General features: G+C 59.3%; 58 protein-coding genes, 1 tRNA gene and 1 pseudogene. 38 read left to right on the top strand and 22 right to left on the bottom strand.

Annotation, left to right across the window (positions count from 1 at the left end; genetic code table 11):
- Nucleotides 1–307: pseudogene (locus BR41_RS25615) on the top strand (IS481 family transposase); the annotation flags it as partial.
- 78 nt (nt 308–385) lie between these two features.
- On the opposite strand, the gene BR41_RS23180 reads toward BR41_RS25615, so the two are convergent.
- Entirely contained in the window at nt 386–1,204 is an 819-nt protein-coding gene (locus tag BR41_RS23180) for a C13 family peptidase (protein WP_051711346.1), read from the bottom strand.
- A 445-nt stretch (nt 1,205–1,649) separates the two neighbouring features.
- Here BR41_RS23180 and gltB point away from each other — a divergent pair, with 445 nt between their 5' ends.
- The 3 genes from gltB to BR41_RS18580 all read left to right on the top strand — a co-directional run bounded on the left by gltB (nt 1,650) and on the right by BR41_RS18580 (nt 8,376).
- A complete protein-coding gene (gene gltB, locus BR41_RS18570) occupies nt 1,650–6,086 on the top strand; it encodes a glutamate synthase large subunit (RefSeq protein ID WP_035060024.1) in 4,437 nt (1,478 codons plus the stop codon).
- A 79-nt stretch (nt 6,087–6,165) separates the two neighbouring features.
- Nucleotides 6,166–7,578, top strand: a complete 1,413-nt coding sequence (locus BR41_RS18575; protein WP_035060026.1) for a glutamate synthase small subunit GltD family protein — start codon at nt 6,166–6,168, stop codon at nt 7,576–7,578.
- A gap of 207 nt (nt 7,579–7,785) precedes the next feature.
- Complete coding sequence (locus tag BR41_RS18580) at nt 7,786–8,376, top strand: YcnI family copper-binding membrane protein (RefSeq protein ID WP_169741332.1); 591 nt, start codon at nt 7,786–7,788, stop codon at nt 8,374–8,376.
- Between the two features lie 301 nt (nt 8,377–8,677).
- On the opposite strand, the gene BR41_RS18585 is transcribed toward BR41_RS18580, so the two are convergent.
- Both BR41_RS18585 and BR41_RS18590 read right to left on the bottom strand, forming a co-directional pair.
- Complete coding sequence (locus BR41_RS18585; protein WP_035060028.1) at nt 8,678–9,712, bottom strand: tetratricopeptide repeat protein; 1,035 nt, start codon at nt 9,710–9,712, stop codon at nt 8,678–8,680.
- Between the two features lie 125 nt (nt 9,713–9,837).
- Entirely contained in the window at nt 9,838–10,266 is a 429-nt protein-coding gene (locus BR41_RS18590; protein WP_035060030.1) for a rhodanese-like domain-containing protein, read from the bottom strand.
- A gap of 30 nt (nt 10,267–10,296) precedes the next feature.
- On the opposite strand from BR41_RS18590, the gene ftrA reads away from it, so the two are divergent.
- Nucleotides 10,297–11,349 carry a transcriptional regulator FtrA gene (gene ftrA / locus BR41_RS18595; RefSeq protein ID WP_211251807.1) on the top strand — a complete coding sequence of 351 codons (1,053 nt, stop codon included), beginning with the start codon at nt 10,297–10,299 and terminating at the stop codon, nt 11,347–11,349.
- A 108-nt stretch (nt 11,350–11,457) separates the two neighbouring features.
- On the opposite strand, the gene BR41_RS23765 is transcribed toward ftrA, so the two are convergent.
- A complete protein-coding gene (locus tag BR41_RS23765) occupies nt 11,458–11,916 on the bottom strand; it encodes a MarR family winged helix-turn-helix transcriptional regulator (protein WP_084187405.1) in 459 nt (152 codons plus the stop codon).
- A 64-nt stretch (nt 11,917–11,980) separates the two neighbouring features.
- Here BR41_RS23765 and BR41_RS18605 point away from each other — a divergent pair, with 64 nt between their 5' ends.
- A complete protein-coding gene (locus BR41_RS18605) occupies nt 11,981–12,274 on the top strand; it encodes a DUF1330 domain-containing protein (RefSeq protein WP_035060121.1) in 294 nt (97 codons plus the stop codon).
- A complete protein-coding gene (locus tag BR41_RS25475) occupies nt 12,275–12,397 on the top strand; it encodes a hypothetical protein (RefSeq protein ID WP_281174019.1) in 123 nt (40 codons plus the stop codon). It begins immediately after the preceding gene.
- Nucleotides 12,398–12,452: 55 nt separating this feature from the next.
- Here the strand turns inward: BR41_RS25475 and BR41_RS18610 are convergent, their stop codons facing one another.
- Together BR41_RS18610 and BR41_RS18615 are read right to left on the bottom strand one after the other, a co-directional pair.
- Complete coding sequence (locus BR41_RS18610) at nt 12,453–12,794, bottom strand: FKBP-type peptidyl-prolyl cis-trans isomerase (RefSeq protein WP_035060122.1); 342 nt, start codon at nt 12,792–12,794, stop codon at nt 12,453–12,455.
- Between the two features lie 54 nt (nt 12,795–12,848).
- The gene (locus tag BR41_RS18615) at nt 12,849–13,952 is read right to left on the bottom strand and encodes an SDR family oxidoreductase (protein ID WP_051711348.1); all 1,104 of its coding nucleotides are present in this window, start codon (nt 13,950–13,952) and stop codon (nt 12,849–12,851) included.
- Nucleotides 13,953–14,050: 98 nt separating this feature from the next.
- Between BR41_RS18615 and BR41_RS18620 the strand changes: the two genes are divergently transcribed.
- Nucleotides 14,051–14,680, top strand: a complete 630-nt coding sequence (locus tag BR41_RS18620; protein ID WP_035060034.1) for a TetR/AcrR family transcriptional regulator — start codon at nt 14,051–14,053, stop codon at nt 14,678–14,680.
- Nucleotides 14,681–14,766: 86 nt separating this feature from the next.
- Here BR41_RS18620 and BR41_RS18625 read toward each other — a convergent pair whose 3' ends face one another.
- A complete protein-coding gene (locus tag BR41_RS18625; RefSeq protein WP_035060043.1) occupies nt 14,767–15,639 on the bottom strand; it encodes a helix-turn-helix transcriptional regulator in 873 nt (290 codons plus the stop codon).
- Nucleotides 15,640–15,855: 216 nt separating this feature from the next.
- Here BR41_RS18625 and BR41_RS23185 point away from each other — a divergent pair, with 216 nt between their 5' ends.
- From BR41_RS23185 to BR41_RS18690, 13 genes are all read left to right on the top strand, one after another.
- Entirely contained in the window at nt 15,856–19,542 is a 3,687-nt protein-coding gene (locus BR41_RS23185) for a sensor domain-containing diguanylate cyclase (protein WP_051711349.1), read from the top strand.
- A gap of 291 nt (nt 19,543–19,833) precedes the next feature.
- Nucleotides 19,834–20,517 (top strand): hypothetical protein, encoded by a 684-nt coding sequence (locus BR41_RS18635; protein WP_156970789.1) that lies wholly within the window; start codon nt 19,834–19,836, stop codon nt 20,515–20,517.
- Nucleotides 20,518–20,623: 106 nt separating this feature from the next.
- Nucleotides 20,624–21,391 (top strand): flagellar hook-basal body protein, encoded by a 768-nt coding sequence (locus BR41_RS18640; protein WP_035060047.1) that lies wholly within the window; start codon nt 20,624–20,626, stop codon nt 21,389–21,391.
- 6 nt (nt 21,392–21,397) lie between these two features.
- A complete protein-coding gene (locus tag BR41_RS18645) occupies nt 21,398–22,012 on the top strand; it encodes a flagellar basal body L-ring protein FlgH (RefSeq protein WP_051711350.1) in 615 nt (204 codons plus the stop codon).
- Nucleotides 22,012–23,112 (top strand): flagellar basal body P-ring protein FlgI, encoded by a 1,101-nt coding sequence (gene flgI / locus BR41_RS18650; RefSeq protein ID WP_035060048.1) that lies wholly within the window; start codon nt 22,012–22,014, stop codon nt 23,110–23,112. The genes BR41_RS18645 and flgI overlap by 1 nt, the downstream gene beginning before the upstream one ends.
- A gap of 19 nt (nt 23,113–23,131) precedes the next feature.
- A complete protein-coding gene (locus tag BR41_RS18655) occupies nt 23,132–23,425 on the top strand; it encodes a hypothetical protein (RefSeq protein WP_035060049.1) in 294 nt (97 codons plus the stop codon).
- 2 nt (nt 23,426–23,427) lie between these two features.
- On the top strand, nt 23,428–23,757 hold the full coding sequence (locus tag BR41_RS18660) for a flagellar basal body rod protein FlgC (RefSeq protein ID WP_035060051.1): 330 nt from the start codon (nt 23,428–23,430) through the stop codon (nt 23,755–23,757).
- A gap of 12 nt (nt 23,758–23,769) precedes the next feature.
- Nucleotides 23,770–24,081, top strand: a complete 312-nt coding sequence (gene fliE / locus BR41_RS23770) for a flagellar hook-basal body complex protein FliE (protein ID WP_084187409.1) — start codon at nt 23,770–23,772, stop codon at nt 24,079–24,081.
- A gap of 9 nt (nt 24,082–24,090) precedes the next feature.
- Nucleotides 24,091–25,458: a flagellar M-ring protein FliF C-terminal domain-containing protein gene (locus BR41_RS18670; protein ID WP_035060053.1), complete on the top strand. Its 1,368-nt coding sequence runs from the start codon at nt 24,091–24,093 to the stop codon at nt 25,456–25,458.
- 2 nt (nt 25,459–25,460) lie between these two features.
- Entirely contained in the window at nt 25,461–25,829 is a 369-nt protein-coding gene (locus tag BR41_RS24320) for a hypothetical protein (protein ID WP_035060055.1), read from the top strand.
- Nucleotides 25,804–26,496 carry a FliH/SctL family protein gene (locus BR41_RS18680; protein ID WP_035060057.1) on the top strand — a complete coding sequence of 231 codons (693 nt, stop codon included), beginning with the start codon at nt 25,804–25,806 and terminating at the stop codon, nt 26,494–26,496. The genes BR41_RS24320 and BR41_RS18680 overlap by 26 nt, the downstream gene beginning before the upstream one ends.
- Nucleotides 26,483–27,676, top strand: coding sequence for a hypothetical protein (locus BR41_RS23190; RefSeq protein WP_051711354.1), 1,194 nt, complete (start codon nt 26,483–26,485; stop codon nt 27,674–27,676). The genes BR41_RS18680 and BR41_RS23190 overlap by 14 nt, the downstream gene beginning before the upstream one ends.
- Complete coding sequence (locus tag BR41_RS18690; RefSeq protein ID WP_035060059.1) at nt 27,616–28,536, top strand: hypothetical protein; 921 nt, start codon at nt 27,616–27,618, stop codon at nt 28,534–28,536. Before BR41_RS23190 ends, BR41_RS18690 begins: the two co-directional genes overlap by 61 nt.
- Before the next feature lie 440 nt (nt 28,537–28,976).
- On the opposite strand, the gene BR41_RS24325 is transcribed toward BR41_RS18690, so the two are convergent.
- The 3 genes from BR41_RS24325 to BR41_RS18700 form a co-directional block, all read right to left on the bottom strand.
- Nucleotides 28,977–29,123 carry a hypothetical protein gene (locus BR41_RS24325; protein ID WP_156970790.1) on the bottom strand — a complete coding sequence of 49 codons (147 nt, stop codon included), beginning with the start codon at nt 29,121–29,123 and terminating at the stop codon, nt 28,977–28,979.
- A 475-nt stretch (nt 29,124–29,598) separates the two neighbouring features.
- Nucleotides 29,599–29,985, bottom strand: a complete 387-nt coding sequence (locus BR41_RS18695) for a type II toxin-antitoxin system VapC family toxin (RefSeq protein ID WP_035060061.1) — start codon at nt 29,983–29,985, stop codon at nt 29,599–29,601.
- Nucleotides 29,982–30,227: a type II toxin-antitoxin system Phd/YefM family antitoxin gene (locus BR41_RS18700; protein WP_035060063.1), complete on the bottom strand. Its 246-nt coding sequence runs from the start codon at nt 30,225–30,227 to the stop codon at nt 29,982–29,984. Before BR41_RS18700 ends, BR41_RS18695 begins: the two co-directional genes overlap by 4 nt.
- A 143-nt stretch (nt 30,228–30,370) precedes the next feature.
- On the opposite strand from BR41_RS18700, the gene BR41_RS18705 reads away from it, so the two are divergent.
- The 5 genes from BR41_RS18705 (at nt 30,371) to corA (ending at nt 34,829) form a co-directional block, all read left to right on the top strand.
- Nucleotides 30,371–30,973, top strand: coding sequence for a MarC family protein (locus BR41_RS18705; RefSeq protein ID WP_035060136.1), 603 nt, complete (start codon nt 30,371–30,373; stop codon nt 30,971–30,973).
- A 156-nt stretch (nt 30,974–31,129) separates the two neighbouring features.
- Nucleotides 31,130–31,792: a ribose-5-phosphate isomerase RpiA gene (gene rpiA, locus BR41_RS18710; protein ID WP_035060065.1), complete on the top strand. Its 663-nt coding sequence runs from the start codon at nt 31,130–31,132 to the stop codon at nt 31,790–31,792.
- Nucleotides 31,793–31,868: 76 nt separating this feature from the next.
- Nucleotides 31,869–32,609 (top strand): phosphate signaling complex protein PhoU, encoded by a 741-nt coding sequence (phoU, locus tag BR41_RS18715; protein ID WP_308417279.1) that lies wholly within the window; start codon nt 31,869–31,871, stop codon nt 32,607–32,609.
- Between the two features lie 173 nt (nt 32,610–32,782).
- Nucleotides 32,783–33,721, top strand: a complete 939-nt coding sequence (locus BR41_RS18720) for a Ppx/GppA family phosphatase (protein WP_051711356.1) — start codon at nt 32,783–32,785, stop codon at nt 33,719–33,721.
- Nucleotides 33,696–34,829: a magnesium/cobalt transporter CorA gene (corA, locus tag BR41_RS18725; protein WP_084187412.1), complete on the top strand. Its 1,134-nt coding sequence runs from the start codon at nt 33,696–33,698 to the stop codon at nt 34,827–34,829. The genes BR41_RS18720 and corA overlap by 26 nt, the downstream gene beginning before the upstream one ends.
- A 7-nt stretch (nt 34,830–34,836) precedes the next feature.
- Here the strand turns inward: corA and BR41_RS18730 are convergent, their stop codons facing one another.
- The 4 genes from BR41_RS18730 to BR41_RS18745 form a co-directional block, all read right to left on the bottom strand.
- A complete protein-coding gene (locus tag BR41_RS18730; RefSeq protein ID WP_035060067.1) occupies nt 34,837–35,319 on the bottom strand; it encodes a DUF456 domain-containing protein in 483 nt (160 codons plus the stop codon).
- Nucleotides 35,320–35,418: 99 nt separating this feature from the next.
- Complete coding sequence (locus tag BR41_RS18735; protein ID WP_051711357.1) at nt 35,419–36,162, bottom strand: UDP-2,3-diacylglucosamine diphosphatase; 744 nt, start codon at nt 36,160–36,162, stop codon at nt 35,419–35,421.
- Between the two features lie 77 nt (nt 36,163–36,239).
- Nucleotides 36,240–36,740 (bottom strand): peptidylprolyl isomerase, encoded by a 501-nt coding sequence (locus tag BR41_RS18740; RefSeq protein ID WP_035060068.1) that lies wholly within the window; start codon nt 36,738–36,740, stop codon nt 36,240–36,242.
- 65 nt (nt 36,741–36,805) lie between these two features.
- Nucleotides 36,806–37,399 carry a peptidylprolyl isomerase gene (locus BR41_RS18745; protein WP_035060069.1) on the bottom strand — a complete coding sequence of 198 codons (594 nt, stop codon included), beginning with the start codon at nt 37,397–37,399 and terminating at the stop codon, nt 36,806–36,808.
- 96 nt (nt 37,400–37,495) lie between these two features.
- On the opposite strand from BR41_RS18745, the gene coq7 reads away from it, so the two are divergent.
- Nucleotides 37,496–38,131 (top strand): 2-polyprenyl-3-methyl-6-methoxy-1,4-benzoquinone monooxygenase, encoded by a 636-nt coding sequence (gene coq7 / locus BR41_RS18750; protein WP_084187414.1) that lies wholly within the window; start codon nt 37,496–37,498, stop codon nt 38,129–38,131.
- Between the two features lie 280 nt (nt 38,132–38,411).
- On the opposite strand, the gene BR41_RS18755 is transcribed toward coq7, so the two are convergent.
- Entirely contained in the window at nt 38,412–38,831 is a 420-nt protein-coding gene (locus BR41_RS18755) for an OsmC family protein (protein ID WP_035060070.1), read from the bottom strand.
- A gap of 302 nt (nt 38,832–39,133) precedes the next feature.
- Here BR41_RS18755 and rplM point away from each other — a divergent pair, with 302 nt between their 5' ends.
- The 9 genes from rplM to BR41_RS18800 all read left to right on the top strand — a co-directional run bounded on the left by rplM (nt 39,134) and on the right by BR41_RS18800 (nt 46,045).
- Complete coding sequence (rplM, locus tag BR41_RS18760) at nt 39,134–39,562, top strand: 50S ribosomal protein L13 (RefSeq protein WP_035060072.1); 429 nt, start codon at nt 39,134–39,136, stop codon at nt 39,560–39,562.
- Between the two features lie 25 nt (nt 39,563–39,587).
- Nucleotides 39,588–39,980: a 30S ribosomal protein S9 gene (gene rpsI / locus BR41_RS18765; protein ID WP_035060074.1), complete on the top strand. Its 393-nt coding sequence runs from the start codon at nt 39,588–39,590 to the stop codon at nt 39,978–39,980.
- A 142-nt stretch (nt 39,981–40,122) separates the two neighbouring features.
- A complete protein-coding gene (argC, locus tag BR41_RS18770) occupies nt 40,123–41,166 on the top strand; it encodes an N-acetyl-gamma-glutamyl-phosphate reductase (RefSeq protein WP_035060077.1) in 1,044 nt (347 codons plus the stop codon).
- Between the two features lie 59 nt (nt 41,167–41,225).
- Complete coding sequence (locus tag BR41_RS18775) at nt 41,226–41,894, top strand: DUF6776 family protein (RefSeq protein WP_035060079.1); 669 nt, start codon at nt 41,226–41,228, stop codon at nt 41,892–41,894.
- Nucleotides 41,894–42,295, top strand: a complete 402-nt coding sequence (locus BR41_RS18780; protein WP_035060081.1) for a bactofilin family protein — start codon at nt 41,894–41,896, stop codon at nt 42,293–42,295. The genes BR41_RS18775 and BR41_RS18780 overlap by 1 nt, the downstream gene beginning before the upstream one ends.
- A gap of 63 nt (nt 42,296–42,358) precedes the next feature.
- Nucleotides 42,359–42,712: an iron-sulfur cluster insertion protein ErpA gene (gene erpA / locus BR41_RS18785; protein WP_035060083.1), complete on the top strand. Its 354-nt coding sequence runs from the start codon at nt 42,359–42,361 to the stop codon at nt 42,710–42,712.
- Between the two features lie 118 nt (nt 42,713–42,830).
- The gene (pap, locus tag BR41_RS18790) at nt 42,831–44,333 is read left to right on the top strand and encodes a polyphosphate:AMP phosphotransferase (protein ID WP_035060085.1); all 1,503 of its coding nucleotides are present in this window, start codon (nt 42,831–42,833) and stop codon (nt 44,331–44,333) included.
- Between the two features lie 6 nt (nt 44,334–44,339).
- Complete coding sequence (locus BR41_RS18795; protein ID WP_035060087.1) at nt 44,340–44,936, top strand: malonic semialdehyde reductase; 597 nt, start codon at nt 44,340–44,342, stop codon at nt 44,934–44,936.
- A 71-nt stretch (nt 44,937–45,007) separates the two neighbouring features.
- Entirely contained in the window at nt 45,008–46,045 is a 1,038-nt protein-coding gene (locus BR41_RS18800; RefSeq protein ID WP_035060089.1) for a hypothetical protein, read from the top strand.
- Nucleotides 46,046–46,092: 47 nt separating this feature from the next.
- Here the strand turns inward: BR41_RS18800 and BR41_RS18805 are convergent, their stop codons facing one another.
- Nucleotides 46,093–46,866 carry a class II glutamine amidotransferase gene (locus BR41_RS18805; protein ID WP_035060091.1) on the bottom strand — a complete coding sequence of 258 codons (774 nt, stop codon included), beginning with the start codon at nt 46,864–46,866 and terminating at the stop codon, nt 46,093–46,095.
- Between the two features lie 77 nt (nt 46,867–46,943).
- Between BR41_RS18805 and fliD the strand changes: the two genes are divergently transcribed.
- Nucleotides 46,944–48,311 (top strand): flagellar filament capping protein FliD, encoded by a 1,368-nt coding sequence (gene fliD, locus BR41_RS18810; RefSeq protein WP_035060093.1) that lies wholly within the window; start codon nt 46,944–46,946, stop codon nt 48,309–48,311.
- 65 nt (nt 48,312–48,376) lie between these two features.
- On the opposite strand, the gene BR41_RS18815 is transcribed toward fliD, so the two are convergent.
- From BR41_RS18815 to BR41_RS18825, 3 genes are all read right to left on the bottom strand, one after another.
- Nucleotides 48,377–49,162: an enoyl-ACP reductase FabI gene (locus BR41_RS18815; RefSeq protein WP_035060095.1), complete on the bottom strand. Its 786-nt coding sequence runs from the start codon at nt 49,160–49,162 to the stop codon at nt 48,377–48,379.
- 123 nt (nt 49,163–49,285) lie between these two features.
- Complete coding sequence (ygfZ, locus tag BR41_RS18820; RefSeq protein WP_051711359.1) at nt 49,286–50,395, bottom strand: CAF17-like 4Fe-4S cluster assembly/insertion protein YgfZ; 1,110 nt, start codon at nt 50,393–50,395, stop codon at nt 49,286–49,288.
- Nucleotides 50,364–51,641 (bottom strand): AsmA family protein, encoded by a 1,278-nt coding sequence (locus BR41_RS18825; RefSeq protein WP_169741333.1) that lies wholly within the window; start codon nt 51,639–51,641, stop codon nt 50,364–50,366. The genes ygfZ and BR41_RS18825 overlap by 32 nt, the downstream gene beginning before the upstream one ends.
- A gap of 75 nt (nt 51,642–51,716) precedes the next feature.
- On the opposite strand from BR41_RS18825, the gene BR41_RS18830 reads away from it, so the two are divergent.
- Nucleotides 51,717–51,792: transfer RNA gene (locus tag BR41_RS18830), tRNA-Asn, on the top strand.
- Here the strand turns inward: BR41_RS18830 and BR41_RS25620 are convergent.
- The 3 genes from BR41_RS25620 to BR41_RS18845 all read right to left on the bottom strand — a co-directional run bounded on the left by BR41_RS25620 (nt 51,751) and on the right by BR41_RS18845 (nt 55,011).
- Nucleotides 51,751–53,322 (bottom strand): recombinase family protein, encoded by a 1,572-nt coding sequence (locus BR41_RS25620; RefSeq protein ID WP_373278358.1) that lies wholly within the window; start codon nt 53,320–53,322, stop codon nt 51,751–51,753. The genes BR41_RS18830 and BR41_RS25620 overlap by 42 nt on opposite strands.
- A complete protein-coding gene (locus BR41_RS18840; RefSeq protein WP_169741334.1) occupies nt 53,315–53,608 on the bottom strand; it encodes a hypothetical protein in 294 nt (97 codons plus the stop codon). Before BR41_RS18840 ends, BR41_RS25620 begins: the two co-directional genes overlap by 8 nt.
- 374 nt (nt 53,609–53,982) lie before the next feature.
- Nucleotides 53,983–55,011, bottom strand: coding sequence for a tyrosine-type recombinase/integrase (locus BR41_RS18845; RefSeq protein WP_051711361.1), 1,029 nt, complete (start codon nt 55,009–55,011; stop codon nt 53,983–53,985).
- Nucleotides 55,012–55,257 lie beyond the last annotated feature (246 nt).

Consider the following 55,257-nt stretch of genomic DNA (forward strand, 5'->3'; position numbering starts at 1 on the left):
GCGGGACTGCTACAACCTGATTCGGCCGCATGAAGCGTTACAGCAACAGGTGCCGGCCAGTCGCTACCGCTGCAGTGGCCGGCCGTATCCGGAGCAACTGCCGGCGGTGGAGTATGAGCCGGGCGATCGGGTGTTGAAGGTTCGCGTCAACGGGCAAATCCAGTATCGCGGCCGGGCAGTGTTCATAGGCGAGGGCTTGGCGGGGGAGTACGTGGCACTGCGACCTTCGGCACAAGCCGATGTGCTGACGGTGTTCTTCTGTCATAAGGCCATTCGCACCATCGATCTGCGGGTGCAGTTAGACTAGGTTGAGTGTTACCCATGTCTCCCGACAAGTGTTACCTATGTCTCCCGGCTGAACATTGCGCTCAACCCAACCTATGAATCATTGGCGGGATTCGATCTCCGTCAGATGGTCAGCCAGCTGTGGTCCGAACCAGAATTGCGGGCTGGAGTGGACGAGGATGCCCTGTTCGTTTTCCCGTTCGATGATCTTTTCCGCCGCGTTGGCAAACAGCTTGGCCCAATCCGGCTGCGCGAAATCCTGATCGACGAACATGGCCTTGCCGAAGTAGGTGTAATCGACATCGTTGCTGCAGCCGAACGACGGATGGTTGGCATCCGCCGCGGTGATGATGAGCGAGCGCTCGTCGCGCAATACATCGCGGAAACGACCGGAATAGCAGGCTGAAACGAAGACCATGCGCCAGCGGATGCCGGCCTCCGCCAGCGTGTCCTTGAGCCATTGCGGCGAGACGGGCTCGGCGGGCGAGCGGTAGCTGGTGGGCGGATGCAGCATGAAGTTACCCTCGTGCGATCCGTGCGAGGTCAGGTAGAGCGCCAGTACGTCGTCCTGCCGGTTCATTTTGGCCGCGATGCCGAGGATGGCTTGCCGGAGCAGATCACGGTTGACCTGTGGGTAACGCTCGGCATCCAGGTGGCGATTGTTGAGGATCACAACCCGGTTGGCGGCGCCAAGCTGGCGTACAAACACGCTGGTCACATATTCGGCTTCCTGGCCGAATACCTTGGGTGTATCGAAGCCGGCGACGGCAATCAGGTAAATATGCGGCTGTTTGGCATCGGTGGGTTCGACGCGGGCCAGCTGTTGCTGCAGCAGGGCAGGGGATTGCGGCGAGATGCTGGCGCAGCCGGCCAATAGCACCAACAGGCACGCGGCCAAGGCGGGTTTGAGGAAAGGCATGCTGTGTTTCTCGGGGACGGCGGATAGCTTTCCGTATGCTGACACAGATGCCGCGTGTTTGCAGCCATCCCGATGGGGGCCAGTCTTGGTCAGCCGGATTTGGGGATTTCACGAGTTGGGCTGTTTGGCGTGGATGCGGCGGCCGGTTGTTCGTCCTGATTCTCTTCGGCGCGGCCCCGCTCAAGCGTAAAATCCGCACCCCATCGCCGCACTGCACAATAACGTTACAGCAGTATTTTTAACTGCCGTAACCGAATTTCTTACGATTTTTCACCGTCTGTCGGCCAAGTCGCAAAACACCTGTCGAAAGCATGAAGTCGGCTAAATTTTGGGGGTTTTCCCCGATTGTCCGCTCGTGCGCCGTGCGGTTGCGAAATTTACGGCTTTCGGACTAGAATCAAGACCTTTTCGCTGTAAATTTGGCGCATTTCGCAAGGGTTTTGGGATGGATCGACAACGCTGGCTGCAGGGCACGCTATACAGCCCGAGCTTCGAGCAGGATAGCTGTGGTTTCGGCTTGATCGCGCAGATGGACGACAAGCCAAGCCATTGGCTGGTTTCGACGGCAATCAGTTCGCTCGCGTGCTTGACGCACCGTGGCGCAGTGGCGGCCGATGGTAAATCGGGTGACGGCTGTGGCCTCTTGTTCCGCAAACCGGATGGTTTCTTGCGCGCAGTCGCGGCGGAAAACGGCTTCAAGCTGGCGGATGAATACGCTGCCGGCCTCGTTTTCCACACCGAAGATGCGTCCCTGACCAATCTGCAGCACGCGATCGAAGCCCAGGGCCTCGGTTTTGCCGGCCTGCGCGAAGTGCCGGTCAACGTGGAAGCCTGTGGCGAATACGCGCTGCGCACCTTGCCGAAGTTCAAGCAGGTGTTCGTCAACGCCGCTGCCGGCATGGACGACGTGACCTTCAGCCGCAAGCTGTATCAGGCGCGCCGCAATGCCGAGAAGGCCAACAAGGCCGTCGACGCCGCGTTCTATATCCCGACACTCAATCCCAATACGCTCTCGTACAAGGGCCTGGTTACGCCGGACAACCTGCCGGTGTTCTTCCTTGACCTGAAGGACGAGCGCTTCGAGTCGTCGCTGGCCGTGTATCACCAGCGCTTCTCCACCAATACCTGGCCGCAGTGGAAACTGGCACAGCCGTTCCGCTTCCTGGCGCACAACGGTGAAATCAACACGCTGCACGGCAACCGTCTGTGGGCCAAGGCGCGCGAAGCCATCATGGCGACCGACAACCTCGACATGGCCGCGATCCGCCCGATCGTCCAGACCGATGGTTCGGACTCGATGAGCCTCGACAACATGCTCGAAGGCCTGATGATGGGCGGCATCGACGTGTTCCGTGCCTTCCGCATGCTGGTGCCGCCGGCGTGGCAGAACGTGGATACCGCCGACCGCGATCTGCGTGCCTTCTACGAATACAACTCGATGCACATGGAGCCGTGGGACGGCCCGGCCGGCCTCGTCTGGACGGATGGCCGCTACGCCGGCTGTGCGCTCGACCGCAACGGCCTGCGCCCGGCGCGCTACGTGATCACCAAGGATCGCCACCTCACCATCGCATCCGAAATCGGCGTGTGGAACTACAAGCCGGAAGATGTGGTGAAGAAGGGCCGGGTCAAGCCGGGCCAGATCGTCGCCATTGACCTCAAGACCGGTGAGTTCCTCGATACCGAAACCATCGACAGCCGCCTCAAGGCCGCGCATCCGTATCGCGATTGGGTCAAGAAAAACGCCCAGCAGCTCGAAATCGCCGAAGACAACGCACCGTTGCAAGCGATGGATGCCGGCACGCTGCTGAGCTACCAGAAGCAATTCCAGCTGACCTTCGAAGAGCGCGATCAGATCGTGCGCGTGCTCGCCGCTGAAGGCCAGGAAGCGATTGGTTCGATGGGCGATGACACCCCGATGGCCGTGCTGTCGGAGAAAGTCCGTTCGCCGTTCGATTACCTGCGCCAGCAATTCGCGCAAGTGACCAACCCGCCGATCGACCCGATCCGCGAAGCGATCGTGATGTCGCTGAACACCTGTTTCGGCCCGGAACGCAACATCTTCCAGGAAACCGAAGACAACGCGCGTCGCCTCGAAGTGCGCTCGCCGGTGCTCTCGTCGGACAAATTCGACGCGCTGATCTCGCTGCCCGGCGACGATTACAAGCCGGCCTTCTTCGATATCAGCTTCGAGCCGGCCCAAACCACCCTGAAAGCAGCCATCGAGTCGCTGCGGGCGGCGGTGCTGAAGTCGGTGCGTGAAGACAAATCGGTCGTCATCGTGCTGAGCGACAAGAACATCGCCAAGGGTCGCTTGCCGATCCCGGCGCTGTTCGCTGTCGGCGCGGTGCACCACGGGCTGGTCGATGCCGGTTTGCGTTGCAAGACCAACCTCATCGTCGAAACCGCCACTGCGCGCGATCCGCACCACTTCGCCTGCCTGATCGGTTACGGCGCGACTGCGGTGTTCCCGTATCTGGCCTACCAGACCATCATGGAACTGGCGAACCTCGGCCAGATCGATGTGCCGCTGCTCAAGGCCACCAACAATTTCCGCAAGGGCATCAACAAGGGCCTGCTCAAGATCCTGTCCAAGATGGGCATCTCGACCATTGCGTCCTATCGCGGCTCGCAACTGTTTGAAGCCATCGGCGTGGGCGAGGAAGTCATCGACCTGTGCATGGAAGGCACCGTATCCCGTATCGGCGGCGCGAACTTCGCCGACTTCGAAGCGGATCAGGTACAACTGAACAAGTTTGCCTTCAACCCGATGCGCCCGATCGGCCAGGGTGGCCTGCTCAAGTACGTGTTCGGCGAGGAATACCACGCCTACAACCCGGACGTGGTGATGCAGCTGCAAAAGGCGGTGCAAGGCGGCGAGTACAAGGAATACCTCAAGTATGCCGACCTCGTGAATAACCGTCCGGTTGCCATGTTGCGCGACTTGATGACCTTGAATATCGATACGGCCAAGTCCATTCCGGTGGATGAAGTCGAATCGATCGAAGCCATTCTCAAGCGTTTCGATTCCGCCGGTATGTCGCTCGGCGCATTGAGCCCGGAAGCGCATGAAGCGCTGGCCGAAGGCATGAACCGTCTCGGCGGTCGTTCCAATTCCGGCGAAGGTGGCGAAGACGCCAGCCGCTACGGCACGATCAAGATGTCCAAGATCAAGCAGGTCGCCTCCGGCCGCTTTGGTGTGACGCCGCATTACCTCGTCAACGCCGAAGTGCTGCAGATCAAGGTAGCGCAAGGCGCCAAGCCGGGCGAAGGCGGCCAATTGCCGGGCGACAAGGTGTCCCCGCTGATCGCCAAGCTGCGTTGCTCCAAGCCGGGCATCTCGCTGATCTCCCCGCCGCCGCACCATGACATCTACTCGATCGAAGATTTGGCCCAGCTGATCTTCGACTTGAAGCAAGTCAATCCGGAAGCGCTGGTGTCGGTGAAGCTGGTGGCTGAGCCAGGCGTCGGCACGATTGCTGCCGGTGTGGCCAAATCCTATGCCGATCTGATCACCATTTCCGGTTACGACGGTGGCACCGGCGCGTCGCCGCTGACCTCGGTCAAGTACGCCGGCACGCCGTTCGAACTCGGCCTGACCGAAGCGCAACAAGTGCTGCGCGCCAACGGCCTGCGTGGTCGCGTGCGCGTGCAAACCGACGGCGGCCTCAAGACCGGTCTGGACGTGATCAAGGCTGCGGCCATGGGCGCGGAAAGCTTCGGCTTCGGCACCGGCCCGATGGTGGCGCTGGGCTGCAAATACCTGCGGATCTGCCACTTGAACAACTGCGCGACCGGTGTCGCCACGCAGGAAATCAAGCTGCGTTCCAAGTACTTCACCGGCTTGCCGGACATGGTCGTCAACTACTTCACCTTCATCGCCGAAGAAACGCGCGAATGGATGGCGAAGCTGGGCGTGCGCACCATGGAAGAGTTGATCGGCCGCACCGATCTCCTCAACACCTCGGCCGGCAGCACGGATAAACAAGGCCGCTTGCATCTGGATGTCTTGCTGTCGCAAGGCGATATCCCGGAAACCGAACCGCGCTTCTGCGTGGAAGAGCGCAACCCGTCGTTCGACAAGGGCGAGTTGGCCGAGCAAATGGTCAAGGACGCCATCGCCGGCATCAAGGCGAAGACGCCGCAACGCTTCGAATACGGCGTGCGTAACGTCAACCGCTCCATCGGCGCGCGTCTCTCTGGCGAAATCGCCAAAGCGCACGGCGCGGATGGTCTGCCGGATGGCGCATTGCACATCAAGCTGAACGGCTCGGCCGGTCAATCCTTCGGCGTGTGGAATGCCAAGGGCCTGACGATGGAAATCGAAGGCGATGCCAACGATTACGCCGGCAAGGGCATGGCGGGCGGCAAGCTGGTGGTCTACCAGCCCAAGGGCAGCGAATTCCGCTCTGATGACGCGGTGATCGTCGGCAACACCTGCCTCTACGGCGCAACCGGCGGCGAATTCTTCGCAGCTGGCCGCGGCGGCGAGCGGTTTGCGGTGCGTAACTCCGGCGCGACCGCCATCGTCGAAGGCATTGGCGACCACGGTTGCGAATACATGACCGGTGGCGTGGTGATCGTGCTGGGCGAGACGGGCTACAACTTCGGCGCGGGCATGACGGGCGGCTTCGCCCTCGTGTACGACGAGAAAGAAAAGTTCGCCTATCGCATCAACAACGAGCTGATCGATATCAACCTGATCAATGGCGAATCGTATGGCGCGGTGCGCGCCTACCTGCGCGACAAGCTCACGCAGCACGCCAAGCTCACAGGCTCGATCAAGGCGCAAGAGCTGTTGGCCAATTTCGACGAAGCGGTGGACTACTTCTGGCTGGTCAAGCCGAAGGCCGCCAAGCTCGACGACTTGCTCAAAGATTAAGGATCAAGGCTTGAGGTGTGTGGGAGATGGGGCGGTTTTACCCCTCACTCCTCACCCCTCACGCCTCACGAGGTGACTCATGTCTGATGTATTCCAGTTTATGAACGTAGCGCGCAACCCCGGCGAGAAAGTGCCGGCGGCTGACCGCAAGATCGTGTTCAAGGAAATCTACGCACCGCTGAACAAGAGCGACGCCGGCGAGCAATCCGGTCGTTGCCTGTCCTGTGGCAACCCCTACTGCTCGTGGGAATGCCCGGTGCACAACTACATTCCGCAGTGGCTGCAGCTCGTTGACGAAGGCAAGCTGTTCGAAGCTGCCGAGCTGTCACACAAGACCAATTCGCTGCCGGAAATCTGCGGCCGCGTCTGCCCGCAAGATCGCCTGTGCGAAGGCGCATGCACGCTGAACCAGGGTGGCTTTGGCGCGGTGTCGATCGGCTCGGTCGAGAAATACATTACCGATACCGCCTTCAAGCAAGGCTGGCGTCCGGATGTGTCCGGCGTGATCTGGACCGACAAGAAAGTCGCGGTAATCGGTGCCGGCCCAGCGGGCCTCGGTTGTGCCGACATCCTCGTGCGCAATGGCGTGAAGCCGGTGGTGTTCGACCGCTACGAACAGATCGGTGGTCTGCTCACCTACGGCATTCCCGAGTTCAAGCTCGAGAAGGAAGTCATCCAGACCCGCCGTGAAATCATGGAAGGCATGGGTGTCGAATTCCGCCTGAGTACCGAAGTGGGCAAGGACATCACCATCGACGAACTCATGAGCGAGTTCGATGCCGTGTTCATGGGCATGGGTGCGTACAAATACATGCGTGGCGGCTTCGATGGCGAAGACCTGCCGGGCGTGCTCGAAGCGTTGCCGTACCTGATCAACAACGTGCGCCACAGCATGGGCACGCTGGAAGGCGAAGCGCATGTATCGATGAAGGGCAAGCGCGTGATCGTGCTGGGCGGCGGCGATACCTCGATGGACTGCAACCGCACCGCCATCCGCCAAGGCGCGGAATCGGTCATTTGCGCCTACCGCCGCGACGAAGCCAACATGCCGGGTTCCAAGCGCGAAGTCGCCAACGCCAAGGAAGAGGGCGTCGAATTCCGCTGGAACAGCCAACCGGTCGGCATCGAACAGAACGACGACGGCACGCTGACCCTCAAGCTGGTGACGACCCAACTGGGCGCGCCGGATGCCAAGGGCCGCCGCAAGCCGGAAGTCGTGCCGGGTTCGGAAATCGGTATCGAAGCGGATCACGTCGTCATCGCCTTCGGCTTCCAGGCCGAAGCCGCTGACTGGTTCGCCGGCCAGAACATCCACACCGACGACTGGGGCCGTACCCTCGCGCCGTTCAAGCAGAAGTTCAAGCACCAGACCAGCAACCCGAAGGTGTTTGCCGGCGGTGACCAGGTGCGCGGTGCGGATTTGGTGGTGCGTGCGGTCTACGAAGGCCGTCAGGCTGCGGAAGGCATTCTGGAGTACCTGAACGTCTGGTAAAACCGATGTTCTAGCCTATGTATGGCCATCTCGGCCAACAAAAAACCCCGCAAATATCGCGGGGTTTTTTGTTGTTCGGCGTTTAGAAATCGTTGGCAAAAGTGGGGCTCTGAGTGGCGGTTTGCAACCATATGTCATGGCCGTGAGCTGGCGACGATGTGTTCGCCGGTTCGCCTATTTCGCTTCGCCAAGAAAGGACAGAACACCATGACCAAGATGAAAACCGTCGTCGCCTTGCTGCTGGCCGCGACCGCCGCCGCTGCATCGGCCCATGTCACGCTGGAACAAGCAACGGCTAAGGCCGACACGGATTACAAAGCCACTTTCATGGTCCCGCATGGTTGCGACGGATCACCAACGACCTCGATCACCGTACAAGTGCCGGACGATATCGAACTGGCCAACCCGCAAGCCAAGCCGGGCTGGACGCTGTCGGTGAAGAAGGTGGCATTGACTGCACCGCTAAGTGTGGATGGCAAACGGGCCAGCGCACGGACCAGTGAAGTCACGTGGTCGGGCGGCCAGCTGCCGGCGGATCGTTACGATGAATTCGTGCTGTTCACCAAGCTCCCCGACCACGGCGGCATCGAGCACTTCAAGGTGATCCAGCAATGCCAGACCGGCAAAAACGAGTGGACGCAGATCCCGGCAGAGGGCCAGTCCGCGCAGGATTTGCCGAACCCCGCGCCGGGTGTAGAGCTGTTCGTGGTCAAGCCGATGAACATGAATATGCATATGGGGCACGGCGACATGAAGGACATGGATGGCATGGGGAATATGCCGGAGCATCACCATTGATGGTGAGGGGTGAGGAGGCAGAGGGTGACATACCCGCTACCCCTGTAGGAGCGAGCTTGCTCGCGATTGCATCGTGTCGTTCACCATCGCCATCGCGAGCAAGCTCGCTCCTACAGGGGGCACTCGCAACGGGGGTGAGAGGTGCGACTTTCTCCCCTCTCCCACTTTCCCTGAACAAGGCAAAGCCTTGCATGGGATGGGCGAGGGGACATAAACCGTGGTTTCTACCAGACATGTAGCCCGGATGGCTTTGCCGGCCGGGGGACTCCGCGCCAATCATCGCGCCGGCGTTTCGCCAGTCTCACCCACCCAACACATCATCCAACGAAGCCCAATCCGGCATATCACGCGGTGGGGTGTCGTTGTTGATGAGGTTCTGCAAGGTCTCCTGACGGACGCGGTGGTTGCCCGCCAAACCCGGTTGCCCCGCCGCCAGCGCGTAATGAACCATGCTGGCGTGCAGCCGTGCTGCTACGTGGCGCATGCCGTCCGCCTCGGCGATATGCAGTGCACGCAGTGCGAAGCTCATCGCCATATCCGGCAGGCCCTGTGCGGCGCGGACTTCAGCGAGCAGCCCGAGCACATTGGCTTCGGACCAATGCGACGGCGTGATCACCAATAGCTCAAGCGCGTCTTCAAGCAGTCGCTCGGCCTCGTCGATGTGGCCTTGGCCGAGTGCGATCTCCGCCAGCCGAAACACCAGCTCCGCCTGGTAATGACCGAAGTGCTTCGCTTGGCATAGCGCCAACGCGCTGCGCAGGATGACGATGGCCTCGTCGTAATGACCGGTTGCCTGCAAATCCCAGCCCAGGCTGATCTTCACCTTGGCGGTCAGATAGGCATCGTCGAGCGCTGGCAGCAGGCGCTCGGCGGCGCGATGAAAGGCCACCGCCTTGTCGAGTGCGCCATAGGCGCTGCATACATGCCCCAGCCCGACCAATGCCAGTGTTCGTGTTTCCGTGAAGGCCGGTGAGGTGCCGCATAGTCGTGCGCAACGCGCCCAGCATTCCAGCGCATGCGGATAGTCGCCAGTGGTGTAACTGTTGCGGCCCAGGCGTTCCAGCACCGCCGGTTCCAGTTCGGTCAGGCCGTACAGCTGGCAGCAGGTGAGCGCCTCTGCCAATACCACGCCCGCCTCGCCACGCTCGCCCAGCTGGTCTTCGATCAGCGAAAGCTGCGTGGCGGCGCGCACCAACGTTTCGATATCGCTGGCCTGGCGGGCCGCCTGCAACAAGGCCTTGCACATCCGCATCGCCACGCTCGGGTGATTGAAGAGGATACGGTCGATCTCATTGAGCTGAGCGGAGGGGTTGAGGTCGGAATAGTCGTCAGGCATGGCAGAAACCGTGAAGCGGTAATGCCATTCTAAACGGGGATGCCTACCGCCGTTGCCGCCTTAGGGTTAGTCAGTACGGCAGGTGTGATCCATGACACCGTATTTACCGATGCCCAGATCGCCCTTCAGCAGGCGCAGACGATGGCGGTATCGGCCGTGATCCCCGTATTCAGTCCCAACCCCTCATCCAGCCAGCCCGTTACCCCGCCAATCATCAACTTCACCGGCCAGCCCAGTTGCGCCAGCTTCAGGGCCGCCCGATCCGCGCCATTGCAATGCGGACCAGCGCAATACACCACGAACAAGGTATCCGCTGGCCATGCCGCCATGCGCTCGGCGGTGATGTCCCGATGCGGCAGATTGAGTGCGCCCGGCACGTGGCCGGCTGCGTAGGCCGTTGCACCGCGGGCATCCAGCAACACGAAGCCCGGTTCGCCGGATTGGAAGGCCGCGTGAACGTCCGAGCAATCGGTCTCGAACGCCAGCTTGGCGGCAAAGTGGACCAAGGCGGCGGGGCTGGCGGCGGCGGGTGTTGCGGTAACGGCATTGGTCATGATGGGCCTCGTCTGGACGATGGGGGGTGAATGATGAATGTATTGTGCGAGGTCACCCGAATGCGGCACAGTGGCGTTATCGACATTGATCGGCAATATCTCGCCAAACTCTTCATGGAAAAAATCCGCGTCGTTGCACTCGCCTACGATCGGCTCTGCACCTTCGAATTCGGCTGTGTGGTCGAAATCTTCGCGCTCGATCGGCCCGAGTTAGGCGTGCCTTGGTATGACTTTCAGGTCTGCAGTCTGGATCCATCACCCTTGCGCGCGGCGGGTGGCGTGCTGGTCGAAGCCCATCATGGGCTGGAGGCTTTGCAAGATGCCGACCTGATCGTGCTACCCGGCTGGCGCGATACCGATGAACCCGCTCCGCCCGAACTCTGCGCCGCACTGCACTTGGCCCATACCCGTGGTGCACGCTTCGCCAGCATCTGCAACGGCGTGTTCCTGCTTGCCGAGGCCGGCTTGCTCGATGGTCGTCGTGCTACCACCCACTGGCGCTACATGGAGCGGCTGATCGCCCGCTATCCGCGCATTCAGGTCGAGCCGGATGTCTTGTATGTGGAAGACGGCGAGTTTCTGATGTCCGCTGGCTCTGCTGCCGGGTTGGACATGCTGCTGCACCTGGTGCGCACGGACTTTGGTGCGGCCGTCGCTAATCAGGTGGCGCGCCGGCTGGTGCTCCCGCCGCATCGCGACGGCGGTCAGGCCCAGTTCGTCAGCCGGCCGCTGCCGCGATACGACAACAACAAACTGGCGGCGCTGATCGATTGGCTGCACCAGCATGCTGCCGAGCCGCACACGGTCGATGCGCTCGCTGCCCGCGCCGCCATGAGCCCGCGTACCTTCCTGCGCCAGTTCAAGGCGGCGACCGGCAGCTCGCCTTATGACTGGCTGATCGTGCAACGGGTGGAAATCGCCAAGATGCTGCTGGAAAGCGGTTCGGAGCGCGGCGAGACCAGTCTGGGGCGCATTGCTGCTGCGGCTGGATTTGGCGCAGTGGAAACCTTGCGCCATCACTTTCGCCGGCTGGTTGGCGTATCGCCAGCGGCCTATCGGCAACGGTTTGCGATGCAGGTTTAGTGCGTGCCGTAAGTGGTTTGGTAGAGGTGGTTTGGCGAAGGAGACTTTCGAGCCAAGGTGGAAGCCTATGAATCGATATCGATGGTCCGTTGTTCGGCCAAAGCGGATTTATGTACATGAGGATTCTGCGGCCTTGGCCAGCGCCTCCATCGCTTGTCTTGTCGAGCGAAGTTGTTCATCGCCTAAGCGACGGGCGAGTTCCGCCTTGGCCCAATTCCACACAGGGAACGCATCGGCCATGAGTTGACGCCCTGACGTCGTCAGCGCTAGCCGCTTTCCTGCACGGCCACGTCCGCCTTCAGCGCAGACCAAATGTCGGCTCTCCAGATTCTGAACATTTCGGCTGAGGGTGGTCGGATCGACCCCGGCCTTATCCGCGAGTTCGACAAGCGTCGCCCCTTCAGCCGCACCGATCCCTACCAAAAGACTGAATTGCTCGGCCGTCAGCCCGAGCGGCTTGAAGCAGGCATTGTAATAACGCGTGAGCGCGCGCGCCGTTGCACGAGCCTGGAAGCCTGGACACTCTGCTGCGACGACTTTCAAAGATTCTGGATCAAAACCGTTCACATCTATCTCCTTGACAACCCCATTCTCGCCAAATAATGTATATGCATTATTAATGGGAGGCACAATGCCAGCATACGTACACGTCAATCTGCGGGTCATCGACTCCGCCAAGCAAGCTGCGCTCGCTCCACGCTTTCAGGCGGCGCTCAAAGAGGCGGGCGGGAAGATTTTACATTTCGGTCCTGTTGCGCAGATTCTAGAGGGGGATGAGGCGCCGCTGCCGCTGGCTGGGGTATTTGAGTTTCCGACTCTCGCCCAAGCGCTGGCCTTCTACAATTCCGAAAGGTATGCGCCGATCAAGGCTGAACGTCGGGAAGCCCAGCAAGCGCGAATGTTCATCGTCGAAACGCACTCGTGAGTGACCGCTTTCGGAAGTCGTGATGGTCCGGAATGGGTCGATAGCGGACGTGAGCGACTCGATGTGCCACCGTCTGCTTCGGCCGAGCAGCGGCCATTCCTGAAAGCAAGCCTGAAAGACTGATTCCGGCCGGACAGTGCCCGCTGGGCGTACCGGTAATGCCTACTTCGTACCGCAGTCAATCATCCCGCGTCAGCACTTCCAGCAGCTCGATCTCGAAGACTAGATTTGAGTTCGGTTTGATATGGGTGCCGATCTGCCGTTCGCCATAGGCGAGGTGGGCCGGTACGTAGAGCTTGCGCTTGCCGCCGACTTTCATGCCCATCAGCCCCAGATCCCAGCCCTTGATCACGCGCCCGGTGCCGATCACGCACTGGAACGGCTTGCCGCGATCATAGGAGGAGTCGAACTTGGTACCATCCTCCAGAAAGCCGTTGTATTGAGTGGTGATCAACGCCCCTTTGACCACTTCCTTGCCATCGCCCGCTTGAATCTCTTCAACCCGTAATTCGCTGCTCATCATTCGCTCTTGGTTATTCGGTCGCCTGCCGCTGGTGACCCACGCAGCGTTTTCTCAGGAATTTCGTGGTTTGGCAATCACTTGCGGTCGTGCCTTGCGTGATGAAGGCGCTTCTGTCTGAGCGGGGGTCGGCAGCCAGCCGTGTTCCCGATACCAAGTGATCGTATCGCGCACGGTGTCCTCGGCTGGCCTGAATTGCACCGCCAGTTCACGCTCGGTCTTGGTCGGGCTGAAGTGGGTTCGGTCTGCTTCCGCCAGCATGAGCCGCACGGTAGCCAGGCTGAGCAGGATCGGTTTGCCGGTCAGTCTGGCATACAACTCTTGCGCGCCAGCCAGTGCGAACAGGATGGGAATGGGGATTGAGCGGGTCGGCGTTGCCACGCCAGCGATGCGGCCGATCAAGGGGATCAGGTCACGCATCGTCATGTGCCGGCCCGCTGCGAGATAACGCTCGCCCCGGCGTCCTTTTTCCGCCGCTGCGATCTGCGTGCGGGCCACGTCTCGCGCATCGACGACCGAAAAGCTGCCGGGAACGAGGCCGGGCAGTTTGCCGAGCACCGTATCCTGCGCCACCTGGCCGGACGAGGTCGGGCCGATATCGCCCGGCCCCCACATCCAGCCGGGCAACACGAACGTGGCAACCATATCGGGATGACCATCGAGGAAGCGCCGAACTGCCTGATCTGCAAGGATTTTGCTGCGGTAATAGTCATCCGCATCCGCCGGGTCGCGTTCATGGGTCTCATCAATGACGGCACCCGGTGCGCCATGCAGGACGGCAACCGATGAGGTCTGGACGAAGCGCCGGACACCCGCCGTATAGGCTTGCGCAATGAGCATGGCTGTTCCGTCGATATTGATGCGCTGGAGGGCATCCCAATGATTGCCGCCCTTGTAGTTGTCGCGGAAGAACGCGGCGGTATGGAACACCGCATCGCAGCCTTGCAACGCGTGTGCGAAAGCCGCGACATTGGCCATATCCCCGGTCACGAATTCGATCCCCGGCAGGTTGCCGAACTGCCGCTTTGCCTTTTCCTGTGAACGCACGAGCGCCCGGACTACGACGCCGCGCCCGACCAGCTCACGGACGAGGTTGTTGCCAAGGAGCCCGGTTGCGCCGGTGACAAAAGCGGTGCGGAGGATGGTTTGCTGCGTCATTGGTTGCCTCAGAAGTCAGTTGAATTTCAAAGTTCGAGTGATATTTTAAAATTTATCATATCAGTTGAAATCCGAAATGCAACTGATATTCTGCTCGCATGACCAATCCACCCAAACGAGCGCGGCTCAGCCGCGAGGAAAGCCAGGCACAAACGCGCGAGCATCTGCTTGAGGCCGCGCGGCGACTGTTCATTCAGGCAGGATTCGGCGGGGTGTCGCTGCGAGACATCGCCCACGAGGCCGGCTATTCGCAAGGGGCCTTTTATTCAAACTTCCCCAGCAAAGAGTCGGTGCTGCTGGAATTGCTGCGGCGGCATATGGAGGAGGAAGCCCGGCAACTCAGCGCCTTGCTGGAATCGGTCGACCAATCCACGGACGACGTGCTGGCGGGGCTGGAAGCATGGGCGACCGAGCTGGATCAAGATGCTGACTGGGCCGTACTGGCGGTGGAGTTGCAGTTACACGCCAATCGCAGCCCCGCATTCGCTGCGGAGTACGGAACGGTGTGGGAAGTGCATCGCGGTGAACTGGCCCGTTTCATCGCGCGATTATTTGGCCGGCTAGGCCTGATCCCACCAGCAGAGCCAACGCAACTGGCCGCCAGCTTCATGGCGCTCGCGCATGGGCTGGCGCTGCAACGTGCCACCACGGGCCAGGAACCGGTTGGCCGCATGATCATGGTGTTCACCCGTGGCCTGATCGCGAGCGCGAAGGCCAGCAGCCCGTAGTGCGGGTTAGCCGCGAGGCGTAACCCGCAAACCCTGCGGACCAAGCCAACACATCAATCCGGGGCAAACGACCCGCGCTACGCCCGCTACCCCATCTTCGGCATGCCCCGCGCCGCGCTGGGGCTCATGTCGAAATGCTGCCGGAACCGGCGCGAGAAACTCGCCAGTTCGTGGTAGCCCACTGCTTGCGCTACATCGCCGACCGGATGGCCGTTCTGCAGCATTTCGCGGGCGCGTCGCATCCGCAGCTGAAACAGGTATTGGCCGGGGGCGCAGCCCAGATGTTGCTGGCAAAGCCGGTGCAAATGGGCGGGCGTGATATGCAGGCGCGCGGCTAGCTCATCGATTGACCAATCGCGGGACAGATCCTCATCGGCCTTGGCGAACAGCGCCTGCAGCTGCGCTGGCCAGCCCGCCGACGGGCGCAGCTGATGGAGTGCGCGTTCCAGCAGCGTGACGACCAGATCCAGCGCGGAAACTGCCTGCGCATCCGCGTGGCCGGCGTTGAGCCGGGCTGTTTCGCGCTGGAACAGCGATACGGCATCGTGCAGCGTCTGGCCTTCCATACTGTCGCGCACCTGGCATTGCGCCGCGTGCAGGTAATGCCAGCGTGACTGGTCGGAGAGCAACAGCCACACCAGCCGACATGGCTCGTCCCCGATGCGCCGAAAGCCGCGCCGCTCCATCGCCGGCAAGATACCGAGCTGGCCGGGTTCCACCAGCCAGCGCATGTCGCCTTGATACAGCTCCAGGGTGCCGGCCAGACAGAACAGCAACGCATGGAATGGCGCGCCGATGCGCTCGACTTCGAACGCACCGCTGCCTTCGCTGATGCCGCAAATATCGATACCGCGCTCGCGCATCGGCGGGTAGGACGGCACATGGAACACGTGCGCGCCGACCGAGCGCTGGCGGATTTCGCGGCCGATGTCGAAGCGTTCCTGAAAAATAAGCGGCATGGCGTGGCTGGGGAGACGAAACTTTCGCAAGCTTGGGATATTCGTGGCGTGCAGGCAAGAATTGCATTCGGATGTCATGATCGGCTGATCCGACGACTTCACGGGCTTCCAATCTGATCGGCTGGGTGACCAAGCGTGTGATCGCAGCCACGCCGGCCGTTATGTAATGTGCATATCTGGTTCTACACTGACAGGATTGCGACGGCAGAATGATCCATGCCCCAATCCGCACGTTCTTTCCGCCGGCAGTGGTTGTTATGGTTCCTGCTGCTGGCAATTCCCTTACTGGTGGTCCTGGCAGGCGCACTGTGGGCGGCGCGCGGCTTTCAGCTGGCGGATGAGCTGGCACACGATGCGGCATACCAGCGACTCTGGCTCACTGCCGCACAAGAAGATATCTCCCGCGTGGTGCTCAAGATGGGCAGCGACATCGCCTATCTGCAACGTGAGCCGGATGCTGCGCAGACGCTGGCTGGCGATGCGGGAGCGCAAGGGCGGATGCAGCGCCGGCTGCTCGATTTTGTCGATGTCCAGCAGGTGTATCTGCGTGCCCGCCTGTTCGACGTGCAGGGTGTGGAACGGATGCGGATCGAACGCCGCAGCGGCCATGCCGTGGTCGTGCCGCCCGGCCAGTTGCAGGACAAACGCGATCGTCCTTATGTCCAGCAGGCGAGCCTGTTGCAGCCGGGGCAGATTTTCCTGTCCGGTATCGATCTCGCCGTCGAAAACAATCAATTGGTACGCCCGTATGAGCCGGTCATCCGCCTGACCGCGCCGCTGTTCGATGCGGAGGGCCGGCGGCTCGGCAGCATCGTGCTTTCCTACCGGGCGCAACGGTTGCTGGATTGGCTGGCGATGAGCAGTAGCCAGCACGGTACCGTCGAGCATTGGTTGCTGGACGATGTGGGCGGCTGGTTGCTGGGCGGTAGCGAGCAGGATCGCTGGGCCAGCATCCTTCACTCGCCTGACGGCAAGACGCTGGCGCAGCGGAACCCCGCACTCTGGCAGGCGATGCAGTATGGTTCCGGCAGCTGGCACGGCGCTGGCGATGAGTATGTGTTCTTGCGCCTGCAGCCGTATGGCATGCCCAAGGCGGCCGGCTTTGCCAGTCTGGCCGGCATGGTGGCGAGCGATGGCGACCGGAGCTGGTATCTGGTGGCACGCTTCACGCCGCAGGCGATGATCAGCCAGGCCACCCGGGTGGATCGCAATCTGTTGCCGCTCGGCGGCGCGGGCTTGGCGACGGTGCTGGTGTTCAGCGCCCTCGTCGCGACGCTGATCTCGCTGCGGGCACGCCGGTTCCACATGGCGCTTGATGCGGAACGCGAGCTGATCCGCCTGCTGGAAACCGCGCCGGTCGGGGCCTATGTGATCGATGCCAAGGGCCGCACCATCTACGCCAACCCCTTTCTGTGCCGGGTGACGGGTCTTTCCGCTGCCGCCGCGCTGGCACCCGGCTGGCTGGGCATCGTGCATCCGGATGATCGGGAGGAAATCGCCGCCGCCTACACGGCAGGCATCCAGCAGGGCAGCTACGACCTGCAGTGCCGCATCCTCCTCGAGGACGGCACGACCCGCTGGATACGCGTGTTCGCCCATGCCGATACTGCTGCCAGTGGCGAACGTCCCGACCATCACGTCGGCACCTTGCTGGATGTCACCGAGCAGCGCGAGACCGAGCAAGCGCTGCGTGCCTCGCTGGATGAAGCGATCACGCTGCATACCCAGCTCGACAGCATCATGGCGAGCACCGCTGATCCGATCGTGACGGTGGATAAATCCCTGTGTTTCGAACGCTATAACCAGGCCTATCTGAACCTCTCGCTGGCGATGTATGGCAAGCCACCCGCCGCCGGGGAAAAACTGACCGAGTTCTTTGCCGAATTCCCGCGCCTGCGTGAAGAAGTGCTGGCCCGCTGGCGGCGGGTGTTGCACGGGGAACAACTGTCCCTGCGTAGCGAGGTCTTGCACGACCGCGTGTTCGATCTGGCCTATACGCCGCGCTATGACAACAACAATCACCTCGCCGGCGGTGTGCTGACCATGCACGAGATGACTGAAGTACTGCGCACCCAGGCGGCTTTGCGCGAGCGGGAAACGCGTACCTTGTCGGCGCTGAACAGCAGCCCGGATGTGATTTCCTTGCTCGAAGTCGTCCTCGGCGATGATGGGGTGCCGGTCGATTTCGTCGTCATGGATGCCAATCTCGCTGCCGCCACGTGGTTGAGCGTGCCGCTGGAGAAACAGATCGGCGCCAGGCTGAGCGAGCTGCTGCCGCCCGATGAGTGTGCCCGCCTGATGCAAGACTATTGGCCGGTCTACGCCAATGGCGGCACGGTCGAGAAGGAACTGCAGACCGACGACGGGCGCTGGTGGGTGCGGCAAGTGCGGCGTTGGCGTGAAGGGGTGGTGATCCGGATTTCCGAGATCACCGCGCACAAGAACGATCAGCTGGCGCTGGTGAAAAGCTTCGCCTGGCAAAACGCAGTGATCGACGCCGCGCCATTCCCCATCATCGCCACCAATGCGGCCGGCGTGATCACGCTGATGAACACGGCCGCCGAGCGACTGCTCGATTACCCGATGCTCGAAGCCTTGGCCGAGCCGCCCAAGTTCGAATCCTTGCTGGACACACATGAGCTGGAGCTTGGCGCACAACGACGCTCCACCGAACGGCGCAGCATGGTGATCCCGAGTTTTGACGTGTTCCGCATGATGGCGGCGCACGGCCCGCTGCGCGAAGAGTGGACCTTGGTCGGCCGCAATGGCGGCCGCAACCCGGTGGCACTGACCGTGACCGAAGTGCTGGGCAGCAGCACCGAAAAAACCGGTTACCTGTTCATCGCCCGTGATCTGGCGCAGTTGAAGCTGATCGAGCGGCGCTTGAGCGAAAGCGATCGCCGCAACAACCTGCTGGTCGCCAATATTCGCGAGGGTGTCGTGGTGTCCGACATGAACGCTGCGGTGCTGCAGGTCAACGCGGCCTTGTGCGCCATGTATGGCTATTCGGAAACGGAAATGGTCGGCATGCGGCTGACCCGGCTCTTGTCCGCCGAGGACGCCGCGCTGATGCGCAAGGTGCGCGAGCGGCTGATGGCGGGCGAAACCAATGCGTTCGACGATGGCTCCCTGCGCGAGCTGACCGCCGTTCATGCCGATGGGCATACCTTCCCGATCGAAACCACCGTGACCGATTTCGAACTCGATGGTCAGCGATACTTCACCTCGATCGTGCGTGATATCTCCGAACGCAAACGCTATGAAGCCAAGCTGCACGACACGATCAAGGAACTGGAAATCAGCCAGCGCATCGCCCGCCAAGCCAACGAGCAGCTGCTGGAAGCCAATATGGAGCTGCAACGGCTGGCCCAGCTCGACGGCCTGACCGGCGTGGCCAACCGCCGCTTCTTCGACCAGCAATTGCAGCACGAATGGGCACGTGCCCAACGGGAAAGCCAGCCCTTGGCCGTGCTGATGATCGACGTCGATCACTTCAAGGCCTTCAACGACAACTACGGCCACCACGCCGGCGACGACGCGCTGAAGTCGGTCGCCCATTGCCTGGCCAACGTCCTCAACCGGCCCGCCGATTTGCTGGCGCGTTACGGTGGCGAAGAATTCGTGCTGGTGCTACCCAATACCAGCGGCGAGGGCGCGTTGCACGTCGGCGAGAAATTGCGCGCCTCCGTCGAGCAACTGGCGATCCCGCACGCTTTTTCGAGCGCCGGGCCTTACCTGACCATCAGCTGCGGCGCCGCCGCCCGCGTGCCGGAAGAACACATCTCGCCGGATGCGCTGCTGCAACTGGCCGACGCCGCGCTGTATCACGCCAAACGCGCCGGCCGGAACCGCGTGATGGTCGATGAAGGCGGGGAGACGGCGGAGACGGTGACGCTGACTTGAGTGTTGGCTGATGCGGGCTGGCTTGCTGCAGTAAACATCTGTACTGACATGAATCACCCTTCGGTGGTGAGCCGTGAGCGCTTTGCCGTGGCGCAGCGCTGCCTCAGATGAGCGCATTGCACCTTTCTGTACCTTTCAATTAATAACGGCGCAAATAAGGCTTATCCAATATTCAGATGCAAATAACTGACATACGATCTGCCCGTCTTAGAGAGGGGCGAATGTCTGGATTCATCACGCAGACATTCTTCCTGATTCTGCAATCCGGGCGATCGGCGAGGTTATCGGTTCATGAGTGTGTTTCCCATTCTTGCACGCGGCATGTTGGCGAGCGAGCGAGCAATTCAATACCAAGGCATGAATCTGGTCAATTTGCAGACACCGGGTTATCGCCGTATCCAGCCGGATTTCGCAACATTGCTCCAGGCGAACGAACCTGGAGAATCACAAGTAACGATTGATACATCACCGGGCGCCCTATTGGAAACAGGGCGCAAACTGGATGTTTATCTTCAACCGGATACGTATCTCGTTGTAAAGGGCGAAGCGCAACAAACGCTTTATAGCCGCTTTGGACACCTTTCATTGACCCAAGATGGACGCTTGCAAGATGGAAAGGGCAATGAGATCGAGTATTTCGGCGCATTGCCAAAAGACATCTCGGAAGGAATGCGCATCGGCAATGATGGACGCATCTGGAATGGCAAAGACCAGATTGGTGCGCTCAAGCTGGTGCATATCGCCAATCCCGAAGCAAGAATGGATGGCTATGTGCAGGGTGGGCGAGATATCACCCCTGTAACAGATGGTGCAAATGCATTACTTGCCGGTGGGGTGGAGGCTTCCAATGTGAAGTACGTTGATTCCATCGTGGATATGATGGCGCAATCCAGTCGTATCTCCGGAATGCAATATGCCTATCAACGCGTCAATGACGTTTACGATCAAGCAATTGGCGAGCTTGGTCGTTTCTAATCACCATTGCTCATCGCAATTTCCAATAAATTGAGTTGAATCGAATTTCCGCTGGCTGTTGCTCGCCGCCGAATCTCTTTTCAATCCCACGTATTCAAGCGACCTCATGATCGACCCGATTTACATTGGCCGTAGCGGCTTGCGTGCACAACAACAAGCTGTGACTACCATCTCGAACAATATTGCCAATCTTTCCGCGACTGGTTTCAAGCGAGAGATTGCCCAGCAAAGTGCCGTTGTCAGCGTTTCCCCGCTGCGTGGGCAGGTTGGTGGTGCTGCGGATGCTCAACCGCTCGGCGTCACCGTTTCTGCAATTGAACGGAACATGTCCCAAGGCCAGTTACAAGAGACCGGCCGGCCGCTGGATGTGGCTATTTCAGGCGGGGGCTTCTTCGTGCTGCAACGCCCGGATGGCGAGCAGGTCTATGCCCGCGCCGGTGCGTTTGGCGTCGATGGCGAAGGCTATATGGCTGATCGCAACGGAAACCGCCTGCAGCCGGAAATCCAGATTCAGGGCGATGCCAGTGACCTCGCGATTGATCGCACGGGCTTGGTGACGATTCGCAAGCCCGATGGCTCGTTTGAAGAATTGGGTGAGTTGCAGATTGCACGCTTCTCCAATCCAGATGGTTTGATGATGGATGGCTCTGGCGTTTATCTGGAAAGCGATCGCGCAGGCCAAGCCATTGATTCAAAAGCAGGCGAAGCCAGCTCTGGTTATTTCATGCAGGGGTATCTGGAAAACTCCAACGTCAATCTGGTGGATGAATTCACTTCGCTGGTCATGGCGCAGCGTGCCTATGAGGCCAGCGCCAAGGTGGTGCAAACAGCGGGCAGCTTGTTTGAAGTCGCCAATGGCCTGTTGCGAGCCTGATTAGTCATGTCCTTGCGTATTGCCGTTTCCATAGGGTGTTTCGCGCTATTGCAATGGTCGGCCATTGCCTGTGCGCAAAGCCTGTTTTCCGAAGAAAACTATCTAGCCTTGACCAGCGATAATCGTGCAATACGCGTCGGCGACAAATTAACCGTTATCGTCCGCGAAAACACATCAGCGCTCAGCAGTGCCGATACGGCCACCGTGAAAGATTCATCTTTTGGTGCTTCAGCAAATATTGCCGGTTTGCCAAGCCGTTATCGCTATATCGGTGGCAAGCAGGACGTGTCGGCCGGGCTGGATATTGAACGCAGCGCCAAAGGCAAAGGCTCAACCGGCCGCACGGGCCGGATTAACGCATCGATCACGGTATTGGTCAGCCAAGTGGAGCCCAATGGCGATGTTGTCGTTACCGGAGAAAAAAACGTGGTGGTCAACGATGAAAGTCAATTGATCCAGGTGAATGGCGTTGTGCGCAAAGGCGATATCCAAAGCGACAATACGGTGGAGTCGAACCGCCTTGCCAATGTCAGCATCAAGATCAAGGGAGAGGGTGATTTGACCAATGCCCAACGTCAGGGGTGGCTTACCAAATTGTTTGATTGGTTGCGGATCTACTGATGCGTCGATTTCTGGTGTTGTTTTTTCTCTTATCTTCACCCTTGATGGCCGCGGAATTGCAATTGCGCAATATCGGCCGCTTTGATGGCTGGAAAGAAAACTATTTGTCCGGCATTGGTCTGGTTTCTGGCCTGGCCAATACCGGCGATTCGGCGCGCAACAAAACGACGCGTCAGGCACTGGCCAACCTGATGTCGCGATTCGATCTGAATGTGCAGGATTCGCAGATCACCAGCCGCAATGTGGCTTCGGTGATCGTGACAGCGACGCTGCCCGCCGTCTCCCGCCCTGGCGACAGGATCGACGTGACCGTCACTTCAATGGGGGACGCAAAATCGCTGGTGGGTGGCGCCCTGCTGCTCACACCGTTGAAAGGCCCGAATGGTCGTATCTATTGCCTGGCTCAAGGGGCATTGAATGTAGGGGGCTATCGGGCTGAATCGCACGACTCGCTCGTGCAACAGAATCACCCGACCGTGGGCCTGATCCCTGGCGGCTGCACTGTGGAGCAAGGCACGCAAATCGATCCGCAGCCCGCCAACGGGTTATTGCGTTTTGTGCTGAATCAGCCGGATTACGTGATGTCTGCATCGGTCGCAGCTAAGGTTCGCAAAACGTTGCCGCAATTGAATGCCGTATCGCGGGATGCCGGCCTGGTAGAAATCCAGTTGCCGCAGTACGTAGCGCCCGATCAATTGGTGGAACTGATCGCCAGTATCGAGGCCGTGCGTGTTGAACCGGTCAATCAAATCAAAGTGGTGGTCAATGAGCGCAGCGGCGTGGTGGTCGCCGGCGCACAAACGGTGATTTCACCGATTGCTGTTTCATACGGCAATTTGCGGATTTCCATCAATTCGACATCAATTGTCGCGCAGCCGTTATTGGTGATCAATTCGCCCGATACCCGCGCATCCATCACGCGTGATAGCACGATCAAAGCGACTGAGGCCGGTGCATCCGTCATTACCCGGCCGGGCAATACCGTTGCCGATCTGGTGGCGTTGCTGAATGCGCAGCGTGTTTCGGCGCGAGACATGATTGCCATTTTGCAGGCAATCAAAGCATCCGGCGCGTTATATGCCGATATCGTTGTCCAGTAATGAAAAAGGTAATTGGATCATGCTGATTAAAAACACAGGCCTTGATGCCGCAACCGGGTCAATGAACCAGATTCTGGAACAAGGGCATTTGATTGCCGGGCGGATTCAGCGGTTCAGTGAAAGCGCCAACGTGGTAGCCAATGCCACTCAAGTCGATCATGAAAATGCAGCCGGTGAAAGCGCCTCGGCGAACAACGAATTAAGTGCTGAGATTGCATCGTTGGCCGAAGGCGTTGCGCGTTTCAGTGTGTTGGGGCGTTTGGCTTCATTGCAGCTTGGCATGTATTCCATTGTGGCGACGGACGGTAAATAACCATGAACGCTTTTGACATCTTCCGCGTGGCCCAAAGCGGCATGGATCGGCAGCAGCAGACATTGCATGCCCTTGGTGCGCACATGGCCACCATGCCGGCGCAAATGCCTGCCGACAGCGGCTTTGCGCAGCATCTGCAGCAATTGGAACAACACCCCGCCGGGGAGCCAGGCGCTGCCGCTGCTGCGGATCAACCCGTGCAAGACGATGTGTCCTGGCTCGGTACGGTATTGGGCGTGACTGAATCACTGCGTCTGTACCGCATGAATGCAACGGTCGCCAATGCGGCCAAAAGCATGATCGAGCGCTCTTTGGATATTTCTGGAAAATAAGGCAATAAGTTCATGACGAATTTCTCACTTGCCACAGTGGCTCCCGTTGCATTACCGGAGCTCAATGTAGCTCCGGACCTCCAATCGCCTCGCAACTCGGCTGTTTCAGGTTTCTCCGCCGTTACCGATCAATTAGACAAGATGGCGCAAACACTGTCTGCCAATGAAGCCGCTACGGCCGATTTTGCCCGTGGCAGCTCGGCGATTCCAACCCATGAGTTGATGATCCGCATGGAATCGGCACGCCTTGATCTCGCCTTGACCCTGCAAGTGCGTAACAAATTATTGGAAGCGGTGCAGGAAATCTACCGCACCCAGATTTAAGGTCGTTTCATGGCAATGCTTGCCACACTATTCAATAAAGGCAAATCCATTTTCATCGTGCTGGTGATTGGCTTTGTGCTGATCGTTTCCGGCGGGATTTATTGGCTGCTTTATCCGCGCCCGGCTACTTTGGTTTCCGGGCTTGATCCGCAAAAAGCATTGCTGGTTACGCAATTGCTCGATAAGGAAAAAATTCCTTATACGCTGAGTGACGGCGGGATGACGATTGCCGTAGACCAAGCCGAGCTCGATCAAGCCCGGTTGAAGGTCTACGCCGCCGATTCATCGCTGGCGAATGAAGTCGGACTGGAGATTTTCTCCGGCAATGATCTGGGCATGACCGACTTCACCCAGCACGTGAATCTAGTGCGTGGCCTGCAAGGTGAGCTATCGCGCACCATCAGCCGCTTGCCCGGCATTGCCGATGCGCGGGTGCATATCTCCATTCCCGAGATGTCTGGTGGTGCCAGAGCCCGCAACGTGCGTCCGCAAGCCGCCGTGACCGTCAATGCCAAACAGCCGATGTCCACCGAACAGGTCAGCGCCATTCAGCAACTGGTGGCTGCTGCGGTGCCCGGCATGACAGCCAGTGAAGTTGCCGTGATTGATGGCCAGGGCGTGCCGGTTGCTGGCGCGGGCACGCAAGCTGCCGACAACCCGGCCAGCCGCCGCAATCAGGACATCTATCTGGAAAACCAGGTGCGCAAAGTGCTGCTGCCGGTGATCGGGCCGCAAGGCAATTTATCGGTTGCCGTTGCCGTGACGTACACCCAGCAGCAGCGCAAGACATCGCGCGAAGAGTTGCTGCCTTCCGGCGCGTGGCGTGGTATGCCGGTCGGCTTGCTGCAAAACGGCAAATTACGTTACCCCGAGGTGCAACCCGAAGAGGGGCCGTCGACCACGACGGCGGATGCAGACCCGGCAGCCGAGGGCAGTACCGAGCTGACCTTCGCGCATGGCCGCTATGTGGAGCAAGTTGACGAAGCGCCCAGCAAGATCGCGCGTATCTCCGTCAGCGCGATTGTCGGCGCCGCCGCGCACTCGCTGGAAACGCAAGACTACGAAAAGCTCATCGCAGATGCCTTGGGATTGGACAGCAAGCGCGGCGATCACGTCACGGTGCGGGTGCTGGCGAGCAATAGCCCAGTGATTGCAAGCGGTGACGCTGGCCCTACACCGGCCAACATTGCGGCGCCGATAGCGGCATCCGTCCCAAAGGGAGCTGAAGCGGGCGATCTGCAAAGCTGGATCAATCGCAGTGGTTTCGTATTGGGTTGCCTGTGCCTTCTTGCCTTGGCGTGGCTGTTGCTGCGCCGTCCGCAACGGCGCGCGCGTGCACTGGCAGAACTCCGTGCCCATTTGCGGCGGAGCCGTTAACCATGCGGGATCGCGATCAATTCATCGAACTGGTATTGGCGACCGGCTTGCGTGCCCCCCAACTGCAAGTGCAACTGGATGCGGTTGAGTTCGCGGCTTTGCAAAGCGCGCTGGATGCCAACTCGCCTGAGCCAGCTGCATTGCCGGTGGCGGTTGCCGAGCTGCCACGGTTTGCTGGCTTGGGTGTCACGCTGGAGCCCTTGATGCAGCAGCGTTATCTCGCAACCGGAGAAAACGCCTTGCCCCCCGCTGCACGGGCTGCGCTGTGCCAGATTATGGGGTGGGATGCACACGTTGTTGCTGCCCAAGTGGAGCAGACACTGGTCGATGGTGAAGGAGAGCAGCATGGCTCGTTTACTGAAAACCAGTGATTTTCCGCAAGCCAAACCGGCGACCAATATCGGTATGACCGCAGCGCCGGTACTGAATGCCAGCGCGCCCAAACCTGTTGTGCCGCCGCTGTCGCCCGCAAAGCCTGTCCTCGCAAATTCACCCTCTGCCCCGTTGGCAGGGCAATTTCAGACCATGCTTGGTAAGTCGGCAGTGCTACCGCCCAAGCCAATCGAAACCGGTGCAGGTCTGGACGATGAAAAGCGCAACCTGATCGCCACGTGCAAGCGGCTTGAGACCCTGCTGACCAGCATGAATGCCGAGCTCGAACGGCACGAGGCACAAATCGAAGCCACCGCCGTGGATATCGCCATGGCTGCTGTCGCACAGATCGTTGGCGAGGCAGCACATGACCGGGACGCGGCCTTGGCCATCGTGCGCAACAGCCTGGCAAAAAGCCGTGCCGGATCGATCACCTGTCTGTCTCTGTCCCCGCAGGATTACGCCTTCGTGGTCGAGCAAAACATCACACTGGGCGACCTGCGCGTCCTCCGCGTGGCACTTGATGCACAGATCAAACCGGGTGGCTGCCTGATCGAAACCGCTACCGGTATCGTGGATGCGCGCGTAGAGACACAGCTGAAAAGGCTGCGCGATGTGGTGCAGCAAGAAATAAGCAGTGCCAAGGTCGCCCATGAACCGGTTTAGCCAAGCCTTGGATCGGGAAGCTCTCACCTTGCGCGTCGGCCGCATCGTGCGCACCAGCGGCACGATCATCGAAGCAGCTGGCCCCGATGCCTGCGTGGGCGAGATTTGCACGATCGTTCCCAGCCACGGCCGGGAGGCGATCGAGGCTGAAGTCATCGGTATCGAGAACGGCCATACGCTGCTATTCCCCTACGGTGAAATGCACGGTGTCTCTATCGGCTGCGAAGTCGTAGCGACCGGGCGCTTGCCGGTGGCACCCGTTGCCGGGGAGATGGGCGGTCTGGTCCTGAATGCCTTTGGCGAATCCTTTGATCCGGCCAAGCCTTTCCAACCAACCTCGTCGCGCGCCTTGCATCCGCCGCCGTTGAATCCCTTGCAGCGCGAGCCGGTCAAGCAGCGCGTGCAGACCGGCGTGCGTGCCATCGATCAATTCCTCACGCTTGGGCGAGGCCAGAAGATCGGCCTGTTCGCCGGCGGTGGCGTGGGCAAGACCTCCTTGCTGCAGCAAATCATTCAAGGCACGGATGCGGATTTGTGCGTGATCGCGCTGGTGGGCGAGCGTGGGCGGGAAGTGCTGGATTTCGTCCACCACGTTGATCGCCTTGGCTTGCGCAACCGCACGGTCATTGTCGCCGCCACATCGGATCAGCCTGCCATCAACGCCCTCACCCAACACACCTATGACGGGGCCGGCAACGTGCTCACCACCACCGAATACGGCAAGGCGCTCGATTCCCCGGAATGGTGGACGCAAAGCATGGAATACATGGGCTACAGCGTCGCCCACGCCAGCGACCCCGCCACCAACCGCACCACCACCAACCAATACGACAGCGCCAACCGCCTCAACCGCAGCTACGGTCCCACCGGCACGAAGACTGAGTACGGCTACGACGCCCTCGGCCGCCTCACCGATCTCTACACCTATGCCAACAACGGCAAACTGCTGAACCGCACCGACACCACCTGGGACCGTGCCGGCCGCAAGACATCCGAAACCCAAGGTGCCGGCACCAACGACGCCGCCACCAGGCGCAGGACGCGGTCGAGGACTATGCGACCAAGGCGCAGGCCGGTCGCAAACGCGCCGCGCCAAACGAAGAGCCTGCCTATGCGAACATGTCGCCCGAAGGCATCGCGCCCCAACTGGTCAACGGCGAATGGACGCTCCCGGCGGTAGACGTTAGCGCAACGCGCCTGTACGAGCCGCCGCCAGAGAAACCCATTGACCCCGCAACTTGGGTTGCAGAAGGCCGGGCGAAACTGGCGGCCTCACGTGAACCGGCCGGCTATGGCGACCTGTACCTCGACACCGCACAAACTATCGGCAGCGGCGTGATTGCCTCGGTCGCCAACATGGTTCCCGACATGGTGAACGGCGCAGTGGGCTGGACAGAACAATTCCTGCACCAGAAGTCAGGCGCGTTCGGCCGGCTAGACCCGTGGTATGAAGTGAGGAATGGCGTGGCGCAAGACATCGTGGGTGACATCCGGGCGGTGGAAGGCGGGCTGACTGCGCTTGGGCCGCTGAAGTTTGGGGCGGCGGCTGGGCGATTGGGGACTGGAGCGCCGAGCAGTATGGCAGCCAAGATTTCTTTCGCGGAATCTGCGAACAATATCGTAGATAAAACGTTCGGAATCAAAGCAGGGCAGCTCATCGCTGACAACCCAGTTGCTAGCGCCTATTACGCAAGATTACAGAAGCAGGGCACAAGTGTTGTTTTTATAAATGACTCGGCTATGAGTGATATGGCATTCTTTGAGGGTCAATACAACAAAGTTACTATTAACCTGTCGAAGCACTCTTCAGCGGAAGAGATTGCATCCACTATTGTTCATGAGTCCACGCACCAAGGCCGATATTTCAAGGACATCCCACTTGGAAACCAGTATGAAGAATATTTGGCACTTCGGAACGAAGAGTTTTTTGCAACTGGGGCGCGCCCTTCGATTGATATACGCCGTCAGATTTGGGTAGATGCCCAGCAGATTTATCCGCACTTGCCGCAAGGTAGAAGTCCGTTTGGAGGCCAGCAATGAATCGAGTCTTAGCAAACACTGTGAGCAGTGTAGAGGCGATGCGCCTAGTGAGAGAAGGGCATGAGTTTGAGTGCCCAATTTGCCACGCTACAATTGAAACTATTCCCAAGGATTGGAGGCAAGGTATGCAGTTAAGTGGCCTTGCTTGTCCTACGAGTCAAAAGCACTTTCTGATTTACGGAGATGATGCTGATACGTTAAGGGAATATCGAGAAGTGCAGCGATTGAGAAGGGTTGATAAAAAAACCTGAGGATGATTTCCTATTTTCATGAATATAAAAACCGCCTCTCCCAAGGCGGTTTTTTATCGATGCTCTTTAATAAAACAATTTACCGGCGATCATTCCGATTTTCGAGCAGTAGCCTGAATTCCTGCGCCCCACGCGCCTCGTCGATTTCTTCCTGTCTCTCCTTCGCCATTCGCATGCCAGAACGCGCCATCAAATATATGGGCGTGCGGGTTTGCACAAATGCGAAATGGTCTGGAACAGGCGTTCCATTTCGGCAATGCCGAGGATGCCGAGAAAGGCCATATGGCCGATGGTTGGGTGGGGCGGTGCCGGAATGCTGTGCGGAGAATTGGGCATGGGAGCCTCCTTTCTGAGTTGGTTTGCCAGCCCCTTCGCTCTCAAACGAAAGGGGGCGGGCGCTAGGCAAGGTTGAGAGACCGGCAGAAAGGACCCGGCGCATCCGAAGATGCCCCTACCCAGCACCCACCACAGAGGGCGCAACTCGGGTATGACGGACAATAAAAAACCGCAATTGCAGCGGTTGTCCGCCTTTCTGAAACCGGCTCTCAAACCGGGTCGCGCTATTGAACGCGACGCGTTGAAAGTACCGCAGCCCCTCTAATGGGGTCAAGCCATCTGCCGAGCCCGGCAACGCCTGCGAGTTTTTGTCCGTATGCCACGTGCGCCAACCCCGGCCGGCGAAGCCGTCCGGGCTACGGATTCCGCTTTTTGCAAAAGGGGTTTGGTGGGCCTTCGCTCTTGGATGCCAGATGTGGATTGAATAGCCAGTGCGTGGAAGACCCCACGTAGTGAGGTAGCGAGCGATATTGAGTCACACCTTGCGTATCGGGCCGGGGTACTGTGCTACCAAGGAGTCGGCGGTGAGCAAGGTGATGCCTTCGATCAATGCCTGGGCGATGAGGATTCGGTCGAATGGGTCTCTGTGGATCGCTGGCAGGTTATCTATGGCGACTGCATGTTCGCTACCGATGGGTAACTCGCTATAGCCGTTGTCCAGCAGCCCTCGGCGCAGCAGCCGTGCATTCACCTGGAAATCGGCCCGGCCCAGTCCGTGTTTGATGGCGATTTCCCATAAGCTGGCCGCGCTGAAAAACAATTCGTTCTCTGGTGTATCAAGCAGGGTGCGGGCTTCGTTGGATAAGCGGTCTGGCTCTCCGGCTGCCCATAGCAGCAGATGCGTATCCAGTAACAGCTTCATGCTTCACCACCGAATAGTTGTTCGATCTCGGTGCTCCCCATTCGGTCGAAGTCATCGGGCACGGTGATTTGCCCGGCCATGAAGCCCAGCCGCTTCACTTGCGTTGCCTCTGGCGCGTTCAATGCCATGACTTTGACCAGCGGTTTGCCTGCCTTGGCGATCACGAATGGTTCGCCGTTGGCGGCCTGTTCGATGAGCCGCGATAAGTGTGTCTTGGCTTCGTGGATGTTGACGGTTTGCATGGTGCGCTCGATTAAACTAAGTTGGGTTAGTCTAGTTTTGTGGGGCTGTGGTGGCAACCGCTCTGCGGCTTGGGGCTAGTGATTACCCCTGTTGCCCGCATGCACCGGGCCGACTAGCATCGCGGGTTTACGTGGGGATGGGCATGGAAACGTCGTCGTTCTGGTCGGCTTTTGTGTTGTTGCTGTTGGTGACCGACCCGCTCGGCAGCATGCCGTTGTTTGTGTCGCTGATGCGGCAAGTGGCGCCGGAGCGCCACAAGCGCGTGATCATTCGTGAAGTGAGCGTGGCCTTTACGGTGCTGTTCGTGTTCATGCTGGTCGGCAAGCAGTTTCTGGCGTTGATGCACCTCTCGGAAACCTCGCTGGGCATTGCTGGTGGGGTGATCCTGTTTCTGATCGCGCTGCGGATGGTATTTCCCCAGCCGGGTGGCGTGCTTGGCGATACGCATCATGGCGAGCCGTTTATCGTGCCGCTGGCGATTCCGCTGGTCGCGGGCCCTTCTGCCTTGGCAACCGTGCTGCTGCTGGTATCGCGTGATCCGGCGCGGTTGTGGGAGTGGGTGGGGGCGCTGACGCTGACGATGACCGTGGTCGGCCTCACGCTGGCGTTTTCAGAAAAGATCAGCCAATTGCTGGGCGATAAGGTGACAACGGCTTTCGAGCGCCTGATGGGCTTGATCCTGACTGCGATCTCGGTCGAGATGCTGCTGAGCGGCATTCGCCAATATGCGGCGACGCTGCATTGATTTCCGCATTGATTTCCGCATTGATTTCCGCATTGATTTATTCGTGATCCGATCAAGCCTCTACAGCCTCACCGTTGCCCGCGGGCTACAATTCACTTAATCGTTCTTCCATCTCACCACTCATTCGTTCAATCCGTCATCTGGAGTTTTTTTGTTATGTCGCTCAACCAGAACCAGCTCAAGCAAGCCGCCGCCGAAGCCGCGATCGCCTACATTCCTGATGATTGCATCGTCGGGGTGGGGACCGGGTCGACGGCCAATTACTTCATTGATGCGCTGGGCAAGATCAAGGGCCGCATCGTGGGCGGTGTGTCGTCGTCCGAGGCCAGCGTGGCGCGGATGAAGGCGCTGGGCATTGCGGTGTTCGATCTGAACAGCATCGACCGGCTGCCGGTGTATGTGGATGGCGCGGACGAGATCAACCACCAGTTGCAGATGATCAAGGGCGGCGGCGCGGCGCTGACGCGCGAGAAGATCGTGTCGGCGGTGGCCGAGCAGTTTGTTTGCATCGCCGATGAAACCAAGCTGGTGAGCGTGCTCGGCACCTTCCCGCTGCCGGTCGAGGTGATTCCGATGGCGCGCTCTTATGTGGCGCGTGAGCTGGTCAAGCTCGGCGGCCATCCGGCCTATCGCGAAGGGGTGATCACCGATAACGGCAACATCATTCTGGATGTGCATGGCTTGTCGATCAGCGAGCCGGCCAAGCTGGAGGGCGAAATCAACCAGATCGTGGGCGTTGTGGCATCGGGTCTGTTTGCGCGTCGTCGTGCCGATGTGTTGCTGCTGGGCACCCAGTCAGGCGTCAAAACCTTCCGTTGATGCCTTCGGTATGGCGGATGCGGTCAGACTTTAAATATGATTGCAACTTAACCGTAACCTTGGCCTGCTAACTTCCATGAATCGTTCCCCGGAGAACCGGCGCATCATGTCCGAACATATTTCCAAACAATTCGACGCCGAGCTCGAAGCTATCCGTTCCAATGTGCTCGGCATGGCCGGGCTGGTTGAAGAGCAAGTCCGTCAGGCGATGGAAGCGCTCGCCCACGGCAATATCGAATTGATCGATCACGTGCTGGAGCAAGAAAACCGTGTCAACGAGATGCATCTGCAGCTCGACGACATGTGTATTCACATGATCGCCCGCCGCCAGCCGGCTGCCGGCGATCTGCGCATGGTGATGACGGTAATCAAGTCGGTGGAAGATCTGGAACGCATCGGCGACAAGGCCGCGCGTATTTGCCAGCGGGCCAAGAACATCATCGATGCCGGCAAGTTGCAAGCGCCGCGCTTTCAGGAGCTGAACCATCTGGCCGATCTGGCGCTGGACATGCTGTCCAAGACGCTCGATGCCTTTGCCCGTCTGGATGCGGCCCCGGCCTCTGAAGTGAAGCGTGCCGACAACCAGCTCGATACCGAATACCGCGCGCTGCATCGCCAGCTGATCACGCACATGATGGAAGACCCGCGTTCGATCAGCTTCATGCTCGACATCATGTGGATTGCCAAGGCCATCGAGCGCATCGGTGATCTGGCGGTGAACATTTCCGAGCAGGTGGTTTTCCTGGTCAAAGGTCAGGATGTTCGCCACAAGGGTCAGGAAGTGATGGACCGCGTGGCGCTGGGTCCGACCGAGTAACAGGGTGTGAGTGTGTAGCAAAAGGGCAGCTTGGGCTGCCCTTCTTATTTGCGCCATTTCCTTGCGCTATTTTGTAGGGCATTCAGTCATTTACCGCATAGCCGGCAGCGGTTATCGTGGGAGCCTGTTTCCGCACCACTCCCTTGAACAGCACCCGGTTCCCAGCTCCCCGTATGCCTCACGCTTCGCACTTCGCCGCTGTTGACCTCGGATCGAACAGCTTCCGCTTGCAAATCGCTCGCAACGACCATGGCCGCCCGACCCCGCTGATCACGCTCAAGGAGACGGTGCGGCTGGCTGCGGCGCTCGATGAGAAACATTACCTGCGCGCCAGCGGCTGTGATGAAGCGCTCGCCGCGCTGGGGCGCTTCAGCTCGCGATTGGTTGGCTTGCGGCCATCGCATGTCCGCGCCGTGGCGACCAACACCTTCCGCATTGCCCGCAATATCGATGAGTTCCTGCCACGTGCCGAAGCGGCGCTTGGCTTTCCGATCGACATCATCGATGGCTATGAAGAGGCGCGGCTGATCTATCTGGGGGCGGCGCACAGCTTGCCGGGCTCGACTGAATCCCGTCTGGTGGTCGACATTGGTGGCGGTTCGACCGAGCTGGTGGTTGGCCGCGGTTTCGTCACCGACTGGATGAGTAGCGTGCAGCTGGGTTGCGTGACGTGGAGCAAGCAGTATTTCGCTGATGGTGTCATCACGGCGGAGCGCCTTGCGACGGCCGAGGCGGCAGCCAAGGCCGCGGTCGTGGCGCAGCGGGATGCGTTGCAGACGCACAGCTGGAAGAAGGTGATTGGCACATCGGGCACGGCACGTTCGCTCGCTGATGTGGCGGTCGCCAACCGTTTCAGCCCGGCTGGCCTGAGCGCGGACAGCATGGCGCGAATCCGCGCCGCATTGTTGGCGGCGGGCCATGCCGACAAGGTGACGCTGCAAGGGGTGCGCGTTGATCGCCGGCCCGTGTTGGCGGGCGGTTTTGCCATCATGGCAGCCTTGTTTGATGTATTTGGCATCGAGCACATGGATGTGACGCTGGGCGGTTTGCGCGATGGCGTGATGTATGACTTGTTGCAGCGCCAGCATGGCGAACGGGTACGGCGTGGCTAAACGTCGTAACGGCTTGGGTCGTCACGGTTCGGCAGCACCGAGAAAAAGCCGCCACACCCCACGGGCCGACAAGGCCGGTTTACAGCCGGGCACCTTGTTGTACGTTGGGGAAAAGCAAGCTGAGACGACGCTGGCGACCTTGATCGAATTCGGCCCGAATGAGGGTGATTTCGTCGAGACGACCTTCACCTCGCTGGACGAAGGACGCGAGTTTCGTCCGCGCCACGAAACCCTGTGGCTCAATCTACATGGGCTGGCCAATGTCGAGATCCTGAAGTTCGTCGGCCGCCGCTTTGGCCTGCACCCCTTGGTGCTCGAAGACATCCTCAATACCGAGCAGCGCCCCAAGGTCGAGGTCTACCCCGGTTATGTATTCATCAGTACCCGACTGATCAGCATCGATGATGCCGGTCGGGTTGAGAGCGAGCAGGTCAGTATTGTCTTGATGCATGGCGTGGTGCTGACCTTTCAGGAGCAACCGACCGGCACCTTCGAGGGCATTCGCCAAAGCCTGAAAAATGCCCAGTCACAAGTGCGCCGGCTAGGCGCGGATTACCTCGTTTACGCGCTGCTCGATAAGCTGGTTGATCGTTACTACACCGTGCTCGAACAGCTGGGTGAGCGCAGCGAGATTCTGGAAGATGCCATTGCCGAGTGTGATGATCCGGCACAGCTGGGCGAAATCCAGGCGCTGCGCCGCAAGCTGATGTTCGTGAAACGCGGCTTGTGGCCAACGCGGGAAGTGATCAACGTATTGCAGCGCGACGACCCCGATTTCTTCCGCGACGAAACGCAACTCTATCTGCGGGACGTCTACGACCATACGGTGCAATTGATCGAAAGCACTGAGACGCTGCGCGATCTGGCCAGCACGCTGCAGGATTCCTACCGCGCCCAGCAATCGCAACGCTTGAACGAGCAGATGCGGGTGTTGACGGTGATCACCACCATCTTCATGCCGCTCACGCTGATTGCTGGCATTTACGGCATGAATTTCGAGCATATTCCCGAGCTGCATTGGCACTTTGGTTACTACTACGCGCTCGGGTTGATGGGGGTGGTTACGCTGGGTTTGGGGGCGTATTTCTGGTTGCGGCGCTGGTTCTAACGCCGAGTCAGAGCAACCAGCCCACGGCAAATACGCCCAGCATCATGAACGCGATACCGATCTTGGCGATCGCCCCGACCACCATGCCGATCCAGGTTGCGACGCCCACTTTTCCGGCCTGATACAGATCGCGCCGCGCCAGCAATTCGCCCAATGCCGCGCCAGCGAACGGCCCGATGAGAATGCCGGGGATGCCGAAGAAGATGCCGGCCAGCGATCCCAGGAACGATCCCCACACCGCCTGCGGTGTCGCTCCTACTTTCTTGGCGCCGAGCGCGCCGGCCACGTAATCCAGTGCCATGGCGATGGCCAGCAACCCGCCAAGCAACACCAGCGTCGTGGTGCCCACATGCCGGTAACCGTCCAGCCAAGCCCCCAGCCACATCCCGCCAAACAGGAAGGGTAGGCCCGGCAGCAGCGGGAACACGGTGCCAACAAGGCCAACCACCATCAGTACGACGGCCAGGGTCCAGCCTAAAATCATGTCCATCCTTGTTCCTTCTTGAATCGGCAGGTTGCCGGATTGCGCGGCGCTCAGGATTTTATGATTGGCGTTGTCGTGCAGGGAAGTTGCAATACTGACGCTTGCTCAGCGTGTGCCGGGCCAGATCGTATCGTCGAGGGCGTGGAGCGAGGGGCCGGATTCATCCAGCCGCAAGTAACCGCCGGCGCCGGCGTGCCAGTCCGGCAATACCCAGCGCGTTCCATTGATTTGGGTGTGGCGGGCGGGGCGATGCGTGTGGCCATGGATCAGCGTGGCGCTGTTGGCCCATTGCATGGCCGCTTCCACGGCTTGAACGTTCACGTCGAGGATGTAATCCGCTTTGGCGCGATTGTGTTGCTGCGATTGCTGGCGCAATTTCGCCGCTTCACGGTTACGCCATGAGAAGGGCAGGCGTAGCCACAGCCATTGCGTGATAGGGCTGCGGACGATGCGGCGAAAGCGCTGGTAGGCGGCATCGTCGGTGCAGTAGGCGTCACCGTGGGCTAGCAAGACCGGCATGCCGAATGGGGCAATTACGGTTGGGTCGGCCAGTAGCGCCAGTCCTGCGGCGCTGGCGAAGCGGTTGCCGCACAGGAAGTCACGATTGCCGGGCATGAAGTAGACGGGGGTGCCGGTATCGACCAGTGCCCGGATTGCTCGCACTTGCTCAGCGTAAAACGGGTCGTTCGATTGATCGTCGCCGATCCACACCTCGAACAAATCGCCAAGGATATAAAGCGCCGTCGCTTCGCGAGCTTGCCCGACGAGGAAGGCGTGAAATGCCGCCGCCGTCGCCGGATCAGCCGGAGACAGGTGCAAGTCGGAGATAAACAGGATCGGTTGGGTCATCTGGAGTTGCTGCAAAGCATTGCCGGCAGGAACAAAAAAGCGCGGTCGTTTGACCGCGCTTCTCTGTTTGGGGCGACTTAGGCCAGTACTTCGGCCTTGGTGATCACCACGTCTTCTTTCGGCACATCCTGATGGAAGCCGCTGCTGCCGGTCTTCACACCCTTGATGGCGTCGACCACTTCCTTGCCCGAAACGACTTTGCCGAACACGGCGTAGCCGAAGCCTTGCGGGGTCGGGGTCTGGAAGTTGAGGAAGTCGTTGTTGGCGATGTTGATGAAGAACTGGGACGACGCCGAGTGCGGGTCCGGGGTGCGGGCCATGGCGACGGTGTAGGCCTCATTCTTCAAGCCGTTGGCAGCTTCGTTCTTGATCGTTTCGCGGGTGTCTTTTTGCTTCAGGCCCGGCTCGAAACCGCCGCCCTGGATCATGAAGCCGTCGATCACGCGATGAAAGATCGTGCCGTCGTAGTGGCCATCCTTCACGTATTGCACGAAGTTGGCGACGGTGATCGGTGCCTTGGCTTCGTCGAGTTCAAGCACGATGTCGCCGTGCGTGGTGCTGAGTTTGACTTGGGTCATGGTGAGTTCCTTTACAGAAATCGGTACAGAAATTGGGGTTCAGCAAAGAACAGAGCAGGGCGCTGTTATTTTGTGGCGACAGCAGCGATTTCACGCGCGCTCTTGATCACGATCGGTTCCGCCGGTACGTCGCCTGGCACGGTTTGCACTTTGGCGATGTTGTCGACGACGTCTTGACCCACGACCACGCGACCGAAGGCGGCATAACCATAGCCATCGCGGCTGGGCCAGTTGAGGAAATCGTTGTCTTTCAGGTTGAAGTAGAACTGGCTGGTGGCCGAGTTGGGATCGCCAGTGCGAGCCATTGCGATCGTGCCGCGATCATTCTTCAGGCCTGCCTTCACGCCTTGTTGTGCTTCGTTCTTGATCGGCGCACGCGTTTGTTTCTCGTTCATCTTTGCATCCATGCCGCCGCCTTGCACCACGAAACCGGCAATGACGCGATGGAAGATCGTGCCGTCGTAGTGCTTGTCCTTTACGTACTGCAGGAAGTTGGCGACGGATTCTGGCGCAATCTCGGGATACAGCTCGACAACGATCTTGCCCTTGCTGGTGACAAATTCGACTTGTGGCTTGCCGACTGCCTTCGCTTTGCTATCGGCGGCGAAGCCGAACGTGCTGGCAACAACCAGTGCGGCGACGAGAATCCATTGCTTCATTGTGCTAGTCCAAACAGATGGGAAATGCCTGCAATCATAGCATGGGGCTGGTGATAAAATCGGTAGCCAGGCGAGCAAAACCAAGGAGCCCGAACCGTGCTGAAACTGCCCACTGTCGACCAATTGATCAGCGAATTCGACCTCGCATTGCGCACGCTGGCGGCGCCGGCGTCGAGCGTGCGTCCGCACCCGGATGCGCACATCGACGAGGCTGATCTTAGCGCCGAGCAGAAGCAGCATGCCGCCGGGCTGATGCGCGTCAATCACTGCGGTGAAGTCTGCGCCCAGGCGTTGTATCAAGGGCAAGCATTAACCGCTCGTGATCCGGCTACGCGTGAAGCATTGCATGAGGCTGCGCATGAAGAAGTCGAGCATCTGGCTTGGACCGAACAGCGACTGCACGAACTGGGTAGCCACAAGAGCCTGCTCAATCCGCTGTGGTATGCCGGCAGTTTTGCCATGGGCGTGACGGCTGGTTTGATTGGCGACAAGTGGAATCTTGGTTTTCTGGCCGAGACTGAGCGGCAAGTAAGTGCTCACTTGGCGAGCCATCTGCGTGAGTTGCCGCAGCAAGATGCCAAGAGCCGCGCCATCGTCGAACAAATGCATACGGATGAACTGAGCCATGCCGAGCAGGCTGTGGCGCTCGGGGCGGCCGATTTGCCGTTGCCTTTGCAGGTGCTGATGACAAACGTATCGAAGGTAATGACTACCCTGTCGTATCGGATATGAGTTGTTTGCTGTGGCAATGCCGTTATTCAGGTGTTGATGACCTGATTGGTTGGGTCAGGCTGGGCGGGTGTGCCAAGGCGTGTGCTGCTGAAAATACCTGATGCAAACAAGGTATTCACTGATTTTGCTGATCAGTCCGTCTTACGTCTGACTGTATTGTTTCTGCGCAGTGGCATCAGGGCAGTCTGGGTCGCTGAGCTGTACTGGGTATGAAGATTGCAAGTGAATCGAGCAATAAAAAACCGCCCTGAGGGCGGTTTTTTATTGCTGGTACAAGCAGTTACTGCGCTTCGATGATTTCGAAGTCGTGAGTGATGTCGGCCATCTTGCCCAGCATGATCGAGGCGGAGCAGTACTTCTCGGCAGAGAGCTTGATCGCCCGCTCCACCTGCTCTGGCTTGAGTGCGCGGCCCGTTACGACAAAGTGCAGGTGAATCTTGGTAAACACCTTGGGGTCGGTATCGGCACGCTCGGCATCGACTTCCACCACGCAATCACGCACGTCGGCACGGGCTTTCTTCAGGATGTGGATGACGTCGTAGGTCGAGCAGCCGGTCATGCCCATCAGCACCATTTCCATCGGTCGCGGACCGAGATTGCGGCCGCCACCATCGGGCGGGCCATCCATCAAAACAGCGTGACCGGATTCAGATTGGGCCAGAAAGCTTACAGCTTCGACCCATTTCAAACGAACTTTCATAACGATCTCCCCCTGTAAGCAAAGCCGCATTCTAGCTTGGCAAAGCGGCATTCAACCATGTACGCGTTTTCCCTGCATTAGAAGCGCTTGATAAAGTGCGCCAGCTTTGAGAAAATGAAAGCTGGCATCAGGGCTGCAAGGCTTTGGTGCCGTCTCCTCCATCCTCCTTCTTTGGTGGAATTCAGCGCAATCCGTACGGGTTGCGTTTTTTTTGGTTGTCTTTCACGCATGGTTTGACACGGGCTTGCCGACTGGGCTAGACTTTGCGACTTTCTCAAAATCAGAAACGTGGATTAGCAGTTATGAAAACCTTTTCTGCCAAGCCGCACGAGGTAAAGCGCGAGTGGTTCGTTGTTGACGCAACGGACTTAGTGCTGGGTCGTCTCGCGGCTGAAATCGCCAAGCGCCTGCGTGGCAAACACAAAGCCGAATACACCCCGCACGTTGACACGGGCGACTACATCGTAGTGGTTAACGCAGACAAGATCCGCGTTACGGGTGATAAAGCTCAATCGAAGAAGTACTTCCGTCACTCCGGTCACCCGGGTGGTATCTATGAGCGTACCTTCGCCGAGATGCAAGACAAGTTCCCGGGCCGTGCGCTGGAAAAAGCGGTCAAGGGCATGCTGCCGAAGGGCCCCTTGGGCTACGCCATGCACAAGAAGCTGAAGGTTTACGCCGGCAGCGAACATCCGCACACCGCGCAACAGCCGAAAGCCCTCGCAGTCTGAGTGGCGCTGAACAAGGAATTGCAAAATGGTAGGTAAATACAACTACGGTACTGGCCGCCGCAAGAGCGCCGTTGCCCGTGTGTTCCTGGCTAAGGGCACTGGCAACATCGTTGTGAACGGCAAGCCGGTTGATCAATACTTCAGCCGCGAAACCAGCCGCATGATCGTTCGTCAACCGCTGGTTCTGACTCAGAACCTCGAAGGTTTCGACGTGCTGGTCAATGTGGTCGGTGGTGGTGAAACCGGTCAGGCTGGTGCAGTTCGCCACGGTCTGACCCGTGCCCTGATCGACTACAGTGCTGATCTGAAGGGTTCGCTCAAGGCTGCTGGCCTCGTGACCCGTGACGCTCGTGAAGTTGAGCGTAAGAAGGTCGGTCTGCGCGGCGCCCGTCGTCGCAAGCAGTTCTCCAAGCGTTAATTCGCTGCGAGATTTGCCGCAAACAAAGCCGCCTTTGGGCGGCTTTGTTGTTTTTTAGCCGCTACAAAGCGGCAACAATTCTTGCGCCCGAATCCGGGCGTTTTTCATTTATGATTGAGGGCTTGCTTACAAGGAGTTCACGATGATCAAGGTCGGCATCGTCGGCGGTACCGGATATACCGGCGTCGAACTGCTTCGCTTGCTGGCGGGGCACAAGGGCGTGAAGGTTCACGCAGTCACATCGCGCAAGGAAGCCGGCATGAAAGTGGCCGAGATGTTCCCCAGTCTGCGTGGTTGGGTGGACGTGGCATTTTCGACCCCGGAAGAAGCCGATCTGAAATCCTGTGACGTCGTGTTCTTTGCCACTCCGCATGGCGTGGCCATGGCGCAAGCGCGTGAGTTGCTCGAAGCCGGCGTGAAGGTGATTGATCTCGCCGCCGACTTCCGTCTCAAAGACCCGGCCGAGTTCCAGAAGTGGTACGCGATGGAGCACAGCTGCACCGACTTGCTGGAAGAAGCGGTTTACGGCTTGGCCGAAGTCAATCGTGAAGCCATCAAGGGCGCGCGGTTGATTGGCATGGCGGGCTGCTACCCGACTTCTGTTCAGCTCGGCCTGCTGCCGCTACTGGAAGGTGGCAAGCAATTGATCGAAACCGATACGCTGATCGCTGACTGCAAATCCGGCGTTTCTGGTGCCGGGCGCAAGGCGGAGGTGGGCACGTTGTTCTCCGAGGCAGGCGACAACTTCAAGGCGTATGGTGTCAAAGGCCATCGCCACTCTCCGGAAATCAATCAAGGTCTGGCTGCAATTCATGGCGCGCCGGTCAAGTTGACCTTTGTGCCGCATCTCACGCCGATGATTCGCGGCATCCATTCAACCATCTACGCACGGATCAAGCCTGAAGGGCGTGATACCGATTTCCAAAAGCTGTTCGAAGATCGTTATGCCAACGAAGTCTTCGTGGATGTCATGCCTGCCGGCAGCACGCCGGAAACACGCTCAGTGCGCGGCTCCAATATTGCCCGTATCGCTGTGCACCGCCCGGGTAATGGTGACTTGCTGGTGATCCTGGTGGTTGAGGATAACCTTGTGAAGGGGGCCTCCGGTCAGGCAGTCCAGGTGATGAACCTGATGTTCGGCCTGCCGGAAACGCAAGGTCTTGAAGTGGTTCCGTTGTTGCCATAACGGGCATGCCGTTAAAACGACTTTATCGTCTGCAGCGCGCCCATCTGACGGCGCGGCCCATGTCGCTGCAGCCCATGTTGGGTTGGCGCGCGCGGACCCTGCGATGGCTGCTGGTCCTGCTGTTGTTGGCGGGTTGCGGCGCGGGCGGTGCCTGGTATGGGTATCGCTATGGTCTGCTTACCGCCAGCGAGCGGATGTCGGCGGAAACGCGTGGCTTTGGGGTGATGCAGGAAAAGCTCGACCGCGCCGTGGAGCGTGAAGACTTGCTGAAGCAGCAGCTGAAAATGACTGAGGCAGCTCGCGATTCGCTGGCCAGCGCGGTGGCGGCCGCAGAACAAGAAGCCGCGCGCGCGCGCCAGTCGCTGAGTTTCTTCGATGCCTTGCTGACGACCAATGATCGTAGTCGTACCGTTAGCTTTGCGGGTTGCGAGCTGCAACCCGGTGATACCCAGAATCGCTGGCGTTGGCGTCTGCTGGCGGTGCAAGGTGTCGATCGCGCATCCGAATTCAGCGGCCAGCTTGAGGTGACAGTGAGTTACCAGGTGTCCGGCAAGCGTAGCAAGGTCGATGTCAAGCCGCAGCTGGTACGTTTCCGCCACTACGGTCGACTCGAAGGTGATGTTGATTTACCAGCCAATGCCAAGCCCGAAGGATTGGAGGCGAGGCTGATGATCGACGGCCAGAAACAAGTGGCCGCAAGCTGTACCAAAAAACCGGGAGGAGTGTGATGTTCAAGAGCAAAAAGGGCACCCAGAAAATCGATAGCTTGATCGGGCATGGCACGTCGCTCAAAGGTGATCTCAAATTCAGCGGTGGCTTGCGGGTCGATGGCAAGGTGGTTGGCAATGTCACCAGTGCCGATGACAAGAACGGTACTTTGGTCGTTTCGGAAAAAGCCCGCATCGAAGGGTCGGTAAAGGCCAGCCACCTGATCCTGAATGGCGAGATTGTCGGCCCGATCGAAATCAATCAGTTTGTTGAATTGCAGGCGAAGGCACGGGTATCGGGTGACCTGACCTACAAGGTGCTGGAAATGCATCCGGGCGCAGTGGTCGAAGGACGATTGGTGCCATTGGCTGGCGCACGCGTACTGATTTCCGAGGATAAACCGAAGGGTGGTACGCATTGACCGAGGCCGCCCGCTGGTAGATAATCCGACTGTCTTAGTCAACTATTATTGCGGGAGCCTGCAATGACCACGGCAACCACCGAAATACCGAGCCCGTTCCTCTTCACCGATGCCGCTGCCAGCAAGGTTGCGGAGTTGATCGCCGAGGAAGGCAACCCGGATCTGAAACTGCGCGTGTTTGTCACAGGTGGCGGTTGTTCCGGCTTTCAATATGGCTTTACCTTTGACGAACTGACCAACGATGATGACACCACGGTTGAAAAAGCCGGCGTGCGCCTCTTGGTTGATCCGATGAGCTACCAATACCTCGTTGGTGCGGAAATCGATTACGTCGAAAGCCTGGAAGGCTCGCAGTTCACCATCAAGAACCCCAATGCGCAGTCGACCTGTGGTTGCGGTTCGTCGTTCTCGGTTTGATTGATCATTTGATCAGCTGAACGTCGGGAAAAAAAGGAAGCTTGCGAGCTTCCTTTTTTGTTGCCTGCAAGAATCGCGTTAATCTTCTGCTGGTTGCCGTTACGCAGGGGTATCACGCATGTTCGAGTCCGCAGAGCTTGGTCACGAAATCGACAAGGCTACTTATCGCCAACAAGAAGCCGAGCTGCGCGAAGCCTTGCTGGCCGCCCAGCTCGCGCTCAAACAGCGTAGCGAGTTCCCCGTCATCATCGTGCTCGCTGGCATGCCGTCGGCGGGCAAGGGCGAAATTGCCAACCTGCTGACCGAATGGATGGACCCGCGCCATATCAGCACGCTTGCGTTCGACGCCTCCAACGATGAAGAAGCGGCCCGACCGCCGTTCTGGCGCTTCTGGCGCGCGTTGCCGCCCAAGGGCAATATCGGCATCGTGTTTGGTAGCTGGTACGCCGACCCGCTCTGGCATTGGAATCGCAAGGATAGCGTTCAGGTCGAGCGTCGAATCGAGCGCATCGTGCGACTGGAGAAATTGCTGACTGACGACGGTGCCTTGGTGCTGAAGTTCTGGCTGCATCTTTCCAAGGATCGGCTGAAGAAGCGCCTGAAGCAGCTCGCCGCTGACCCCCGTACTGCTTGGCGCGTGACCAAGGACGACAAGCGCGTGCTCAAGGAGTACGACGGGCATAGCGCGCATTACCAGTACTTGCTCACTCATACCAATCAAGCCGACTCAGCCTGGCGGGTGGTAGAGGGCTGGGACGCGAATTACCGCGCCTTATCGGTCGGCCGGCAAGTGCTTGAGGCCATTCAGCACCATCTGGCCCGCGAATCGGTCAGGCAGCGCCGGATCGAGGCCGCACCCTTGCAACCGTCGATTGACGGCGTGCGCTTGCTGGATACGCTCAAGCTTGGGCACGCGCTGACCAAGGACGCACACAAGGCCAAGCTGGAACTGTTGCAAGGACGGCTCAACGGCTTGGTGCGTGATCCACGTTTCGCCAAACATGCTGTCGTTGCCGTCTTCGAAGGCATGGATGCAGCCGGCAAGGGTGGGGCGATTCGCCGCGTCACGGCGGCGCTCGATGCGCGCCAGTATCGTGTTGTGCCGATTGCCGCGCCGAGCGATGAAGAACGGGCGCAGCCCTATCTATGGCGCTTCTGGCGACATGTGCCGGCACGGGGCCGCCTCGTGATCTTTGATCGTTCGTGGTACGGCCGCGTGCTGGTCGAGCGCGTAGAGGGGTTTGCCGCGCAGGCGGAATGGCTGCGGGCCTACACCGAGATCAATGATTTCGAAGCCCAGCTCGACGATGCTGGCGTGATCGTGGTCAAGTTCTGGCTTGCAGTCAGCAAAGACGAACAGCTCGCCCGTTTCAAAGAACGTGAAGTGGTGGAGTGGAAGCGTTTTAAAATCACCGATGAGGATTGGCGCAATCGCGAAAAATGGGACGACTACATCGCCGCCGGTAGCGATATGATCGAGCGCACCAGTACGCCGTTTGCGCCGTGGCATCTGATCGGCGCCAACAACAAATACCATGCGCGTATCCAGGTGCTGGAAGCCTTGTGCGACGCGATCGAATCCCGTTTCCAACAAAAAACCTCTGGTAAACAAAAGGACTGATAAGCCATGTCGACCCCGACTCAACTCGATGCCAATGCCCTCGATCAGCTCTTCCGTAGTGCCCGTACATTCAATCGCTTTCAGGATCGCGAAGTCGGCGACGAAACGATTGCCGCGCTCTATGACTTGGCTAAATGGGGGCCGACTTCGGCCAACTCGTCGCCGGCCCGCTTTGTGTTCGTCAAATCCCAGGCTGCCAAGGAAAAGCTCAAGCCGGCGCTGGCTGCCGGTAATCTCGACAAGACCATGATTGCGCCGGTGACGGTGATCGTGGCGTTTGATCTCGAGTTTTACGAGGAACTGCCCACGCTGTTCCCACACGCCGATGCGAGAAGCTGGTTTGTCGGCAACGAGAAGGCGATCCAGACCGCCGCAATGCGCAATGGCAGTCTGCAGGGCGCCTATTTGATCCTGGCTGCGCGCGCCTTGGGCCTTGATTGCGGGCCGATGTCCGGCTTCGATAATGCGGTTGTCGACGAAGCATTTTTTGCTGGTACAACCTGGCGTTCCAACTTCCTGATCAACCTCGGTTATGGGGAGCCAGGCACGCCGCATCCGCGTAATCCGCGACTCGATTTTGCGACCGCCTGCCGGATCGAATAAGCTCCGCCTTTGGGGAGAAAAACAAGAGCATGGCGGACTGGAGTATTTGGAAGGCGCTGGAAGACTGGCGGATGAAAAAACACGAGCTTGAGCCCGTGTTTGCTCGCGCCGGGCTATCCAGCGATCTGGAAACGCTGGCCAACCGGATCGCTGTCGACATGCGCCGCTCGCCACCGACACCCCCCTTGGTGAGCGGTGACGAGCATCGCGATCGCGAAGAACTCAAGCGCTACCGCGAGGGCTATTACCGGCATTACGACGAGCCCTTGTACAAAGTCGAAACCATGCTCACGCATGCCTGGGTGCCCGAGGCCGCGCCGATTGCCGCTGAGATCAAGGCCGAAGTGGCACGCATTCGCGACACGCTCAGGACAAATCCGGGCCGAGTCCCGGATTTCGACCCGCTCGAAGCATTGATGGGCCACTACGTTCGGCTGGATCACCCGAAATATCCAATCCCCGAGTCCGTACTCACCGAGCGTCGGAATGTGTTGGCGGACGTCGCTGGCTATCCCTTGTTGGTACAGCACGCGATGTCTGAGCCATTCAACGATTCGATCCCGCCGCTGACCTCTGAAGATTTCCATGTCGAGTTGGGCGAGCGTTTGCAAGCCTATCTGGAAACGCCGTGGCTGCACTGCCAGGTGGTCACGCGTTGGTTCGTCACGCTGGTGCTCGATGCCGCCTTGGCATGCAAGAAACGCGACGCGGCGGATGAAAACCGCATCATTGCCATGCTCTCCCATCGCTGGCCGACCTTGTCGCTCTGGTTGCCTGGCTTTGAGTACGCGGATCAGATCTGGTATCTGCTGATCATCTGCATCACCATCGGCGCGCTGTTCATGGAGTGGTGGCCGCTGGCGATTCCGCTGATGGTTTGGCTCGTATTGTCCAAGGGTGCGCACCGCCGTGAGCGCAAGCTGATTGAACGCAAGCGCGAGCAGATCGCGGCAAGGGCGCTCACGATGAAACGGGTGCGCGACCGTTTTGCCGCTGGCCAGACCTCGCTGGAAAAGCTGTCATATCAATTGCGACAGCTCGATGAGCAGGGCGAATATTTCGGCGATCCGGTGTATCAGGCGCTGAAGCTCCATCACCACGAAGCGTGAGTGATGGGCGCCCTTGGTTCCTGCCGGGCTACCCCATCAAACCGAACTCAGCGAGCAAGCCAGTGTGGCTTTCCATCGATGAACATCACCAGTTCGCTGGCCGACATCTTGTTCCAGGTTTCGTTATCGGTGAGCGGCTGCGTGGCGATGACGGCGACTTGATCATCTGGCGTGGTGACGCGGGAAAAGTCCACGTCCACGTCGGCATCGGACAAATGCGCGGTCGAAAACGGCGATTTGCGCACCACGTAGAAAAGATTGGTGCTGCAATGCGCGAACAGGGCGCGACCATCCGAGAGCAGGAAATTGAAGGTGCCGAACTGCGATAGATAGCGGGTGAATTTGTCGAGTACGCCATGCAGCTCCGGCAGTGAGGGCGATTCCGGAAATTCGACCGCCAACATATTCAGTAGCCAGCAGAATGCATGCTCGCTGTCGGTGCAGCCGACGGGTTGGAAGCGGCCCCCCGTCAGATCCGGGCGCTCGGTCAGGGTGCCGTTATGCGCAAAGATCCAATACCGGCCCCAAAGCTCGCGCTGGAAGGGGTGTGTGTTGGCGAGCGATACCGCACCTTGGGTCGCCTTGCGGATATGTGCGATGACCGAGCGGCTCTTGATCGGGTAGTTGCGTACCAGATCGGCAACCGGCGAAGTGCACGAGGGTTGGTAGTCGAGGAAGATCCGGCAGCCGTGATCTTCGAAAAATGCAATTCCCCAGCCATCTGCATGCTCGTCGGTCAGCCCGCCGCGGCGACGGAAACCTTCGAATGAAAACACGATATCGGTTGGCACGTTGCAACTCATGCCCAGCAGCTGGCACACGTCTGTTTTTCCTTTTCCTTCATTGACTTAGGGCGTAGATTCGAAACATGGCTCGTCAGTTCTGACGGAGGTACGCCATGGATATTTCGACGACCGGGCTCAGCTCGATCGGACGCCTGAGCCTATTGTACGGCGCATTCGGAGCAAGTGCTTACAGCAGTATTGGTGATCTGGCCGCTAGTGCACGCTTGTATCCCTCGGGTTCGGTACTGCAAAGCAGCCTGACCAACTTTGGTGTTTTAAGTAGCAACACCGATACGGTGCAGCTGTCGTCGCTCGGTCAGACCCAATCGGCACTGGCGGGTTTGCAGCAGGCACTCAAGTCGCTGACCGTTGCAGCCGTCCAGACGCCTATTGCGGCGACCTCCAGCAACAGCAAAATACTGACCGCGACGGCGGATGCGAACCGAGTGATTCCCGCTGGGGAGCAAGTGACCGTCAACCAGCTGGCGACCGGTCAGACGGTGGAGAGCGCTCATTTTGCCAACGCAGAAGCCGTGATCGGCAGCGGTCGTTTGAGCTTCCAGTTTGGCAACGTGTCCGGCAATATCTTGCATGCCAACGGCAGTGCGGTGAGCGTCGTGATCAATCCGGGGGATGCGAGCCTTTCGGGTATCGCCAACTCGATCAACCATGCAAATGTTGGCGTCACGGCGAAGGTATTGTCCGACAGCACCGGTAGTTGGCTATCGCTGAGTAGTACGCAGACCGGAATCAATGCCGCATTCAGCATTAACGTCAGTGATGATAAGGGCGTGGCGGGCGGTTTATCGCAACTGGCCTTTAGCCCGGTCAGCAACAGTAACGGACTCACGTTGAAACAAGCAGCGCAGAACGCGAACGTCACCGCCGGAAGTCGGACACTGGCATCGACCTCGAACCAGGTTAGTGACACGGCCACCGGGACAACGCTGAATCTGCAAGCGACCGGGACAGCAACCCTCAGTTTTGCTCGCGATACCAAGGCGATCGGGCAATCGGTGCAGAGCCTGGTCAATGCCTATAACGCAGCGCAATCGTCGTTGGGGCAGCTTGGCGGCCTGCAAGCGTCGCAATCGCTGACGAGGCTGGCGCGAGCGCTGGATCAGACGCAGGCGGGATCGGGCACTGCACGTGTTTCTTTGGCCGATCTCGGCATCACGCACCAACAAAACGGTAGCTTGGCGTTGGATACCACCAAGTTAAACAGCGCTTTGCAACGTGCGCCAGATAGCGTTGGCGAATGGCTGGGTAACGCCGCACAAGCGCTGAACCGGACGGCGCAAGCTGCGCAAACGAGCAATTTCACTGCCGCGATCCAGGTGCAACGCAGCAGTTTTGCATCGAGCCTGGTGCAGGCACAGCAGCAAACGAGTACGTCGCCGCTGTTCAGTGGCACGGGTTATCAGCTCAACAGCCGAACACTGTACGGTTTACAGCAATATTTGAATGTCTCGTTGCTGTGAGATGAGAGGAATACGCGAAAAAAAGCCCGGCGATGTGCCGGGCGTTTTTATTGCGCAGGGCTGAATTATTCGCCCAAAGACAAGGCGCCGATGCTGTAACCCGCATCCACATGCACGATATTGCCGGTCATGCCGGATGCCAGTGGCGACATCAGGAAGGCGGCGACGTTGCCGACTTCTTCCTGGCTCACGTTGCGCTTGAGCGGGGTCGCGTCCGCAGCGGCTTTCAAGAGCTTGCCGAAACCAGCGATACCGGCAGCAGCCAGTGTCTTGATCGGACCAGCGGAAATGCCATATACACGGATACCTTTTTCCGGGCCGAGCGAGGCGGCCATGAAGCGCACGTTAGCTTCGAGCGATGCCTTGGCCAAGCCCATCACGTTGTAATTCGGGATCGCCCGTTCGGCGCCGAGATAGGTGAGGGTGATCAGGCCGGCGTTCTCGTTCAGCATCGGGCGGGCGGCCTTCGCCAGTGCGGCGAAGCTGTAGGAACTGATATCGTGCGAAATGCGGAAGTTCTCGCGGGTGACGGAATCGAGATAGTCGCCAGACAACGCATCGCGCGGGGCGAAGGCAATCGAGTGCACCAAGCCATCGAGGCCGTCCCAGTGTTTTTTCAGATCAACGAACAGCTGGTCGATTTGCGCGTCGCTGGCGACATCGCACGGCAATACCAAGGTCGAGTCGAAGTCCGCGGCCAACTTCACGACGCGATCCTTCATGTCTTCATTCACATAGGTGAAGGCGAGTTCTGCGCCTTCGCGCTTGCAGGCAGTGGCGATGCCATAGGCAATCGAGCGGTTGGAAAGCAGACCGCAAATCAGGATTTTTTTGCCGGCGAGAAAGCCCATGTGTTTCTTCCTTGCTTATCAGAATAGTCGCGCGATTATAGCGAAACAGATGTAGAAAACCCGGCCTGAGCCGGGTTTTTCGCTAAACGTCCGTTTTGAGTTTGGTGCTGAAGCGGCCCTGAATCAGGCGACTTCGTACGGTAACGCCAGCACTTCAAGTGCCGGGCCATCGACGCTACCCAAGTGCAGTCCGTGCTCAAGCGAGGCGGTTTGCACAACCACCAGCGCTTCGATGCCGCCTTGTGGCGCAGGCGCGGCCAGCAGCAGCTTGCCGGAAGCCTGCCCATTCATTTCCGGGCTGTAGACGTCATTTCCTGCGGCGGCGGCATCAGTGCCGATATGCACGCGGAACATGCGCCGCTTGAGTTTGCCGAGGTATTGCGTGCGGGCGACGATTTCCTGGCCCGGATAGCAACCCTTGGTGAAGCTCACTGCGCCGATCAGTTCCATGTTGGCCATCTGCGGCACGAACTCTTCTTGGGTCGCTGCCGTTACCCACGGTGCGCCAGCGCGAATCTCGGTCAACCGCCAGACGTCCTCACCAGCGGGTTGCACGCCAGCCTGTTGCAGGGCATCCCAGATCACTTGGGATTGATCGGCGCGGGCAATGAGCTGGTAGCGATTTTCAGACAGCGCGATGACCGTCAGCGCATCGCCATGCAGCACGGCCAATGCATCAGTTGGAACACCTCCGGCAACCTTGGCAAGGACATCTGCTGCTTTAGGCCCGGCAATGCCGATGTTCAGGTAATCGGCGTTCGCATCGGACGCCTTGGTCTTGGCGCGAAGCACGAACATCGACAGACGTTTCTGGATCGCAGTCTGTAATTCGGCGGCGATCTGCAGCAAGTAGTCGTCGCCATCACGCCAGACCAGAAAACTCGCCTGCATCCGGCCCTTGGGCGTCGAGTAGCTTGAATACTGCGCTTGCTCGTAGGGGAGGGTGCGCACATCGCTGGAAAGCTGGCCATTCAGGAAGGCAGCGGTTTCCTCGCCGGAAAAGCGAATCAGACCGTACTGGCTGAGTGGGCTGGCAATGGTGCCGTTGGCGAGTGCATCGAATTGTTCGGAGAGCGTGCCGGGGGCGGCGGAGCGAATCGCGGTCATATGCACGGTGCTGATTGAGGTGTCGGGGAAGCGCAACAGATGGGGATGCCCGGCCAGAAAAACAAGCTGGCCGGACAGGTGCGGGATCAGTGGATCAGTGCTCGGCGGCGACTTCGGACGCTGCAAGCGCCGGCGCTGGCTCCTCCGCGCGGGAGCGAACCACGTTGCCTGTGGTCAGGACGGGGGTTTTCAACGCGCCGCCGACGCGAATCTGGTTACCGATGCTGATCGGGCCGCTGGACAAACGAGCAGAGAAAAAGCCGTTCAACTTCTGGCCTTCCCCAATCGCAAGATTGCCATTGGCACTGAATTTGCCGCCAACGATTTGCACCCCGGAGAACTGGGTCTGCTGACCGCGGACGGCAACATTGGTGCGCAAGGTATCGAAGCGCGTCTGGCCGCCACGCTCGAAAGTACCGGCGGTTTGCGACTTGAGCGGCGTGACCAGATCAAAGTTGTGCAGGAAGCCGTCGCGCACCTGCAACTTGGCATCGATCCCCGGCGTATCGAACAGCTTGCGATAGTCGGTGGACTTGTAGACGAAGTTGGCTTCGCCTTCGGCCCGACCCGAGACATGCGTGACCGGGCTGAACACCATGCTCAACGGTTCTGACTGGATGCTATTGGTGCGGATGGTGCCCGACAGCAGCCAGCCATCGTTCCAGCCAACCTGCGCGTTGCCGGTGACGATGCCGCCGTAGAGATCACCCCGGATATCTTCGATCACGATGCCGGCGCTATTGGCAACGCCCTTCAGCATCAGGCTTTCGAACCGTACCGGATAGCCGAATGGCAGCTCCCAATTGGTGGCGGTCAGCGTTAGCGCAAACAGATCATTCTTGGGCTCGATCTGGAATTCGAGATGCCCGGAGTTATCTGTGACCAGCAATTCAGCGAGTTTGCCGTTCTCATCAAAGCGGATCTTGCCATCGACCGGGCCAAGCGTCTGGCTGCCGATCTTGACCGTGGATTTGGTCAGCTGCAAGTCGGCCAAACGTGGCGTATCGGCCTCTGGCCGCAAACGCTCCGGGAGCTGGATGGCGAAGTTCGGACTGAACTGCGCGCCAGAGACGACGATTCCGCGCAAGGAGGTACGACCGTGGAACAGGTTATAGAACGAGATGGGAATAGTGACTCGCTCGATCTGGCCGATCGCCGGGTCGTTGTCGATTACGACATTTTCCAGCTCCAGAACCGGGGCTGGATTGTAGGAAAAATGAATCTCCCCGGCTTGAAAACCGCCGTGAGTCATCCGTTTAAGCAGGTCACCCAGCTTCTGCTGATAGAAGCTGGAAGGAAGTGCGACTGGCAGTATCGCTGCGGCCAGAAGAATAAAAACCAATAAAATCAGCGATATTCGTGCTTTTCCCATCATCTCCCCTCATTTTTTTGGAGGCTGGTGTTGACAGCCCAACGGCGGGTGCCTATTATACGCAGCTTCATCGGTTCCCCGATAGCTCAGTTGGTAGAGCAACGGACTGTTAATCCGTGTGTCCCTGGTTCGAGCCCAGGTCGGGGAGCCACCCTGTTTCACTGTGAACCGCCCCACGAGGGCGGTTTACTATTTCCAGCGGCCGATAGTCGATCTGCAGGTGATTTCCGATCACCGAGACCTGCTCCAGGATGCTGCTGAAGAATTCCCTTTTCTTCTTGTTGTCTGTCGAGTCCGCGAGGATGCCCCGGAATAGCTGGGTCGCCTCGATCACATCCGTTTCGTCCAACGACCACGCATCCCCAGCATAGTCCTCGATGTCGAGGTACGCCTTTTCAGTCTCCGCAATCTGTTTTCCCAGCTCTCGCAGTCGCGTGGTCAGGTCGCCGAGGTTCGGTGTGTCCTTGCCGTGAAGTTCGAGCAGCTCGAACAGGTTGTTGCGGCGCTGCTGTAGCTTCTTCAGCTCCGCCTTAACCGCCGCGCGTTGCTTTTCAATCGTGTCATTCCACTCGCTGGTGAGCTGGTGGACTTCGTGGATAGCTTCCCGCACGCGCTCGGGCGTCAGGACGCGATTGAGCACGACGTCGGTCAAATATAGGTCGAGTTCTTTCGCCGGCAGCCGGCGGCTACTGCAGCCGGCCCCTTTGAGTGACGATCGGCAGTTGTAGTAGTGGTAAACGTTGTTGCGACCCGTGGCCGATTCGATTTGCATGGCCGCCCCGCATTCGCCGCACCGCAGGATGCCGGTGAACACGAAATTGCTGTGCGGGCTGCCGCTGGCAACGCGAGGGCTTCGGGACAGCATCAGCTGTTGCACGCGGTCGTAAACGTCTCGAGTGACGATGGCCGGGTGGCTTTCAGTGACGATCCAGTCTGCCTCTGGCCGTGCGGACCCATCGGCGCGGGTCCGGTTGAAGACGATCAAGCCCGCGTATACCGGATTCTTGAGCGCGAGCGAGACGGTGTTTTTTTCCCACGCTTTGCCGTTCTTCCGCTGCCCATCCTCGTTGAGCGCCATCGAGATTGCCTTGGAACCTAGGCCTTGCAGGCAGAGGGCGAACATGTCGCGGATGGTTTGAGCCTCTGGCTCTTTGATGGCCAAGCGCCTGCGTTTGCCGTCGAGCACCACGTGATAGCCAAACGGCACGCGCCCGCCGTTGAAATAGCCATCCCGCGCATTTTTCATCATTGAACGGGACGTATCGCGGCTGACCATGCGCGAATAGTGCTCATCGACGATTTCGAGCAACGAGCCGGCAAACCAGCCCTCGTCGGTGTCCTCGTCGATGTCTGTACTCACATAGACCAGCTTGGTGCCGCCATCGGCCAAGGCCTTTTTATAGAGCCCGGCGTCGATTTTGTTGCGCGCAAAGCGGCTCGTTGACCAACAGATGAAATAGTCAACGTCGAAGGCTGCGCAGTAGTTGATGGCGTCTTGGAAGGCGGGGCGTTTCGCGGCGCTGCGCCCGCTGATGCCTTCGTCTGTGAACACCCGTAGCACCTGGACTTCGAGCGCGGCGGCTTTCGCATGGCCCTGTTCGATCTGGCTGGCGATGGGAAGGCCATCGTCGGCCTGTTTTGCCGTGGATACGCGGCCGTAGATGATTGCGGTTTTAGACATCTGCTTGAGATTTGATGATTCGGGTGATGTGACGGGGGGTGAGGACGATGTTGTAGCTGTCGAGTAGCGCTTGCTTGATCTGGCTCGGGCGGCGTCCGGCGTCGTGCAACGCCAAGATATACCGATTGCGCTGATAGGTAAGCCAACTCTTATACGGTCGGAAGCGCAGCAGGATCATCCCGTTGTCGGTTCGCGGCAGATCCTCGCTTTTGTCGAGTTCGCGCCAAACCTCCAAAAAGGCATCTACCCCGATGCGCTCGGCGATGCGGAGTAGCGCTGCAGGCATGTGCGCGGCGGCCAAGTCGTCGAGGCGCGGGTCTCGAACTTCAGAAGCATTGCAATTATTTAGGTACCCACCTCCCCTGGGCGGAGGGTGGAGGGGCCTTTGCCGACCCCCCACCCCTGGGCGACGGGGGCCATTGGTGCTCAGTTCGTCCATTGTGCTGCGCTTTTGGTGCTCGGCGGTCATCTAGTCCCCCTAGGTGCAATGCGGGTTGCAGGCAGGTGATACGGCTGCGTGCTGCGCTTTCCTGCAAGACCACGCAGCACCCTTGATCTGATTTAGCCCGTTCTTAAGGGGACTTTGGGACAGCCGCGCGGACGCCCGTCGCCGTTGAGATATAGCCGCCATGGTTGTTCGGGGAATAGAACTTGTATACATCAAACTGGACCCGTGAATGGAGGCCGCTGCTGTGCATCCAGGCGGCGCAGTAGCTCAGAGGCGGGTGTACGAATCTTTGCCAGTGGGTTGGCGCGATCAACTGTCTCGGTCTTTTTGTTCATGGCTAGGTGCAGATAGACCATTGAGGATTGCACCGAGCTATGTCCCAGCAGCTTGCTGGTCTGGTCGAGCGATACGTCTGACTCAGTCAGCTCCGTGCCGAAGCGGTGGCGCAACGCATGCGGGTGTAACAACGCCTCCGGAATGCCAGCGCGAAGGCCATAACGCCGCACTATTTCCTGCACGCCGCGTGCGCTAAGCCGGCGTGCCTCGCCGTGAAATTCGTGGGCTGGGATGCGCGTATTGCGAGTGGAAACCCACAGCGGCCGGTCGCCGTTGGGCAGCGCCGCGTCGATTTTGTCGTGATCCGGATGTTCCAGGTACACCCGTAGCAGCAGTTCAACCTCACGCGGTATGGGCTGCAAGCGTTCCTTGTCGCCTTTTTCCAGTACGCGGGTGGCCATGCGGCGCTGCTTTTTGAATTGATATTCGTGCAGGTCGGAGCGGTTCATCGCTACAAGACCAGCCAAGCGCAAACCGCAGCCGGCCAACACCGAAATCAGCGCGGCGTCGCGGACGCCTTCGAATACGCCCAGATCCGGCTGGGCGATCAGCTTCTCAAGGTGGTCCAACGCGATCACCTGCGGGAGCGGTTTGCCGGCCTTGGGATAGGGCAAATGCTCGGCTGGGTTGACGTCGGCCAGATAGCCTTGGCGATCCAGCCAATCATAGAAGCCTCGCACGCAAGCCACATAGGGCACGCGGCTACGGGCATGCAGGCCGAATGTCTTGTTGAGGTATAGCCCGGTGAAGACGAGCAGCTCGTCCTCGGTGCACGAGCACGGGTCCCGGCCTGCAAGCCAGTCGCGAAAGCGGCCAAGGATATCGGAATAGGCGGCTGCCGTGCGGTCGGCGCGGCCTTGGTTAAGTTGCTTGAAGCGGATGAAACCTTCGATCAGTGCGTCCATGAACCCTCATGCGGAACGACCATGGGCAGAACAAACCATGATTCGTGGATTGGCGATGGGGTAATTATAACTCGTTGTTTTAATTGTTATTTATCTGGTTTTTTATCCACGGAAAACCCGTGGATCACCGAGGCATTACGTGGACAGCCGTCCGAAAGAGTCGCCAACGCGTGGATTTTATTTCCCAACACGCGGATACGTTTTCCCCGTTCCTTCTCTCTTCTTTCTCTTTGTTTTTAAAAGAAA

The sequence above is a fragment of the Andreprevotia chitinilytica DSM 18519 genome, assembly GCF_000711875.1.
Classification (GTDB): Bacteria; Pseudomonadota; Gammaproteobacteria; order Burkholderiales; family Chitinibacteraceae; genus Andreprevotia; species Andreprevotia chitinilytica.

Excerpts from the sequence above, each read along its gene's own strand:
- BR41_RS18575 (WP_035060026.1), top strand. The coding sequence starts at position 6,166 with ATGTCTGATGTATTCCAGTTTATGAACGTAGCGCGCAACCCCGGCGAG.
- BR41_RS18795 (WP_035060087.1), top strand. The coding sequence starts at position 44,340 with ATGTCGACCCCGACTCAACTCGATGCCAATGCCCTCGATCAGCTCTTC.
- erpA (WP_035060083.1), top strand. The coding sequence starts at position 42,359 with ATGACCACGGCAACCACCGAAATACCGAGCCCGTTCCTCTTCACCGAT.
- BR41_RS18815 (WP_035060095.1), bottom strand. The coding sequence starts at position 49,162 with ATGGGCTTTCTCGCCGGCAAAAAAATCCTGATTTGCGGTCTGCTTTCC.
- BR41_RS18680 (WP_035060057.1), top strand. The coding sequence starts at position 25,804 with ATGGCTCGTTTACTGAAAACCAGTGATTTTCCGCAAGCCAAACCGGCG.
- BR41_RS18825 (WP_169741333.1), bottom strand. The coding sequence starts at position 51,641 with ATGGGAAAAGCACGAATATCGCTGATTTTATTGGTTTTTATTCTTCTG.
- BR41_RS18755 (WP_035060070.1), bottom strand. The coding sequence starts at position 38,831 with ATGAAAGTTCGTTTGAAATGGGTCGAAGCTGTAAGCTTTCTGGCCCAA.
- BR41_RS18720 (WP_051711356.1), top strand. The coding sequence starts at position 32,783 with ATGCCTCACGCTTCGCACTTCGCCGCTGTTGACCTCGGATCGAACAGC.
- BR41_RS25620 (WP_373278358.1), bottom strand. The coding sequence starts at position 53,322 with ATGTCTAAAACCGCAATCATCTACGGCCGCGTATCCACGGCAAAACAG.
- rpiA (WP_035060065.1), top strand. The coding sequence starts at position 31,130 with ATGTCGCTCAACCAGAACCAGCTCAAGCAAGCCGCCGCCGAAGCCGCG.
- BR41_RS18780 (WP_035060081.1), top strand. The coding sequence starts at position 41,894 with ATGTTCAAGAGCAAAAAGGGCACCCAGAAAATCGATAGCTTGATCGGG.
- BR41_RS23190 (WP_051711354.1), top strand. The coding sequence starts at position 26,483 with ATGAACCGGTTTAGCCAAGCCTTGGATCGGGAAGCTCTCACCTTGCGC.
- BR41_RS18775 (WP_035060079.1), top strand. The coding sequence starts at position 41,226 with ATGTCGCTGCAGCCCATGTTGGGTTGGCGCGCGCGGACCCTGCGATGG.
- BR41_RS18800 (WP_035060089.1), top strand. The coding sequence starts at position 45,008 with ATGAAAAAACACGAGCTTGAGCCCGTGTTTGCTCGCGCCGGGCTATCC.
- BR41_RS18740 (WP_035060068.1), bottom strand. The coding sequence starts at position 36,740 with ATGACCCAAGTCAAACTCAGCACCACGCACGGCGACATCGTGCTTGAA.
- BR41_RS18615 (WP_051711348.1), bottom strand. The coding sequence starts at position 13,952 with ATGACGCAGCAAACCATCCTCCGCACCGCTTTTGTCACCGGCGCAACC.
- BR41_RS18660 (WP_035060051.1), top strand. The coding sequence starts at position 23,428 with ATGAACGCTTTTGACATCTTCCGCGTGGCCCAAAGCGGCATGGATCGG.
- BR41_RS18635 (WP_156970789.1), top strand. The coding sequence starts at position 19,834 with ATGAGTGTGTTTCCCATTCTTGCACGCGGCATGTTGGCGAGCGAGCGA.
- BR41_RS18670 (WP_035060053.1), top strand. The coding sequence starts at position 24,091 with ATGGCAATGCTTGCCACACTATTCAATAAAGGCAAATCCATTTTCATC.
- BR41_RS23180 (WP_051711346.1), bottom strand. The coding sequence starts at position 1,204 with ATGCCTTTCCTCAAACCCGCCTTGGCCGCGTGCCTGTTGGTGCTATTG.
- BR41_RS18840 (WP_169741334.1), bottom strand. The coding sequence starts at position 53,608 with ATGCCTGCAGCGCTACTCCGCATCGCCGAGCGCATCGGGGTAGATGCC.
- BR41_RS18605 (WP_035060121.1), top strand. The coding sequence starts at position 11,981 with ATGCCAGCATACGTACACGTCAATCTGCGGGTCATCGACTCCGCCAAG.
- BR41_RS18690 (WP_035060059.1), top strand. The coding sequence starts at position 27,616 with ATGTCGCCCGAAGGCATCGCGCCCCAACTGGTCAACGGCGAATGGACG.
- fliD (WP_035060093.1), top strand. The coding sequence starts at position 46,944 with ATGGATATTTCGACGACCGGGCTCAGCTCGATCGGACGCCTGAGCCTA.
- BR41_RS18645 (WP_051711350.1), top strand. The coding sequence starts at position 21,398 with ATGTCCTTGCGTATTGCCGTTTCCATAGGGTGTTTCGCGCTATTGCAA.
- ftrA (WP_211251807.1), top strand. The coding sequence starts at position 10,297 with ATGATGAATGTATTGTGCGAGGTCACCCGAATGCGGCACAGTGGCGTT.
- rplM (WP_035060072.1), top strand. The coding sequence starts at position 39,134 with ATGAAAACCTTTTCTGCCAAGCCGCACGAGGTAAAGCGCGAGTGGTTC.
- BR41_RS18590 (WP_035060030.1), bottom strand. The coding sequence starts at position 10,266 with ATGACCAATGCCGTTACCGCAACACCCGCCGCCGCCAGCCCCGCCGCC.
- BR41_RS18580 (WP_169741332.1), top strand. The coding sequence starts at position 7,786 with ATGACCAAGATGAAAACCGTCGTCGCCTTGCTGCTGGCCGCGACCGCC.
- phoU (WP_308417279.1), top strand. The coding sequence starts at position 31,869 with ATGAATCGTTCCCCGGAGAACCGGCGCATCATGTCCGAACATATTTCC.
- corA (WP_084187412.1), top strand. The coding sequence starts at position 33,696 with ATGGCGAACGGGTACGGCGTGGCTAAACGTCGTAACGGCTTGGGTCGT.
- rpsI (WP_035060074.1), top strand. The coding sequence starts at position 39,588 with ATGGTAGGTAAATACAACTACGGTACTGGCCGCCGCAAGAGCGCCGTT.
- BR41_RS24325 (WP_156970790.1), bottom strand. The coding sequence starts at position 29,123 with ATGCCCAATTCTCCGCACAGCATTCCGGCACCGCCCCACCCAACCATC.
- BR41_RS18700 (WP_035060063.1), bottom strand. The coding sequence starts at position 30,227 with ATGCAAACCGTCAACATCCACGAAGCCAAGACACACTTATCGCGGCTC.
- BR41_RS18735 (WP_051711357.1), bottom strand. The coding sequence starts at position 36,162 with ATGACCCAACCGATCCTGTTTATCTCCGACTTGCACCTGTCTCCGGCT.
- BR41_RS18695 (WP_035060061.1), bottom strand. The coding sequence starts at position 29,985 with ATGAAGCTGTTACTGGATACGCATCTGCTGCTATGGGCAGCCGGAGAG.
- flgI (WP_035060048.1), top strand. The coding sequence starts at position 22,012 with ATGCGTCGATTTCTGGTGTTGTTTTTTCTCTTATCTTCACCCTTGATG.
- BR41_RS18640 (WP_035060047.1), top strand. The coding sequence starts at position 20,624 with ATGATCGACCCGATTTACATTGGCCGTAGCGGCTTGCGTGCACAACAA.
- BR41_RS24320 (WP_035060055.1), top strand. The coding sequence starts at position 25,461 with ATGCGGGATCGCGATCAATTCATCGAACTGGTATTGGCGACCGGCTTG.
- BR41_RS18585 (WP_035060028.1), bottom strand. The coding sequence starts at position 9,712 with ATGCCTGACGACTATTCCGACCTCAACCCCTCCGCTCAGCTCAATGAG.
- fliE (WP_084187409.1), top strand. The coding sequence starts at position 23,770 with ATGACGAATTTCTCACTTGCCACAGTGGCTCCCGTTGCATTACCGGAG.
- gltB (WP_035060024.1), top strand. The coding sequence starts at position 1,650 with ATGGATCGACAACGCTGGCTGCAGGGCACGCTATACAGCCCGAGCTTC.
- BR41_RS18845 (WP_051711361.1), bottom strand. The coding sequence starts at position 55,011 with ATGGACGCACTGATCGAAGGTTTCATCCGCTTCAAGCAACTTAACCAA.
- BR41_RS18620 (WP_035060034.1), top strand. The coding sequence starts at position 14,051 with ATGACCAATCCACCCAAACGAGCGCGGCTCAGCCGCGAGGAAAGCCAG.
- BR41_RS23185 (WP_051711349.1), top strand. The coding sequence starts at position 15,856 with ATGCCCCAATCCGCACGTTCTTTCCGCCGGCAGTGGTTGTTATGGTTC.
- pap (WP_035060085.1), top strand. The coding sequence starts at position 42,831 with ATGTTCGAGTCCGCAGAGCTTGGTCACGAAATCGACAAGGCTACTTAT.
- argC (WP_035060077.1), top strand. The coding sequence starts at position 40,123 with ATGATCAAGGTCGGCATCGTCGGCGGTACCGGATATACCGGCGTCGAA.
- BR41_RS18745 (WP_035060069.1), bottom strand. The coding sequence starts at position 37,399 with ATGAAGCAATGGATTCTCGTCGCCGCACTGGTTGTTGCCAGCACGTTC.
- BR41_RS18705 (WP_035060136.1), top strand. The coding sequence starts at position 30,371 with ATGGAAACGTCGTCGTTCTGGTCGGCTTTTGTGTTGTTGCTGTTGGTG.
- BR41_RS18655 (WP_035060049.1), top strand. The coding sequence starts at position 23,132 with ATGCTGATTAAAAACACAGGCCTTGATGCCGCAACCGGGTCAATGAAC.
- BR41_RS18610 (WP_035060122.1), bottom strand. The coding sequence starts at position 12,794 with ATGAGCAGCGAATTACGGGTTGAAGAGATTCAAGCGGGCGATGGCAAG.
- BR41_RS18625 (WP_035060043.1), bottom strand. The coding sequence starts at position 15,639 with ATGCCGCTTATTTTTCAGGAACGCTTCGACATCGGCCGCGAAATCCGC.
- BR41_RS18730 (WP_035060067.1), bottom strand. The coding sequence starts at position 35,319 with ATGGACATGATTTTAGGCTGGACCCTGGCCGTCGTACTGATGGTGGTT.